This is a genomic window from Variovorax paradoxus (assembly GCF_029919115.1).
GTDB classification, from domain to species: domain Bacteria; phylum Pseudomonadota; class Gammaproteobacteria; order Burkholderiales; family Burkholderiaceae_C; genus Variovorax; species Variovorax paradoxus_O.
The window spans coordinates 5139071-5194490 of record NZ_CP123990.1 but is presented as its reverse complement, the minus strand read 5'-3'; the positions used below and the strand labels follow the sequence as shown (position 1 = coordinate 5194490).

Genomic DNA, 55420 nt, shown 5'->3' with positions numbered 1-55420 from the left:
CGCCACCCGGAGACGAAGGAGCTGTTCGAATACTGCGTGATGCGCGGCATGAGCGAAATCATGGCGCACACCATCACGCTGCACCTGCTCGACGCACCGGGGCGCGTGCACCGGTTCATGCGCAAGCACCCCGAGCTGGAAGACCGCATTCCCAGCAAGGAGCTTGCGTCGTATCTCAACCTCTCCGCAGAAACCCTTAGCCGGCTTCGAAAACGCGGAAAGATCTAGGCAGCCGTACAGGCACGCGCGGTGTTCAGGTCTGCTTGGCCGACGCGAAGCGGCGCGGAACGGTCATCAGGCGCAGCGCGTTGTCCACGCCGCTCACGCCGTTGACCTTGGAAGCCACATCTTCCGTGAGCGCGCGTTCTTCCGCATTGAGAACGATGCCGCTCAGCTTGACCTTGCCCTGGTCGGCCTCCACGGTCACGCGGATGTCTCTGGTCGCCTCGTTGTCCTTCAGCGCCGACTTGACCCGCGCCGCGAGCGCCATGTTCGCCAGCAGCGCACGCGAGGCCGGTGTTTCGGCAAACTCGGGGCGCTCTACCAGGGCGCGGATCTGCGCCACGCAGCTATCGACCGAGAGCCGGTCGGTGTTGAGCACCAGGTCGTACAGCACCGGGTCGCCCCATGTCACGCCGAACTGCGCATGCATGCGCGCCGCGTGCGCGTCGTCGCTGCGCCGGATCTCGGCTTCGGCAAACTCCGCGTCGTCGGTCTCCAGGTGCGCCATCAGCCATTCGACCCGCTTCTTCATCGAACGCGTGATGCGCACGCACACCACGTGCGGCACGGGCCGCAGCAGGCAGGTGGCGCCCCAGCCGCGCAGCACCACGTTGCCGCGGTCTGCCAGCGCAAAGAGTTCTTCGGCCGTATAGAGCGCAAGGCTGCGCTTGTCGGCGGTGAGCCGTTCGACAAAACCGGCCTTGCCGTCGCGCAGGCGGCCGATGAAGCTGGTGGGCACCTGCATGCGGTCGGCCACGCGCTCGATGGTTTCGTGCCGCATGATCTCGAGGCCGAGCTGCTCTGCAAGGCGCTGCGAAACGTCCTTGGCAAGCGAACCCATCTCCTGGGTGAGTGCGATGACTGGCATGTTCGTTGTTCTCCGGTCAGTCCACGGGCCGTTCGACGGCAAACTCATCGGGCTTCTTCGGCTTGATGAAGGCCAGCACCTTGGAGATCAGCGGCCAGAACAGCAGCACCAGCGCCAGGGTGGTGATGCCGCCGACCAGCGCGTTGGAGAACATGATCGTCACGTCGCCCTGCGAAACCAGCATGGCCTGGCGGAACGAGTCTTCGGCCTTGTCGCCGAGCACCAGCGCCAGCACCAGCGGCGCCAACGGAAAGTCGAGCTTCTTGAACAGATACCCCACCACGCCGAAGCCGAGCATGAACCAGATGTCGAGCATGGCGTTGTGCACCGTGTACGCACCAATGGCACAGATCACGATGATCACCGGCGCAATGATCGAGAACGGAATGCGCAGGATCGAAGCGAACAGCGGCACCGTGCTCAGCACGACGATGAGGCCGACGATGTTGCCCAGGTACATGCTGGCGATGAGCCCCCAGACAAAGTCCTTCTGCTCCACGAAGAGCAGCGGCCCGGGCTGCAAGCCCCAGATCAGCAGGCCGCCCAGCAGCACCGCGGCCGTGGGCGAACCCGGAATGCCGAGGGCCAGCATCGGCAGCAACGCACTGGTGCCTGCGGCGTGCGCCGCCGTTTCGGGCGCGACCACGCCTTCCATTTGCCCGGTGCCGAACTTGGAACCGCGCTTGGACATTTTCTTGGCCAGGCCGTAGGCCATGAACGAAGCCGGTGTGGCGCCGCCGGGCGTGATGCCCATCCAGATGCCGATGAGCGAACTGCGCAGCGAGGTCACCCAGTATTGCGGCAGCTGCTTCCAGGTTTGCAGCACCACCTTCGGATCGATCTTCGCGGTCTTGCCCGAGAACTTCAGGCCCTCTTCCATCGACAGCAGGATTTCGCCGATGCCGAACAGGCCGATCACCGCAATCAGAAAGTCGAAGCCGCGCATCAGCTCGGGCTGGCCGAAGGTGAGCCGCAGCTGGCCCGTGACCGTGTCCATGCCCACGCTGGCCAACGCAAAGCCGAGCGCCATCGACGCCAGGATCTTGAACGGAGACCCCTTGCCCATGCCCACGAAGCTGCAGAAGGTGAGCAGGTACACCGCAAAGAATTCGGGCGAGCCGAACTTGAGCGCAAACTTGGCCACCAGCGGCGCCAGGAAGGTGATCATGATCACCGCCAGCAGCGCGCCGACGAACGACGAGGTGAACGCCGTGGTCAGTGCCGCACCCGCGTTGCCCTGCTGCGCCATCGGGTAGCCGTCGAAGGTGGTGGCCACCGACCATGGTTCACCCGGTATGTTGAACAGGATGGAGGTAATGGCCCCGCCGAACAGCGCCCCCCAGTAGATGCACGACAGCATGATGATCGCCGAGGTGGGCGACATCGTGAACGTGAGGGGCAGCAGGATGGCCACGCCATTGGCGCCGCCCAGGCCCGGGAGCACGCCAATCAGCACCCCCAGGATGATGCCGACGAACATCAGGCCGATGTTCATGGGGGTAAGGATCACCGAGAAGCCCTGCAGCAGGGCGCTGATTTCTTCCATTTCGCGTTTGCTCCGTGAAATTCAGTAGCCGAGGAATCGGAGGGGATCGAGTGCGCCCTTGAACAGCGGCACCTTGAACCACACCTCGAACATGAAGAAGAAAACCGTGTTGACGATCAACGCCGCAATGACGCTCTTCACCCACGAGTACTTGCCAAGAAACACCATGAACAGCGCGATGTAGATCGCCGATGCCACGTACAGGCCCAGCAGCGAAATCGCGAGCACATAGACCGTGGCCGGCAGCAGCACCGACAGCACGCGCTTGAGCTGCACGGAGTCGACGAAGACCTCGGTCTTCTTGTCCTTGCCCAGCAGCGCCTGGTACAGGATGCCGGCGCCGGAAATCGCGATGATCGCGCCGATGTAGAAGGGGAAATAGCCCGCGCCGGGGCCGTCGCTGGTCCAGCCGGAGCCCAGCCTCTGGCTCTCGACGATGACCACGAGGCCTATGACCAGCAGGACCACCGCCACCACCGCCTCGACCACGTTGGTCGCTACGCCAGTGCGTGCCGCGCCTTCGGAATTCTCGTCGTGCTCCATGGAGTCCTCATCGTTCGTGTGTATGTACCGGGAAAAAAACGAGAGTGCAGCGCCCTGCCCCGCCGCCCACAGCCAGCGGCCGCGTCGTCAGGCAAGAAAGCGCTGCAGGGCGCTCGATTGCTGCTACTTGCTGCTCGCCAGGAAGCCGGCTTCGCTCATCAGCGTGCGGTGCGTGGCCTCTGCCTCGGTGAGCCACTTGGTGAAGGCGTCGCCCGTCATGAACGTCGGGTTGAACGCGCCCTTCTCCATGTATTCCTTCCAGTCGGGCGTGGCCGCGATCTTGGTCAGCAGGTCGACGTAGAACGCGCGCTGCTCGGGCGTGACGCCCGGGGCCATGAAGATGCCGCGCAGCATCGTGTACTTGGTGGGAACACCGGCTTCCTTGCAGGTGGGAATGTCGTTCCACGACTGCGTGTCGGTCACCTTGGCCTTGAACGGCATGCGCTCGTCGTCGAACACGCACAGCGCGCGCAGCTTGCCTGCACGCCACTGGGCCACGGCTTCGATCGGGTTGTTGACGGTCGACTGCACATGGCCGCCCACCAGCTGCACCGCCACCTCGCCGCCGCCCTTGAACGGCACGTAGATGAACTTGGTGCCCGTGGCCTTCTCGAGCGCCACGGTAATGATCTGGTCCTCTTGCTTGGAGCCGGTGCCGGCCATCTTGAACTTGTTCGGGCCCGCCGCCTTGGCTGCTGCGATGTACTCCGAAGCGTTCTTGTAGGGCTGCTCGGCATTGGTCCACAGCACGAACTGGTCGAGCGCCATCATGGCAACCGGCGTCATGTCCTTCCAGTTGAAGGGCACGCCGGTGGCCATGGGCGTGGTGAACAGGTTGGACAGCGAGATGATGATCTTGTGCGGATCGCCCTTGGCTTCCTTCACCGCCAGGAAGCCCTCGGCGCCGGCACCGCCCGACTTGTTGACGACGATCAGCGGCTCCTTCATGAGCTTGTACTTGATGACGATGCCTTGCAGCAATCGGCCCATCTGGTCGGCGCCTCCGCCGGTGCCCGCGGGAATCACGAACTCCACCGGCTTGGCGGGTTCCCATGCGGCAGCCGGTGTGGCGGCTGCAAGTGCCAGTATGGCGGCGGTAAGGACTTTGGCCCGGCAAGCGTGGGCACGCGAAAAGAAGTTCTTCATCATGTTGTCTCCTGTGTAAGGGTGCGCTCTATTTTTTAAAGAATCTGAGCCGAGATGCGAACAGGGCAGATGGTGCGCGCAGCACGAACGTCGCTTGCTTGACCATGGTCAACTTTTCAAAGATTTTGTCTTGGGGTTAGCCCGCGCCGTGTGGTTGGACGAGCGAGCTCACAGGCATGCGCAGGATGGGCTCCTGGCTCGGCTCGGGCCATTTCCCCCGCTCCGGGGTGTATTCGGGTAAACCCTAGAATAGAGGGGTCACCCCATTCACCAGATCCAGGAGTCCCCTTTATGTCTACCCTTGACCGATCGTCCAGCGCGAGCACATTCGGCAGTGGCTTGGCTGGCGCGCTCAAGGCGCTTGCAGAAGAAGCAAGCGTGCTCGTTCAGGCGTTGCTGAGCCCAGGCAAGATCATCGGCGAGGTCGAGGAAATGCGCGCCCTGCAAACGCGTGCCGACCGCATCGAAGCCTCCGACCCCGCCCGAGCGGCGGTGTTGCGCTGGCACGCCTCGCGCGTCGGCCTGCGCTGAGCCCCACCGGGCGGTTCGAAGCACGACCGAACTGGTAAAGTTCGGGCCGTCCACCGTCTTCGTAGTTCAATGGATAGAACGGGGTCCTCCTAAGACTCAGATACAGGTTCGATTCCTGTCGAAGGCACCACGGCACCGTCATCGCGGCACGGCACGGCACGAATTCCCGCCGATAGCTGCCCGCTTCTCCTCAAGCCTCTCTTCGCATCGGCAGCACGAACCGCGGCTTGCCGAGCACTCGCGTCGCCACCCGCGATGCGAACCTCCGCGTCAGGAAGCGCACACCAAAGCACGACAGCTTGTTGAACAGGCCCGGCACCACCGTGCGCTTGCCTTGCAGCATTGCGCGGATTGCGGCGTGCGCCACAAACTCCGCGCTCTTCGTCGATGCGTTTGCGAGCCACGAGTAGTCGCCCCCGCCGGATGCGGCATGGAAGGCGGTGTCAGTACCGCCGGGGCAGATGCAGGTCACCGACAGCGAGGTGCCGCGGTGCTCGTCATGGAGGCCCTCGCTGAAGTTGCGGACAAACGCCTTCGACGCGGCGTACAGCGCCATGTTCGGCACTGACTGGTATGCACCGGTCGATGCGATGTTCACCATGTGCGCAGGTGCGGTGCTTGTCTTGTGTGCATCGACGAAGCATCGCGCGAGCGCGACGAGCGAAGTCATGTTGAGCTGGATGAGTTCTGCGTCTCGCGCCCAGTCGACCTCGTCGAAGCGGCGGAAGTAGCCGAAGCCGGCGTTGTTGACCAGGATGTCTATCGGGCCGCCGGCGATTGCCTCGTTCCACAACGCGCGCGCGGCATCGGGCTTGCCGAGATCTGCGGTGACGATCTCGACGTTTACGCCCCTGCAGGTTGCCGCGACCGCTTCGAGCGCGTCGCGGCGCCGCGCTGTCAACACCAGGTCGACGCCGAGCGCCGCCAGCTCACGCGCAATTGCCGCGCCGATGCCGCTGGATGCGCCGGTCACCAGCGCGCGCTTGCCTGCGACGTTGACGGTTGTGTGTGTATTCAAGCCGCTCTCCTGTCGTTGATCGTCTCAGTCGCCGAGGAAGGCCAGCGCCTTGGGCACGAACTCGCCGTGGTACTGAAATATGCCGCCATGCCCGGCGTCCTTGTAGATCACCAGTTGCGAGCCGGCGATGCGCCGCGCCATGTCATGGCTGTTCACGGTGGGCACCATGATGTCGTTGTCGCCGTTGGCAATCAGCACCGGAATGCGGATGCGGCCGAGATCCTGCGGCGCCTCCCTGCCCCAGGCCTGTATAGCCTTCAGTTGGCGCAGGAAGGCACCGGGCGTCGGCGCCTTGTCGCGGCCCGCCTTGCGCTCCTTCAAGCGCTCCAGGAAGGCTTTCGCCGCCTGCCGGCCATTGGCAGTGGAGGTGAAGAACAGGTAGGTCTTCGGATCGCGCAGCGTCAACAGTCCCTTGGCCATCAGCGGCCAAGAGACCGCTCCGACTTCATCGATGCCCGTGCCGCCTGCCGGCCCGGTACCGGTCAGGATGAGCCGGCGTACGAGGTCGGGCGCTCTCAGCACGATGTCCTGCGCCACGAAGCCTCCGAGGGAGAAACCGAGCAGGTCGACCTTCTCGAAGCCCAGCGCATGGATCAATGCAATCGCATCCCGTGCCATGGCATCGACGGTCACGGGTGCCGTGCCGCCAGAAGCGCCGATCCCCCGGTAGTCGGTAGCAATGACGCGATGCCCGCGCGCAAGTCCATCGACGATCCGCGGATCGAAATTGTCGAGCACGGCGCCCCACTGGTTGAGCAGGACCAGCGGCACGCCGCTTTGCGGCCCCAAGTCCCGGTACGCAAAGGCGGTGCCCCCGACATCGATGGATCGCGTGGGGGTGTTGATGTACGGCATGCCGGTCCTGGATGTCGACCGCGGCCGGTCACGCACGCACATCGACAATGGTGCGGCCCTGGACTTTTCCTGCGAGTACCTGGCTGGCCACTTCAGGCACTTGGGCCAGGCCAATCACCTTGGTTGTCCGTCCAAGCTTTTGCAGGTCTAGGTCGCTGGCAAGGCGCGACCAGGCCTGCAGCCGCGCCGGCTGCGGTGCATTCACCGAGTCGATGCCGGCCAGGGTGACGTTGCGCAGGATGAAGGGCAGGACGGAGGCCGGCAGGTCCGCGCCCTGCGCGAGGCCGAAGGCCGCGACCACGCCGCGGTACCGGGTCTGCGCCAGGACGTTTGCCAATGTATGGCTGCCGACCGAGTCGATGGCCCCGGCCCATCGCTCCTTGGCGATCGGTGCGCCGGGTTCGGACAAGGTGTGGCGGTCGATGACGTCTGCCGCGCCCAGCGTGCGCAAGTACTCGGCTTCCTCCAGCCGCCCGGTCGAGGCGATCACGCGATAGCCAAGGCCCGACAGCAGCGCAATTGCCACGGAGCCCGCACCGCCATTGGCGCCGGTCACCAGCACATCGCCGCGCTCGGGCGCGAGGCCGCCATGCTCCAGGGCGAGCACGGACAACATGGCGGTGAAACCGGCGGTGCCAATGGCCATGGCGTCGCGGGTCGAAAAGACCTCCGGGACCTTGACCAGCCAATCGCCGTTCACCCGCGCCTTCTGCGCGAAGCCGCCGTGGTGCGTCTGGCTCAGTCCCCAGCCGGTCGCCAGCACACGGTCGCCGGCGGCGAGTCCCGGATAGGTCGAAGACTCGACCACGCCGGCAAAGTCGATTCCCGGAATCAGCGGAAACTGGCGGATGACCGGGGAACGGCCGCCGAGGGCCATCGCGTCCTTGTAGTTCACGGTGGAGTACTCGACCGCGACGGTGACATCGCCCGGCATCAGGTCCACGTCTTCGAAGTCGACGAGGCTGGTTGAAATGGTGTCGCCCGTCTTGCTGGCGAGCAGTGCCTTGAATGTCATGTGTTGCCTCTTTTTGAAGAACGGCTGTCAGGCGTTGGAATTGGCGAGGGCTGGATAGTCGATATAGCCCTTGGCGCCGCCGCCATAGAGCGTGGCGGGATCCAGCGCGTTGAGGGGTGCACCGGTCTCCAGTCTTTCGACCAGATCGGGGTTGCTGATGAAGGGGCGGCCGAAGGCGAACAGGTCGGCCTTGCCCTCGCTCAACCGGGCATTGGCCAGTTCGAGGTCATACCCGTTGTTGGCAAGGTAGGTGTTCTTGAAGCGGCTGCGCAACGAATCGAAATCGAATGGCGCGGAATCGCGAGGACCACCGGTGGCGCCTTCGACCACATGCAGGTAGACGACGCCCAGGGCACTGAGCTGCTCGGCGATGTAGTCGTACTGCGGCTGCGGATCGCTGCACGAAATGGCACCGGCCGAAGACACTGGCGAGAGACGCACGCCCGTGCGTTCGGCACCGGTTTCCTTCGCCACTGCGGCCGTGACTTCGAGCAGCAGGCGCGCGCGGTTCTCTATGGAGCCGCCGTAGGCGTCGGTTCGGGTATTTGCGCCGTCCTTGATGAATTGCTCCAGCAGGTAGCCGTTGGCACCGTGGACCTCGACGCCGTCGAACCCGACGGCCATCGCGTTGGCCGCCGCCCGGCGGAAGTCCTCGACGATTCCCGGTATCTCATCCAAGGCCAACGCACGCGGCTCCGATACGTCATGAAAACCATTGTTGACGAAGGTCTTGGCCGCGGCGCGGATCGCAGAGGGCGCCACTGGCGCCGTCCCTCCGGGACGGAGGTCGACATGGGAGATGCGGCCCACGTGCCACAGCTGGACGAAGATGCGCCCGCCCCTGGCGTGAACCGCGTCGGTCACCTTGCGCCAACCTTCGATCTGCTGCTGCGTGTAAAGGCCGGGGGTGTCCTGGTAGCCCTGGGCATCGGCCGAGATCTGCGTGGCCTCGGTGATGATCAGGCCGGCCGAGGCGCGTTGGCCGTAGTAGGTGGCGGCGTACTCGCCGGGCATCAGGCCCGTGCCGGCGCGGTTGCGCGTCAGTGGTGCCATCACGATGCGGTTCGCAAGTCTGATGGGGCCGAGGTCGTAGGGCTCGAAAAGCGTTTTGTCGGTCATGTTCGTTTGCTGTGCCAAGTGACGCAATGATGTCGATCATCATCTTTAATGTCAAGAGCTTTGATGATGATCGACATCAATGTATATTCATGGCTTCGCTGATGGCACACCGAGAGAGATCCTGGACATGAAGGTCACCAAGGCGCAGGCGCAGGCCAACCGGGCGCACATCGTCGAGACGGCCTCCACGCTGTTTCGCGAGCGCGGCTACGACGGGGTGGGGATTGCAGACTTGATGGCGGAGGCAGGCTTTACCCACGGCGGGTTCTACAAGCACTTCGGCTCCAAGACCGACCTGATGGCGGAAGCAGCCACTTGCGGGTTTGCGCAGACTGCAGCAAAGGCCGAAGGCGTTGCTGCAAGAGATTTCGTCGATCACTACCTGTCCCGCGCGCACCGCGATGCCCCGGGCGAAGGTTGCACGATGGCTGCGCTGTGCGGAGACGCTGCGCGTCAGCCGGAGGCAGTCAGGACGGCTTTTGCGGCCGGCCTGGAAGACATGCTCGCGACCCTGGGAAACCGGTCTGGCGATGCGGAGAAACGCGGCCAGGCAGGCGACGCGCGCGCCAGGCAGATCGACGTCATTGCGCAAGTGATCGGCGCGATCGTGCTGTCGCGCGCGTGCCCGGACGATTCGCCCCTTGCCGACGAAATCCTGGATGTCTGCCGTGCGTCGGTGCTGGCCAGGCTGTCGCCGCCTCCGGCGCGTAGTTGACCTGGACGCCTATTCCGGCGCAGCCGGGGTACGCAAGGCCGGTGACGACGCCTGTTGCTGGCTTTGCATCGGCCCGACGAACGCGATCGGGCCGGGCGCGCCCGGGGTCTTGCGCCCGATGCCACGTACGAGGTGGCGCGGCAGGTGGTGTGTTTTTCTGAACTGCTCCAGCGCCTCGCTGCGCGCTGGTTCCGAGGCCGGTAGAAACATCTGCAATACGCTCATGATGTCATCCCGTGAGGCCAGAAAGAAGGTGGCTGGCTCGCCTTGATCGGAGCGCAGTCTTCGGCTCAATGCGACCTCTGGCGTGGCCGCAGGCGGATTATGGGCGCCTTGTGCCGGCACGCCACTACAGCCCCGCGGGCAGTAGTGTTGCTGGGTGTTGCTGTGCTTTTCAGCTGCCGGAGCCTTCGCGCCGGGCGATCTCTTCGGCGGCGCGGCGGCGTGCGCGACGTGCGGCCAACTCGGCCGCCCGTTGCAGTGCACGCAACTGAAAGGTCACGTCGTGAATCTCGCCAACAAGGCCGAACTGCTTGCAGGCGTCGATGCGATCGGCGCCGCCGCTTCGCCACTCCAGGGGAGTGGAAGCTGCTTTCGGGCCAATGAGGTGCATCAGTTCGGCAACGCTGGCGGTAACGTCGTCGGCAGCGGCCCTGAGCGCCGATGTCGCTGTATCGACATCGGTGTCGCGCTTCATCATTGCGTCCTTGACGGTGGTGCGTACAGGCGGTCTCGGGCGCCTCTGCGTGCTTGGCTCATGCATTTTCTTGTTCACGGCGATTGATTCCGAAAGGAAGGTCATTGCGCTGGTCGACGAGCAGCGCCGGCGGGCGGTCCGCCGGCTTGAAGAGGCGGATGCTACTGCCATTGGCAAACCGAGGCTGCGGACTGCCGCATTTGCGCCCGCGGCGGCCAATGCACAGGCATGTTTCTTCGCGGCCACCGGCACGGCCTTGAATAGGCATTGAACCCAAGCGAAATGACACTTCGAAGTGTCTAATGCATCGATCATGCAAGGAGCCGCTACATGAGGCATTTGGTTCGCACATGCGCAGCAATCACGCCCCGACTTGCAACCAGGAAGGCAGAAGAAGCCCGATGAGCAAAGAGCAAAACCGGCGCATTCTCCTGGCGGACGACACGCCTGCGATTCACGAAGACTTCCGCAAGATTCTTCTGCCCCGGCCGGCAGCATCGGATCTGGACGACATGGAGGCGGCCCTGTTCGGCACCTCGGCCACGCAGGCCTCGGCCGGCTTTGTGCTGCACAGCGCCTACCAGGGACAGGAAGCGCTTGCCAAGGTGCGCGAGGCACTGGACGCGGACGAGCCCTATGCCATGGCCTTCATCGACATGCGCATGCCCCCGGGCTGGGACGGCGTAGAGACGATCGAGCAGCTGTGGCTGGTGGATCCGCGCCTGCAGATCGTGATCTGCACCGCCTATGCGGATCAGTCGTGGGTGGAGGTGTTCGAGCGCCTGGATGCGCGCGACCGCCTGCTGGTGCTCAAGAAGCCGTTCGACCCGATCGAGGTGCGCCAGCTGGCCAGTGCGCTCACGATGAAGTGGCAAATGACGCAAGACGCCGCCTTCAAGATGAACATGCTCGAGCAGGCCGTCGAAGAGCGCACCCGGGAGCTGTCGGACGCCAACATCATCGTGCAGAACAGCCCGACCATCCTGTACCGGCTGCGCGGCGAGCCCACGTTTCCGCTGATCTACATCTCGCACAACATCACCAAGTTCGGCCACGATCCGGCCGGCCTCCTGGCCAACCCGGAATGGGCAGACGTGCTGATCGACCCGGCCGACCGGGCCGGCGTTGCCGACGCCATGGCCCGCGTGCTGGAGAAAGACGCGGAAGGCGCCTCCATCGAATACCGCCTGTGTACAGGCGACGGCACGCGGCGCTGGGTGGAGAACCGCTATGTTCCGGTCCGCGACAAGGAGGGCCGGCTCATCGAGGTCGAGGGCATCGTCATCGACGTTACCGAGCGCAAGGCGGCCGAAGAACAGCTTGCGCGGCTGGCGCGCACCGACAGTCTCACCGGCCTTGCAAACCGCGCCACGCTGACCGAGCGCCTTCACCAGGCCCATGCCGCCGCACGCCGAGGCTCCATGCCCTTTGCGCTCCACTATCTCGACCTGGATCATTTCAAGCCGGTGAACGACATGTTCGGCCATCCAACGGGCGACCTGCTGCTTCGCGAAGTGGCCCAGCGCCTGAAGAAATGCACGCGCGAAACCGACGTGGTGGCCCGGCTGGGCGGCGACGAGTTCGCGGTGCTGCAAAGCGAGATGGGCGAACTCGCAGCCGCCGGTGCGCTGGCCGCAAAAATCCAGGCGGAGCTGGCACGCCCCTACATGCTGGGCGGCAACGAAGTGCATGTGTCCGTCAGCATCGGCATCTGCCCGTACATTGCGGGCAGCGCAAGCCCGGACGAAATGCTCGTGCAAGCAGATGTGGCGCTCTACCGGTCGAAGGAAGAGGGACGCAACCAGTTCCACTTTCATTCCGAAGAAATCGACCACGAGGTGCGCGACCGCGTGGCACTCGGCGAAGACCTGAAGAAGGCGATCGAACGCGAGCAGCTGGAGCTCTACTACCAACCGCAGGTCGAGCTGTCTTCCGGAAAAATCGTGGGCGTGGAAGCGCTTCTGCGCTGGAACCATCCGGAGCGGGGCCTTCTCGACGCAAGCGCCTTCGTACCCATTGCAGAACGAACCGGCGGCATCGTCATGCTCGGCCGCTGGGCGCTGAACGAAGCGTGCAAGCAAATGAGCCTCTGGCGCGAACAGGGCGTGGCGCCGCCCGTGGTGGCCATCAACCTGTCGCTCGGGCAGCTCAGAAAAGGCGCCGAGCTGGTTCGCGACGTGGTCGAGTGCCTGGCCAAATGGCAACTCAACCCTTCCGACCTGGAGTTCGACGTGACGGAGTCGACGCTGGCCCAGATGACGTGGAGCCACAACGAAGTGCTGCCGCAGCTCAGGGCGCTCGGCGTGCGGATTGCCATCGACGACTTCGGCACTGAATACTCGTCGTTCGAATACCTGCGGACCTACCGGGTCAACCACCTGAAGATCGCGCAGTCGATGCTCAAGCGGGCCATTGACGACCCGGACAGCGCAGCCACCGTGCGCGCCATCATGAACCTGGCACGAGAGGCACGCATCGGCATCATCGTCGAGGGCCTGGAGACGGAAGCGCAGCGTGCATTCCTCCACTCGACGGGCTCCACGACCCTTGCACAAGGCTATTACTTCAGCGAGGCAGTGGTCGCCAACGAGGCGGGCGACCTTCTGCGCTCGGGCACCATGGAACAGAGCGAGCGCAGCAAGGGCGAAGGCCAGGGGCGGGCCGACTGAAAGCCGGCTGCCCGCCCGCTCCGCAACGGCCCCAGACTGCCCGGCCTACGTATGTAGGCACTCGCCCACGCGCATGAACTGACTTCTCCCGCAAGCCGCGGCCGCCGAAGCGTTCAACCTGCAGTCAAGCTCGCAAGGGGCTCCTCCCTTGTGCGGCTTCACATTGCGGTTCCTCCTCACGGCGCATTCGTGCGTCGTTAAGCGCTCCCTCGGGAGCGCTTTTTTTAGGTGGCGTGTTTCATTCAGTGTGTTTCGCGGCGCAATTGCTGCACGTCTTCATGCAGCGACTGAGCCCAGGCGCGGCGCTCGCGGCCCTGCGAAGGCTGCGGCTCGCCGAAGCGCACGATGGCCAACAGGGGCGGTGCGCGCAGCGTGTTCCAGAGCGAGGTCAGCAGGTTGTCGTCGTCGATGTAGCGCGGCGCCTGGCTGGTCTCTCCAGTGGCCGCGTCGGCAAAGCGCAGGGCGGCGGGCAGCACCGGGGCGCCCGACGAGATGGCGGCCTGCAGCAGGTTGGCATGAAAGGGCAGCAACCCTTGCCCGTCGCTTGTCGTGCCTTCGGGAAACACGCCGATGCGGTCCCCGCCTTGCAAAGCCTCGGTCATGTGATGCACCACGCGCATTGCATCGCGGCGGCGTTCGCGCTCGATATAGAGCGACCCCGCGCCGGTGGAAAGCGTGCCGATCACCGGCCAGCGCTTCACGCCCGCCTTCGAGACAAAACGCACGTGGCACGCTGCGTGGATGGTGGAAATATCCAGCCACGAGAGATGGTTGCAAATGACCAGCACCGGCCCCTTTGCGGGCGGCGTGCCCTGCACCTTGAGCGTGACGCCCATGATCTCGAGCAGGCGCCGCGACCATTGCTGCACCCGCAGGTGGCGCTCTTCCTCCGAAAGCCCCGGAAAGGCGAAGCGGATCGTCCACCATCCGCCGAGTGCGTGCCCCACCGCATGCAGCAGGCGCCAGCAGGCCTTCAGCGAACGGATCATCGAGACGTGCGCCCTCTTCTTCTCATCAGCCATGAACCACGCGGCCCGCGACCAGGGTGTGGCGCGCACGCCCCTGGAGCGGATAGCCAGCGAACGGCGTGTGCTTGCCCTGGCTCTTGAGCGCGTCGGGCTGCACTTGCCACTCGAGCGCCGGATCGAACACGCAGAGGTCGGCCACGCCGCCCTCGGACAGGCGGCCGATGCCGGTGCCCGCATCGGCGGCGGCCAGCAGCCGCGCAGGGGCAGAGGTAACGACCTCCAGCGCGCGGGCAATGCCGGCGCCGCTGCGCTCGCCCCATCGCAACGCCAGCGGCAGCAGCAGCTCGAGCCCCGTCGCGCCGGGTTCGGCTTCGGCAAAAGGCAGCGTCTTGGCGTCGGCCTCGACCGGCGTGTGGTCGGACACCAGCGCGTCGATGGTGCCATCGGCCAGCGCGGCCGAAAGCGCGTCGCGGTCGCCCTGCTGGCGAAGCGGCGGGTTCAGGCGCGCGCGGCTGTCAAAAAAGCCGATGTCCGTGTCGGCCAGGTGCAGCGAATTGATGCTCACGTCGCAGGTGAGCGGCAGCCCCTGGGCCTTGGCTTCGCGCACCAGAGCCACGCCTCGGGCGCTGGAGATGCGGCACAGGTGCACACGCGCACCGGTGCTCTTCATGAGCTCGATGATGGTGAAGATGGCGATGGATTCGGCCGACACGGGCACACCGGACAGGCCGAGCCGCGTGGCAAGCGGGCCGCTGGCGGCCACGCCCTTGCCCAGATCGCGGTCCTGCGGGCGCAGCCACACGGTGTAGCCGAAGGTGCTTGCGTAGAGCAACGCGCGCTGCAGCACCTGGGTGTCTGCCAGCGGCACGTCGGCCTGGCTGAAGCCGATGCATCCGGCTTCGGTGAGCTCGGCCATTTCAGTGAGCACGCCGCCGGCCAGGCTGCGCGTCAGCGCACCCAGCGGAAACAGGCGTGCACCCTGCAGCTTCTCTGCGCGGAACTTGAGCATTTCGACCAGGCCGGGCTCGTCGAGCACGGGGTCGGTGTCTGGCGGGCACACGAGGCTGGTTACACCGCCCGCAATGGCGGCGGCCATTTCGCTTTCGAGCATGCCCTCGTGCTCGTAGCCGGGCTCGCGCAGGCGCGCGGCCAGGTCGACGAGGCCGGGGGCGACGATGCAGCCCGCGGCATCGATGGTGCGCTCGGCCTTGAAGCTGGCCGGCGCGCTGCCGATGCTGGCGATCTTGCCATCGGCGATGGCGATGTCGGCCTTCTTGTCGGTGCCCGAAGCGGGATCAACCACGCGGCCGTTGATGATCAGTGTGTTCATGCTTCGTTACCCGCCACGATGCTCATGACCGCCATACGCACGGCGATTCCAAAAGTGACCTGCGGAAGGATCACGCTCTGCTTGCCGTCGACCACGGCGGAGTCGATTTCGACTCCGCGGTTGATGGGCCCCGGGTGCATCACGATGGCATCCGGCTTGGCCAGCTGCAGCTTCTCGGGCGTGAGGCCGTAGGTCTTGAAGAACTCCTGCGACGAGGGCAGCAGCGCGCCGCTCATGCGCTCGTTCTGCAGGCGCAGCATGATGATGACGTCGCAGTCCTTGATGCCCTCTTCGAGCGTGTGGCACACGCGCACACCCATGCCGGCCATGTCGCCGGGCACCAGCGTCTTGGGGCCGACCACGCGCACTTCGGCGCAGCCCAGCGTGGTGAGCGCATGGATGTCGGAGCGCGCCACGCGCGAATGCAGCACGTCGCCGACGATGGCGACCGTGAGGTTCGAGAAGTCTTTCTTGTAGTGGCGGATCGTGTACATGTCGAGCAGCCCCTGCGTGGGGTGCGCGTGGCGGCCGTCGCCGGCGTTCACCACGTGCACATGCGGTGCCACATGCTGCGCGATGAGGTAGGGCGCGCCCGACTCGCTGTGGCGCACCACGAACAGGTCGGCGGCCATGGCGCTCAGGTTGGCGATGGTGTCGAGCAGCGACTCGCCCTTGGTGGCCGACGAGCGCGCAATGTCGAGGTTGATGACGTCGGCCGACAGGCGCTTGGCCGCAATCTCGAAGGTGGTGCGGGTGCGCGTGCTGTTCTCGAAGAACAGGTTGAACACGCTCTTGCCGCGCAGGAGCGGCACCTTCTTCACCTCGCGGTCGCTCACGCTCGTGAAGTTGGCGGCGGTGTCGAGGATGTGCGTCACGATGTCCTTGGGCAGGCCCTCGATCGACAGCAGGTGAATCAGTTCGCCGTTCTTGTTGAGCTGCGGATTTCGCTTGTAGAGCATCAGCTGTTCTCCTCGACCTTGAGGCTGAAGGCGCCGTCGTCCGCGCGGGCCAGTGCGAGCAACTGCGTATCGGGCAGCGTGAGTTTCGCGGCGGCAAAATCGGCCGCCACCGGCAGTTCGCGCCCGCCGCGGTCGACCAGCACCGCCAGCCGCACGCAGGCCGGGCGGCCGAAGTCGAACAGCTCGTTGAGCACCGCGCGAATGGTGCGGCCGGTGTAGAGCACGTCGTCCAGCAGCAGCACGTCGGCGCCGTTCACGTCGAAGGGGAGCGCGGTCTGCGCGCTGGCTGACAAGCCCCGGCGCGCGAAGTCGTCGCGGTGCATGGCCGACGAAATGACGCCGGGCGCGCCGGCAAGGCCCAGGTCTTTTTGCAGCCGCTCCACGAGCCAGGCGCCGCCGGAGGTAATGCCCACCAGCTTCGTTTCTGTGCGCATCAGCGCTTTCACGCCGTTCAGCAACTCCTTGTACAGCGCTTCGGCGTCGGGTATTGAACTCAAGGGAGGCTCCTCAAAAATTGTTCCAGGATGATGCAGGCGGAGGCCGCGTCGGCATCGCGGGCGCCCGAAGCGAGTGCCTCGGTGGTGCTGTAGCGCTCGTCGACCTCGAACACCTGGAGATTGAAACGGCCGCGCAGCTGGCGCGCAAACTTCTGCGCCCGGCGGGTGTTCTCGTGGGGGGCGCCGTCGGGGTGATACGGCACACCCACAATCAACGCGTCGGGCTGCCATTCCTTGATGCGCGCCTCGACTTGGGCAAAGCGGGCATCGCCCTCGGCCTTGATGGTGGCCTGCGGGGTTGCGGCGCCGAGCAGGCGGTTGCCGCTTGCGACGCCGGTTCGCTTCAGGCCGAAGTCGAAGGCCAGGAAGCTCTGAAAATGGGAAGGAACGGCAACGGGAACAGGAGAAACGGAGGGAACGGGAGCGTCTGGCATGGCAGCGGCCATCACGCGTGTCCCGCTTCCGGCGACAGTTTCCAGGCTTCCAGGCCCAGCAGCATCAGCGCCTTGTCGTAGCGCTGCTCGATGGGGGTGTCGAAGATCACGGCCGGATCGGCGCTCACGGTGAGCCAGCTGTTTTCAGCCAGTTCCGATTCGAGCTGGCCCTCGCCCCAGGCCGAGTAGCCGAGCGAAACCAGCACCTTGCGCGGCCCCGCGCCCGTGGCCAGGGCCTCCAGCACGTCCTTGGAGGTGGTCATTTCAAGGCCGCCCGGAATGGTCATGGTCGAGGCGTAGACCGATTCTTCAGGCTTTTCGGCATGGGAGAAAACCGGCTCGTGCAGCACGAAGCCGCGCTCGGTTTGCACCGGGCCGCCCTGGAAAACCGGGGCGTCGCCGAGTTCGGGGCGCGCCAGGTGCAGCTCGATCTTCTCGAACAGCACCTTGAGGTTGATGTCGCTGGGCTTGTTGATCACAAGGCCGAGCGCACCGCGCTCGCTGTGTTCGCAGAGGTAGACGACGCTGCGGTTGAAAGTTTTATCTTCCATCCCCGGCATCGCTATCAAAAAGTGATGCGTGAGGTTCATCGGGGCAGAATCGGAAGCCATATGCCGCCGATTTTACTGGCCGTCGACAAGACCTATCCCAAAGGGCTCATGTGGTTTCGCCGCGACCTGCGCGTGGACGACAACGCGGCGCTCTACCACGCCCTGCGGGCCTGCCGCCAGGTGGTGTGCGTTTTCGTGTTCGACCGGGCCATTCTGGACCCCCTGCCCCGGGCCGACCGGCGTGTGGAGTTCATCCGGGAGTCGCTGGTGGAGCTCGATGCCGAGCTGCGCGACCTGAGCGGCGGGCTGATCGTGCGCCATGCCGCCGCGGTCGACGAGCTTCCGGCGCTGGCGCACGCGCTGGACGTGCAGGCCGTGTTCGCCAACCGGGACGACGAGCCCGACGCGCTGGCGCGCGATGCCCAGGTGCTCGGAGCCTTGGCCAATGCGGGCGTGGCTTTTCACACCTACAAGGATTCGACCGTCTTCGACCGCGACGAGGTGATGACCAAGACCGGCCAGCCCTACACGGTATTCACGCCCTACAAGCGGGCCTGGCTGGCCAAGGTGGATTCGTTCTTTCTCAAGTCGTATCCGGTTCGGGCCTATGCCGACGCGCTGGCCGCCCCGCCCGAGACCTGGCGCGCGCCGGTGCCCACGCTCGAGGAAATCGGCTTTCAGCAAACCAATCTTTCAGAGCTCGAGATTCCCACGGGCACCCAAGGGGCGGCGGCGCTGTTCGAAGACTTTTTTCAGCGCATCGACCGCTACGACGCGGCGCGCAATTTTCCGGCAGTGCGGGGCCCCAGCTACCTGGGTGTGCACTTGCGCTTCGGCACCGTGTCGATCCGGCAGGTGGCGGGGGTGGCGCACCAGCTTTCGCTGCAGGGCGACACGGGAGCGGCCACCTGGCTCAGCGAGCTGATCTGGCGGGAGTTCTACTTCCAGATCCTCGCGCATTTTCCGCACGTGCATTCGGGCGGCGAATCGAAGAGCTTCCGCCCCGAGTACGACAAGATCCAGTGGCACCACGGCAAGCATGCCGACCAGCTGTTCGATGCCTGGTGCCAGGGCCGCACGGGCTACCCGCTGATAGACGCGGCGATGTTGCAGATCAACCAGAGCGGCTACATGCACAACCGTCTGCGCATGGTGACGGCGAGTTTTCTGTGCAAGGACCTGGGGCTGGACTGGCGGCGCGGCGAGCGCTACTTTGCGTTGCACCTGAACGACTTCGAGCTGGCCTCGAACAACGGGGGCTGGCAATGGGCAAGCTCCAGCGGCTGCGACGCGCAGCCGTACTTCCGCATCTTCAACCCCGTGACGCAGAGCGAGCGTTTCGACCCCGAAGGCAAGTTCATCCGCCGCTACCTGCCGCAACTGGCGGGCCTTTCGAATGCCGCGATCCATTCGCCCTGGACAGCCTCGCCGGTGGAGCTGGAAGCGGCAGGCATCAAGCTTGGCGAGACCTACCCAAAGCCGGTGGTCGACCACGCCGAGGCACGTGAGAAAACACTGCAGCGCTACGGCGTGGCGCGGGCGAAGGCGCTGCAAAAATAAAGGGGCCCGGCGGGCCCCTTTACTGGTCGAGCGCTGGAGAGCGCGTCAGGCCGCTGCGGCCAATGCCGGTTCGCTCGTGTACGCACGCACCAGGCGCAGCAGTTCGTCTTCCGAGTAAGGCTTGCCCAGGTAGTGGTTCACGCCCAGCGTGCGGGCGTAGTCGCGGTGTTTCTCGGCGATGCGCGAGGTGATCATGATGATCGGCAGGCCAGCCATCGACTCGTCCGCACGGATGTTGCGGGCCAGGTCGAAGCCGTCCATGCGCGGCATCTCGATGTCGGACAGCACCACCGCCGGCCGCTCCTGCTGGAGCCGCTCGAGCGCTTGCAGGCCGTCGGCCGCGAGCGACACGCGGTAGCCTTCGCGCTGCAGCAGGCGCTGCGTCACGCGGCGCACGGTAATCGAGTCGTCGACCACCAGCACCAGCGGAACCTGCGGCACCGGCGGAGCCAGCATCGGCAGCGGCTCCTGCGGCGCGCCGTGGTCGGCCTCTGCCGATCCGGCCTGCGCGGACACGGCCAGCGCGGCGGCCTGGCGCATGCGCGCCTGTTCGCCGTGCACCGCGGCCAGCGCCACCGGGTTGTAGATGAGCGCCACCGCGCCGGAAGCCAGCACCGAGATGCCGGCCAGACCCGGCAGGCGCGCGAGTTGCGGCCCGAGGTTCTTGACCACGACTTCCTGGTTGCCCAGCACTTCGTCCACGTGCAGGCCCACGCGCTGTGCCGCGCTTCGCACGATCACGACGGTGTTGTTCTTGCCGGCGGGATGGTCGCTGCGCGCCGAGGCCTGCAGCAACGCGCCGGCCCAGTAGAACGGCACCTGTTCGCTGCCGAACGGATGGCTGTTGTGCAGGTAGGCGGCTTCGAGCTCGGTGCTGCTCACGCGCTGGACCAGTTCCACCAGGTTGGACGGCACGCCGATCGACACCTCGCCGGCGCGCAGCATCACCACGTGCGTCACCGCGGTGGTGAGCGGCAGCACCAGCTTGAAGGTGGTGCCGTGTCCGGCGGTGCTGTGCGTTTCGATACGGCCGCCGAGCGCGGCGATCTGCGCGCGCACCACGTCCATGCCGATGCCGCGGCCAGCCAGTTCGGACACCTGCCCCGCCGTGGAAAAGCCGGGCTTGAAGATCAGCTCGGTGGCTTCTTCGGGCGACAGTTCCTGGCCCGGCTCGAGCAGGCCCAGCGTGCGGGCACGTTCGGCAATGCGCTTGTGGTCCAGGCCGGCGCCGTCGTCGCGGAAGCTCACCGAGACGTCGTTGCCCTCGTGGTGCAGGTCGATCACGATCAGGCCGTTGGCGTCCTTGCCGGCCTTTTCGCGCGCGGCCGGGTCTTCGATGCCGTGCGCCACGCAATTGCGCAGCAGGTGCTCGAAGGCGGGCGTCATGCGGTCGAGCACGCCGCGGTCCATTTCGATGGAGCCGCCGACGATGTCCAGCCGCACCTGCTTGCCGGTGTCTTTCGATGCCTGGCGCACCACGCGGTAGAGGCGGTCCGAAATGCCTTCGAACTCCACCATGCGCGTGCGCAGCAGGCCGCGCTGCAGTTCACGCGTCTGGCGTGCCTGGACGCTCAGGTCGTCTTCTGTTGCCTGCACCGTCTTTTGCAGCGTGCGCTGCACGGTGGCCACGTCGTTCACCGACTCGGCCATCATGCGCGTGAGTTCCTGCACGCGTGTGAAGCGGTCGAACTCGAGCGGGTCGAAGCTTTGCTGCGAGTCCTTGGCTTGCGCCAGGCGGGACTGCATCTGGCTTTCGGCCTGCACTTCGATGTCGCGCAGCTGCTGGCGCAGGCGGTCGAGGTTGCCCGTCAGGTCGGAGAGCGAACCGCGCAACTGGCCGAGTTCGGCTTCGAGACGCGAACGCGTGATGATGACCTCGCCGGTCTGCGCCACCAGGCGGTCGAGCAGCTGGGTGCGAATGCGAACGGCCTGGGTGGACGCAGTGCGCAAAGGAGCGAGCAGCGCCGGAGCGGGACGCGGCAGGAGCGACGGCACGGCGGCCGTTTCCACGGCATCGGCGTTCTGGTCGCCGCCAGCAGCAATCTCGTCGTTGGCGGGCACGCCAGCTTCGGCGGCAACCTGCACCAGCTGAACGCCCGGCTGGGCAGCAGTTGCCGCCACCACGAGCTGGGCCACTTCGGCCTGGGTGGCATCGTCCGCCGCGCGCAGTGCGTCGAAGGTGGACTGCAGTGCGTCGAGACGCGTGAGCAGCTTTTCGATTTCCGCCCGGTCGGCACCGCCCTGGGTACCCAGGACTTCGATCTCCGACTCCATGCGGTGCGCCCGCTCGCCAAGGCGCATGGCGCCGGCCAGCCGGGCGCTGCCCTTGAGCGTGTGCAGCGTGCGCAGCACCGATGCGCGAGGCGCGTTGTCGTCGGGGTGGTGAGCCCACTGGCGCAGCGCCTGGCCGAGCTGGGGCAGCAGTTCCGCGGCTTCTTCCTCGAAGATCGGGAACAGGTCGACGTCGACCGCATCGGCCACGTCGATGGCATCTTCGGAGTCGTCCAGCGACACGTCGGCAACGCTGTCGGTCGCCACCATGTGCTGCAGCGGCCGCACGTCGGCGCGGGCAGCTGCCTCGGCCGGCATGGGTGCGGCGGCAATGTCGCGCAGCGCCTGCAGCGTTCCTTCGGATGGTTCGCGCAGGAAGCCGACGGCAAACTGGTGCAGCAGGCGGCGCAGCTCGTCGGCTGCAGCAACCAGCACCACGCCCTGTTCGCGCGTACCGCTGCCTTGCATTTGCAGATGCTGCAGCGCGGCTTCGAGCAGGCGGGCCATGCCCGAAAGGCTGTGGAAGCCGACCGTTGCCGAGCTGCCGGCCAGCGAATGCGCAAGCGCGACGGTCGAATCGGACAGGCGCTCGTGCGATTCGAGCGCCCACTCGCCGACTTCGGTAGCCAACTGCCTCGACCACTCGTCGGCTTCGTTGAGGTAGACGTTGTAGAGCGCAATGCCTATGCGCAGCGGTCCGATGACCTTGACCTGGTCGTCGGCACCGGAGGGAGCAGCGGCTTCGGCCGTTTCCTGCACCTCGGGTTCAGGTTCGGGTTCGGGTTGCGGCGCTTCTTCGGCAACTGCAACCGTCTCTGCAACCGCGAACGGGGGTTCGACCGGCTCTGCCGGTGCGGCAGGCGCTTCGGCCACTGTTGCGGCGGGTTCTTCTTCCGGCTCCAGCAGGAACGCCGGTGCGGCAGCCACGGGCTCTTCTTCCACGGACACGGACACAGGCTCGGCCGGGGCAAGGGCTGCGGGCTCGCTCTCCCTGGCTGGCGAGAGCTCGGGTGCCCAGTCCAGGTCGGGCAGCGGCTCGGGCGTGGCAACCGGCGCGGGTTCCGCGGCCGGTTCGGCGGCAAATTGAGCGGCCGGCGGTGCGGGCTCCACCTTCTCGGCCGCAAGGAAATCGAAATCTCCGCTGCCGGTCAGCACCTCGAAAGACTCTTCCGGGCTCGGCTTGGTGTCGAAGTCGAGGAAGTCGGTCGATGCGAAGTCGTCGTCGGTTTCGTGCCTTGCGGGCTCCTCCAGCGCCTGCACCGGCAGTTCGAAGGCGGGTGCGGGTGCGGGTGCAGGCTCCTGTGGCGCAACGGGCGCCAGCGACAGGTCGGGCAGATCCGGAAGCTCGGGCAACTCCGGCATCGGCAGCGGCGCAGCCACAGGCGGCTCCGCGGCAATATGGCGCGCAGCTACCGCAAGGGCGTCCGCATCGGCGCGCGGCGGCGCGGTCGGCACGGGTTCGCCGGCCAGCAGGGCGTTGGCCACGCGGCTGAAATGCGACGACTGCCAGCTGTGCGCGGCGCCGGAAGCAATGGCTTCCACCCATTCGCTGAATTCGCCGAGCGCATTGCGGGTGGCGGAAAGCAGCTCGGGCGTGGCGTCGCGCTGGTCGGCCAGCCAGGTGTTGAGCACCTGCTCGAAGGACCAGGCGGCGTCGCCGAAGTCGGTGAGCCCGACCATGCGCGAGCTGCCCTTGAGCGTGTGGAACGCACGGCGCAGGATGGTGAGTTCTTCGGTGTCGTCGGGGTGGCCGCCAAGCTCGTCGATGGCGGCCAGGCCGTTTTGCACCACCTCGCGGGCCTCGTCGAGGAAGATGTTCTGCAGGTCGTCTTCTTCGAGTTCGGTAACTTCGGTGTCGGGCAGCGCTGCGGGACCGGTGATCTTGTTGGTCCAGCTGTCGGCCTTGCGGCTGAATTCCTCGATGGGCGACACCTTCGCCTTGCGGTTGGGCGTGGCGAGTGCGGCCAGCTTCGAAGCGATCTGTGCATCGACTTCCTCGATGCTGAGCACGGCTTCGGCGGCCGCGGGCTTGCCGTCTGCCACTGCGGCATCTGCGCCGCCGGTGTCGGCCTGGCGGCCCATCAGCGGCTTGAGTTCGCCGGCTTCGGCATCGAACACGAACAGGCGCTTGGCCAGCGCCGGCTGGTAGCCCAGCATGTCGATCAGGAAGCCGAGCGCGCCCAGGTTGTTGCCGAGCGCATCGAAGCTGTGCATTTCCTCGACGGGCGAAGCATTGCCCACGAGCATCTGCTCGACGTCGTCGCGCATGCGCTGCACGGTGTGCGCGGCCTGCTCCAGGCCCAACACCGAGAACACCCCGCGCATTTGCAGCAGTTGGCTCGGCACGGTGCGCAGCAGTGCCTTTTCGGCCGGGCGGCGGAAGTACTGGTCGAGCGACTTTTCGAGTTCGCTCAGGTGGCTGCGCAGCTCGTCGACCACGGTTCCCATGGTCTGGCGATCGCTCACGCGGCGATACAGGTCTTCCATCCAGGGCTCGAGCGGCTCCGAATGGCCGCCGGCGCGAACGCGCTCGATGCGGCCGGCCAGTTGCAGGGTGCGGGAGGTGAGCTGCGGATCGCTCGGGTCGAGGTCTTCGAGCGCGGCTTCCAGGTAGAGCACCGAGGTGGCGACTTCCATCGCAAGTTCGGTGTCGGGCGCCTGGCCGCTGCGCACGGACGCTTCGACCGCGTGCGTCAGCGCTTCCACCATCGGCAGGCTCGGCGGATGCAGCTTCTGCAGCGATTCGCCCAACTGCGCAAAGGTGTCGGACACCTGGCGGGTACGGGTGACGTCGCCGCCCGAAAGCGCCGACCACATTTCCTTGGCGGTTTCGATGCGCTTGCGGGCTTGCGTGAGCACCAGCGGATCGAAGCGGCCGAATTGCTCGACGCTGTAGTTGACGTAGGGCTCGTTTGCCACGCCCCAGGCGCTGCGCACGGTGCGCAGCGTGGCGGCGTCATCGCGGCCGGTAGGCACGGCCTGTGCGCAGAAGAACAGCAGGTCCTGGCCCAGGCGGTCGGAGACAGTGCTGTCGCCGCGCGCGAGCGTGGCGTATTGCAGCAGCACCCGCGAAGCGGCACGCTTGACGTATGAGTCCGACGGAATCAGCTCGAGCGCCAAAGCCTCGAAGAAGCCCGCGGCCAGCGTCCAGAAGCTTGCGACGCGGGGCAGCAGCGCGCCGCGTCCGAGCCCCAGGCACAGCGCGTGCAGCCGGCGAGCAGCTTGTGCGTCGCCGGTCTTGACCAGTTGCAGCACTTCGCGGTCGAGCCGCGAACGCACCGCCGGGTCATAGGCCAATGCGGCCTGGGTCAGCGCGGGACGGACTTCGACCCAACGCCAGGCAATGCTCCACAGGTCCGCCGGATGGACGCGCTCGTTGCCGACCAGTTCGAGCACATCGCGGTACTGCGGAAACAGCGCCACCGACGACACGGGCTTGCCGGCCAGCAGGGCGTTGAGGAAATCGACGACGGCAAAGCCGGCACGCTCGATCTTTACGACCGCGCTCTCGGTGCAGCGCTGCGGTTCGGCAATGAAGCCCTGGACCGCGAATTCGATGGCGCCAAGCACCAGCGCCGGCGCAGTGTTGCCCACCATCTGCAACGCACCGACGGACTGGTGCAGCTGCTGGCGAGCCACTTGCAGCGGGCCACTCTCGAGTTCCGCGGTATTGCCCACGTCGCGCACGAAGCGCCGCAGCGACTTGGCAACGCTGTCGAGGGATTTCTGGATTTCTCCCAGAACCCAGGCCAGCGGCCCAAGGTCTTCGGTGGCCGGCACGTTGCCAGCGAGGGGGGCCGTGGCAGGGGTTTGGATCGACACGTTGGATGCTCGCCGTTCTTATCTCTTGTCAGGCAATTTTGAAACGGGCCACCGAGCGACGCAGTTCTTCCGCCATCTGCGAAAGCTCGCGCACCTGCTGGGCGGTGGTACGGGTACCTTCTCCGGTCTGCTCGGTTACCGCAAAAATGTGCTGGATGTTGGCAGCCACCACGTTGGCCGAATCGGCTTCGCGGGAGGCGGATTGCGAAATCTGCTCAATCAGTTCTGCGAGGCGGCGCGACACGCGGTCAATCTCCGTCAGTGCGGTACCGGCATTGTCGGACAGCTTGGCTCCTTCGACCACACCCTGGGTGGAACGCTCCATGGCGCCCACCGCGTCTTGCGTGTCGGTCTGAATGGCCTTCACCAGCGCCGAAATCTGGCGCGTGGCGTCCGCGGAGCGTTCAGCCAGCCGCTGCACTTCTTCCGCCACCACCGAGAAGCCGCGACCGGCTTCACCGGCCGATGCGGCCTGAATGGCGGCGTTCAGCGCCAGCACGTTCGTCTGTTCGGTAATGTCCGAGATCAGCTCGGTGATTTCACCGATCTCCTGCGAGGATTCGCCCAGGCGCTTGATCCGCTTGGAGGTTTCCTGGATCTGGTCGCGGATGGAGTTCATACCGCCGATGGCGTTCTGCACGGCCTGCAGGCCCGACGATGCGGCTTGCAGCGACTGGCGCGCCACAGTGGCCGACTCTTGCGCTTGCGAGGACACGCCGTTGATTCGCTCGGCCATTGTCAGCACTGACTGACCAGTCTCGCGAATTTCGCGCAGCTGTTCGGTCGAGGCGGCGAGCAGTTCGGTCGAGGTGCTTTCCACCTGCGACGTCGTCTGCGCCACGCGGGTTGCCGTGTTCTGCACGTTGCCCACCAGCAGGCGCAGTTCTTCCACCGTGTAGTTCACCGAGTCGGCAATAGCGCCGGTAATGTCCTCGGTCACGGTTGCTTCCTGCGTCAGGTCGCCTTCGGCCACCGTCTGCAGTTCGTTCATCAGCCGAAGAATGGCGGCCTGGTTGGCGTTGTTGATGCGGCCGGCTTCGTCGCTGGCCTGTTCGGCTGCAAGACGCTCGCGTTCAGCGATGGCGGCACGTTCGCGGCCTTCGCGCACCTGCACGAAACCGATGGCGCCGGCCAGGGCCAGGGCAGCCAGCGACAGCACGAACAGCAGCACGATGGTTCCGGCGCCGAGGCCCGTGCGTGCGGACAGCTTGTCCTGCAGCTCGCCGAGCGATTTACGCAGTGGCTCGCTGTCGGTCAGGATGGAAGCCTGCGCTTCGCGCGCGGCCACCAGGCCCTGCAGGTTGCCCAGAATGGCGGATGCCTGCGTGCGCATCTGCTCGTAGGTCTTCAGGATGGCTTCGAGCTGCTGGCGGGTCTGCGGGTCTTTCGAGCCGGGGAAGCGCTGCTGCGCATTGCCGTCGAGCAGGCCGCGGGTGGTTTCCTGGAAGGTGTTCAAGTCTTTGCCGAGCAGGAACACGGCGTCGGGGTTCACGCCCTCGACCGTGAAGAATTCGTTGGTCGACTTGCCGATACGCTGGGTCAGCATCACGAGCTGGCCGGCGGCCGAAATTTCAGGCAGCGTGGCGTTCTGCTGCATCTTCAGCGAAGCGACGGTTTCCGTCATTTCGAGCAGCGCGGACGATTGCTGGTTGATGTCGCGCAAGGCGGCACCCACCTGGGTCAGGATCTGGCGCTGCGACAGCACGACCTTGGCGCTGGCATCCGCACGGGCGACCAGCGGGTTGATCTTGGCCATGTCCTCGTCGTACTGGTTGCCCACACGCTCGAGTCGCAAGGCATCGTCGCCGTTGGTGAGGCCCTGCACGCGGCGCGTGAGGTCGTCGGCGCTGTCCTTCACTTCGACGAACGCGGGCGCGCTGCCCACGAGAGCCTGCGAGATCGATTTTGCGAGACGCTGCGATTGCATCAGTGACTGACCGGTGGCAGCCACCTGCTGGGCGAGCCGTTCGGCGCGAAGAATGGCGGAGCCGGCCACCAGCAACAGCAGCAACACCACGACGGCCAGCATGATGGCCAGGATCCGCTGCTGACGCGCCGGCCTGGAGCCGGCCTTGGCGGCTGCGGCGGCCTGGGCCGCGTCGAGCGCGCCCGCGCCGGCCTCATTGGCGGCTTCGCTGGGAGGCAGCGCGCCGCCATCGGCAAAGCCGGTGGGCGTGGGCTCGTCGGCGGAGCGGCCTTGTTTTCGGGCCAGGCGGACGGTCTTCTCGTCCAGTGCCTGCACCGTATCGACATCGTCGAGCGACAAGGTGGAACCTGAGCCGTCGACGCGGGCCTTTTCGTTGCCGCTGTTCGCGGGCAGTAATTTCTTGAACTTGTCGGCGATCGAGCTCACGGTCGGTCCTTCAGGGTGGTTGTCTTTGGGCTGTGCGAAGGCACTAGGCGCCAATACTCAAAAACTCGGGTTGCTGCGAAAGCGCTTGCAGGTTGATTTCCTGCCAGCGCTCACCCGCCGCATCGGTGTACAGATGCCCCAGCCAGGCAGGTGCTTCTGCGCTTGGCGGCTCCGCGGCCGTGAAGGCCTCGGCGCCGCGCAACCCCGCCAGTCGGTCGACCAGCAATGCGCAGTTGACTTCGAGCAGCTCGTTGAGGGCAACGAGCCGCGATTGCATGCGGGCCGCCTCGGTGGCGGCCGGTCCGCTCGGAACGCCCGAGGCGAATGCCGAAAGCTGCACCACGCCATAAAGGCCGCCGCGCAGGTTGGCAACGCCCAGGAACCACGGCTGCGAGTAGGGCACGGGCTGCGGAGGCGTCCAGGGGAATATTTCGCCCGCGTGGCCGAGAGGAAAGAGGAACTTGCCCTCCCCCGCCTCGACCGCGAGCCACGTGGCGGCGACGCCAGTCGTGCGTGCAGCCTGCAGGCGGCTTGCAAGCCGGGACTGGAAGGCTCGGAGAGCGTCGCGATTGGCCATGGACTCGGTCGGCTCCAGCTCAGGCGAGCGCGGTGATCTTCGACATCAGGTCGGCCTCGTTGACCGGCTTCACGATGTAGTCGCGCGCGCCCTGGCGCATGCCCCAGACGCGGTCGGTTTCCTGGTTCTTGCTGGTGCAAAGAATGATCGGGATCGAGCCGTACTTCGGGTCGCGGGCAATCGCGCGGGTCAGCTGAAAGCCGTTCTGGCCGGGCATCACCACGTCCATGAGGATCAGGTCGGGCTGCTCTTCTTCGAGACGGCGCATGGCGTCGTCGGCGTTTTCAGCGGTCTTGACGGCAAAGCCGTTCTTGCGGAGCAGGTCTGACAGGAACACCAGTTCCGTCTTGGAGTCGTCTACGACGAGGATTTTTCGAATGGGCATTACTGCACTTCCTGTTGAACAATGCCAAACTGCTGCACGGCCTGCAGCAGCTGGTCTTTGGTGAAAGGCTTGGTCAGGTAGTCTTGCGATCCGACCATGCGGCCGCGGGCCTTGTCGAAGACGCCGTCTTTCGAGGAGAGCATCACGACCGGAACATTGGAGAATTGAGCATTGCGCTTGATGATGGCGCAGGTCTGGTAACCGTCCAGGCGAGGCATCAGGATGTCGCAGAAAATCAGATGCGGCTTGTGGTCATTGATTTTCGAGAGCGCGTCAAAGCCGTCTTCCGCCAGAAGAACCTCGTGACCGCCCTGCTTCAGAAATATTTCGGCACTGCGCCGGATCGTATTGCTGTCATCGATGACAAGCACCTTGTAACCTGATCCATTCGGCCCCATTGCACACGCTCCTGCTGAGATGAGACTTGGATGCCCGCCGCGCCGTACATCGACGCAAATCGCGTAGCCCTATGCCATGCTCTTCAGATTTCAACCATTTCGAAGTCTTCCTTGCGCGCACCGCACTCAGGACAGGTCCAGTTCATCGGAACATCAGCCCAGGCCGTGCCTGCTGCGATGCCGTCTTCCGGTACACCAACCGCTTCGTCATAGATCCACCCACAAATCAGGCACATCCAAGTTTTCGTATTCATCGGAGCTTAAAGTCCTTGTTCATTAAATGCAACGAGTGTATCTATGCGTATCTCACTGGCGGACCGTAAACGTCGCGCCTATGCCACCATCCAGGGGATTTTGCCCGGCGTATGACCATTTACTTACATCCAGCAGACAACGCCCGCAACCCGGGCGATCTTAACGACCCCTCGGCGGACGCCGAAGAGGTAGCCGAGCGCGACCTGAATCCGCCGTGCGTGCTGGTCTTCAACGCCAGCGATCCGAGCGGTGCCGGCGGCCTGGGCGCCGATGCCCTGGCAATGGCGTCGGTGGGCGCACACATGCTTCCCGTGGTCACAGGCGCCTACGCCCGGGACACGGCTGAGATATTCGACCATTTCGCCTTCGACGAAGAGGCCGTGGCCGAGCAGGCGCGCGCCATCCTCGAGGACGTGGAAGTCCAGCTGATCAAGGTAGGCTTTGTCGGCAGCCCGGACACCCTGAGCACCATTGCCGAGACCGCGTCCGACTACCCCGATGTGCCATTGGTGGCCTATATGCCCAACCTTTCCTGGTGGGACGAGAACCTGATCGAGCCCTACCTGGACGCTTTTAGAGAGTTACTTTTGCCGCAGGCCACAGTGTTGGTTGGAAACCACAGTACGCTGTGGCGGTGGCTGCTTCCCGACTGGAGCGGTGACCGCCCGCCCGGCGCACGCGACATCGCCAAGGCCGCCGGGGAGTTTGGCGTGCCCTACACACTGGTAACCGGCATGGTGCTGCCCGACCAGTTCATCGACAACGTGCTGGCCTCTCCGCAGTCAGTGCTCGCTAGCGAAAAGTACGAGCGGCTCGAAGCCGTTTTTGCTGGCGCCGGCGACACTCTTTCGGCCGCGCTGGCGGCCTTGCTCGCGAGCGGCACCGACCTGGTGGCCGCCACCACCGAAGCCTTGGCCTACATGGACCGCTGCCTCGATGCGGGCTTCAGGCCCGGCATGGGCCACGTGCTTCCCGACCGCCTGTTCTGGGCCGAGCCCGAAGACGACGATGACGAGGAAGACCCCGACACGCCACCCGACTTTGCCCTGCCCCCTCACGACACCAGACATTGATGCCAAACGCTGACCAAAACGACATTCTTTTCGACCGCGCACGCGCAGTCATTCCCGGCGGCGTCAATTCGCCCGTGCGCGCCTTCAAGGCCGTGGGCGGCACGCCGCGCTTCATCCGCCGTGCCGAAGGCGCCTACTTCTGGGACGCCAACGACAAGCGCTACATCGACTACATCGGATCGTGGGGCCCCATGATCCTTGGCCACGGCCACCCGGCCGTCGTCGAGGCGGTGCAAAAGGCCGTGCTCGAGGGCTTCTCGTACGGCGCGCCCACCGAGCGCGAGATCGAGCTGGCCGAAGCCATCCTTGCGCTGGTGCCGTCGATGGAGATGGTGCGGCTCGTGAGTTCGGGCACCGAAGCCGCCATGAGCGCGCTGCGCCTGGCCCGCGGCGCCACCGGCCGCAAGCACATCATCAAGTTCGAAGGCTGCTACCACGGCCACGCCGACGCGCTGCTGGTCAAGGCCGGCTCGGGCCTCGCCACCTTCGGCCACCCTACGTCGGCCGGCGTGCCGCCCGAGGTGACGCAGCACACGCTGGTGCTCGAGTACAACAACATCGCCCAACTCGAAGAAGCCTTCGCGCTGCACGGCAACGACATCGCCTGCCTGATGATCGAGGCGATCGCCGGCAACATGAACTTCGTGCGCGCCACGCCCGAATTCGCCAAGCGCTGCCGCGACCTGTGCACGCAGCACGGCGCGCTGCTGGTGTTCGACGAAGTGATGACGGGCTTTCGTGTGGGCCTGCACGGCGCGCAAGGCGTGCTGGGCATCACGCCCGATCTCACGGTGCTCGGCAAGGTCATTGGCGGAGGCATGCCGCTGGCGGCTTTCGGCGGCCCGCGCGCCATCATGGAGCAGCTTGCACCGCTCGGCCCGGTCTACCAGGCCGGCACGCTCTCGGGCAACCCCGTGGCCACGGCCTGCGGCTTGGCCACGCTGAAGGAGATCGCCAAGCCCGGCTTCTATGAAGCGCTGTCGAAGAAGACGCAGTCGCTGGTCGCCGGCCTGAAGGCGGCTGCCGCGGCGGAAGGCCAAGCCTTCAATGCCGACAGCGAAGGCGGCATGTTCGGCTTCTTTCTCATGAACGAACTGCCGCAGAACTACGCGACCGTGATGACCACGGACAACGCGCAGTTCAACGCGCTGTTCCACGGCCTGCTCGACCGCGGCGTGTACATCGCACCGGCGCTCTACGAAGCGGGCTTTGTGAGCGCCGCGCACAGCGACGACGACATTGCCGTCACGATCGAAGCGGCAAGGCAGATCTTCAAGGCGTCCAAGCGCCGTTAAGCCGAACGTCCGTCCCGCCAAGAAAAAGGCCGGGCTGCCCACCAGCGAAACGCTGGCGGACAACCCGGCCTTCGCCCAGACGGGCGCATGAGCGGTTGGCGCTCAGTGGCGGAAGTGGCGCACGCCCGAAAGCACCATGACCACGCCGCGCTCGTCGGCGGCATCGATCACTTCCTGGTCGCGCATCGAACCGCCCGGTTGAATGACGCAGCTCGCACCGGCGTCGACCACCACGTCGAGGCCGTCGCGGAACGGGAAGAACGCATCGCTTGCCACGGCCGTGTCCTTGAGCGACAGGCCTGCATGCTCGGCCTTGATGCTCGCGATGCGCGCCGAATCGAGGCGGCTCATCTGGCCGGCGCCCACGCCCATGGTCATGCCGCCGGCGCAGAACACAATGGCGTTGCTCTTCACGTACTTGGCGACCTTCCATGCGAACAGCAGGTCTTGCAGCTGTTCGGGCGTGGGTTGTTTCTTGGTCACTACCTTGAGGTCGCTCACCGCGAGCTCGTGGTTGTCGGCGGTCTGGATCAGGAGGCCCGAGCCGACGCGCTTGACGTCCATTGCATTGCGGCCGTTGTCCCAGTCGGTGGCGCCACCCTTGGGCAATGCGATCTCGAGCACGCGCACGTTGAGCTTGGCCTTGGTGGCCTGGAACACTTCGAGCGCCTCGGGCGTGTAGCCGGGCGCCATCAGCACTTCGACGAATTGCTTGGCAATAGCCTGCGCGGTTTCGCCGTCGACCGGACGATTGAAAGCAATGATGCCGCCGAAGGCGGAAGTCGGATCGGTCTTGAAAGCCTTGCCATAGGCTTCGGCCGCATCCTTGCCAACCGCAACACCGCAAGGATTGGCATGCTTCACGATCACACAGGCCGGCACGTCGAAGCTCTTGACGCATTCCCATGCGGCGTCTGCGTCGGCAATGTTGTTGTAGCTGAGCTCCTTGCCTTGCAGCTGCCTGGCAGACACGAGCGAGCCCGGCGCCGGATGCAGGTCGCGGTAGAACGCGGCCTGCTGGTGCGGGTTCTCGCCATAGCGCAGGTCTTGCACCTTCACGAAGCGGCCGTTGCTTTGCGCCGGGAACAGCGAGCGCGTGGGCGCAGGCTGGCCGATGCTGGCCTCGAAGTCGATGGCCGAGAGATAGTCGCTGATGGCGCCGTCATAGTCGGCAATGCGGTTGAACGCGGCCACCGAGAACGCGAACTTGGTCTTGTCGCTGAGCTTGCCGCCGGCCTGGAGCTCGGCCAGCGCCACGGGATACTGCGAGGCATCGGTCAGCACGCCGACGTCTTTCCAGTTCTTGGCGGCGCTGCGCACCATGGCCGGTCCGCCGATGTCGATGTTCTCGATGGCGTCTTCGAGCGTGCAGCCGGCCTTGGCCACCGTGGCTTCGAACGGATAGAGATTGACCACCAGCAGGTCGATGGTGTCGATGCCGTGTTCCTTGATGGCCGCCACGTGCGCGGGCAGGTCGCGGCGCGCCAACAGGCCGCCGTGGATCTTGGGATGCAGCGTCTTCACGCGGCCGTCGAGCATTTCGGGAAAGCCGGTGTGGTCGGCCACTTCGGTGACCGGCAGGCCGGCATCGGCGAGCAGCTTGGCGGTGCCGCCGGTGGACAGCAGCTTGATGCCAAGGCCATGCAGCGCTTGCGCGAATTCGAGGATGCCGGTTTTGTCGGAGACGGAGATGAGTGCGGTCTGGGCCATGGAATATGCCGTGTAGTTATTTCAAAAGTTTGTGTTCAACCAGCTTCTTGCGAAGCGTGTTGCGATTCAGGCCCAACCATTGCGCAGCCTTCGACTGGTTGCCTTCGGCGCGCGTCATCACGACATCGAGCAAGGGCTTCTCGACCACGCGCACGAGCATCTCGTACATGCCGTCGGGTTCGGTGCCGCGCAAATCGCGAAAGTAGCTGTCCAGACTGGTGCGAACGCAGTCCTCGATGTGTTTCTTGCTCATGCTTTTCTTCTCTTCTTCTCTCTCAATCAGCGGCGCAAGCCGCCTCCTCTTCACCGGACAGCTCTTCGGCCGCCTGATGCACGGGCATGCGGTCCATGCGGTCCGCCAACCCGTCGAAATAATCGCCGACCGCACGCAGCTGCGCGGCGGAATCTTCGATGGTGTTCATCTGCGCGCGGAAGGCTTCGCCGTCCGCGAGCGTACGCACATACCAGCCGATGTGCTTGCGCGCCGTGCGCACGCCGCTGAACTCGCCGTAGAGCGCATAGTGCTCCACCAGATGATCGAGCAGCAAGCGACGAACTTCAATGACCAGCGGCGGCGCAAGATGCGTACCCGTTGCGAGAAAGTGAGAAATCTCACGAAAGATCCACGGCCGGCCTTGCGCCGCGCGGCCGATCATCACCGCATCGGCACTGGTGGCCGCGAGCACATCGCGCGCCTTCTCCGGTGAATTGATGTCTCCGTTGGCCACCACGGGAATGCGCACCGCGGCCTTCACGGCGGCAATGGTGTCGTACTCGGCGCTGCCCTTGTAGCCTTGCTCTCGCGTGCGGCCGTGCACGGTGAGCATCTGCACGCCGGCCGATTCGAAATCGCGCGCGAGCCGCACCGCATTGCGGTGCTCCTGGCTCCATCCGGTACGCATCTTGAGCGTGACCGGCACATTGAAAGGTTGGGCTGCATCCACCACCGCCTGCACGATCTCGCGCGCCAGCGGCTCGTCGCGCATCAACGCCGACCCGGCCCACTTGTTGCAGACCTTCTTGGCCGGGCAGCCCATGTTGATGTCGATGATCTGCGCGCCGCGCTCGATGTTGTAGACCGTGGCCTCGGCCATCATGGCCGCATCGGTGCCGGCGATCTGCACCGCGATGGGGCCGGGCTCGCCGTCGTGGTTGGCGCGGCGCGACGTCTTGAGCGTGTTCCAGAGGTCTTTGCGCGAGGTCACCATCTCGCTGACCGCATAACCCGCGCCAAGCTGGCGGCACAGCATGCGGAAAGGCCGGTCCGTCACGCCGGCCATCGGCGCGGCGAACAGGCGGTTTTCCAGCGTGTGAGTGCCGATCTGCAAGGTCATGGAGGAGATAGCGTCGCGAGTCCGGCTGCTGAAAAATGAGGCACGATTGTAGCCACGCGCGATTTCGGCGAATGAAACGATTTGCGCTTGAGGTAGGGGAATGAAACCCGCGCTCCTCGGCGCTTTCTCCGACCTGTTCAAGCAGCCGGGCTACCTATACTGCGTCGACTCATTTCACCTTATGCAAGCCTGGCTCGACGCTCTCCTGGCGCTACTTGCGCTTCCGCAATACGGCCTCTCTACGCTGTTCATCGCGGCCTTTGTGTCGGCCACGCTGTTGCCCGTGGGTTCGGAGCCGATTCTTTTCGGCCTGCTCAAGCTCAACCCCGAGATGTTCTGGCCGGCCATTCTGGTGGCAACCGTGGGCAACACGCTGGGCGGCGCCGTCGACTGGTGGATTGGCTACGGCGCACACAAGGTGGCAGACAAATACTCGCACTCGAAACATCATGTGCGCGTATTGAGCTGGCTGGAGCGGCTCGGCCCGAAGGCATGCCTCTTGAGCTGGCTGCCGATCGTCGGCGATCCGCTCTGCGCGGTGGCGGGTTGGCTCAAGCTGCCGTTCTGGCCATGCCTCGGCTACATGGTCATCGGCAAATTCTTGCGCTATGTGTGCATGACCGTCGCGCTGCTCTACATCTTTCCGGGGTAGCCCCGCGCTGCTCCCGGCGGGCTCAGCTCAATAGATCGTAGGGACCGCCGCGTTCCAGCGCACGCCGGTAGGCTGGGCGCGCGTAGATGCGCTCGAGATAGGCCATGAGGCGGGGACGCGTTGCATTCAGGCCGCCGCGCGCCTGCGAAGCTTCGACGGGAAAGCTCATCTGGATGTCGGCCCCCGTGAATTCACTGCCGGCAAACCATTCGCTCTTGCCGAGCTCGGCTTCCATGAAGTTCAGATGGCTCTCGATGTTGGGCATGACGATGGCCGCCTTGGCCTTACCCGAAATCATCTTTGCAATCGGCTTCACGAAGAAAGGCATCTTGCTGCGCTCGATCTTGTCGAACACCAGTTTCAGCAGCAGCGGCGACATGGCCGTGCCTTCCGCAAAGTGCAGCCAGTAGCGATAGCGCAGCGCCTCGGGTGTGCCCGCAGCCGGTGCCAACCGGCCGTTGCCATAGCGCTCGATCACCGTCTCGATGATCGCGCCCGATTCCGCAAGCGTGAGCCCGTCGTCCGTGGTGACCACCGGCGACTTGCCAAGCGGATGAACGGCCCGCAGCGAAGCGGGCGCCAACATGGTTTGCGGATCGCGCTGGTAGTGAACGATCTCGTAGGGCAGCCCGAGTTCTTCGAGAAGCCACAGCACGCGCTGCGAGCGCGAGTTGTTCAGGTGATGGACGGTGAGCATAGGTCGGCAGGTGCTTGAAGGAAGGGCGTGCCTTTTTCGTGGAACATCGCGGAACCGGCTTCGCCGGGCCGCTGGTGTTGCCCCCGGCGACGGGGTTGGCGTAGCGCCACGAAGTGCGCGAAGACTGGGGGTGAGCCAGTTAGGAACTGAAGAGGAAATTCATCACGTCGCCGTCCTTGACGACGTATTCCTTGCCTTCCGAACGCATCTTGCCCGCGTCCTTCGCGCCCTGCTCGCCCTTATAGGCGATGTAGTCTTCGAACGCGATGGTCTGGGCTCGGATGTAGCCCTTTTCGAAGTCGCCGTGAATCACGCCGGCCGCCTGCGGGCCGGTGTCGCCGATGTGGATGGTCCAGGCGCGCACTTCCTTCACGCCGGCGGTGAAGTAGGTCTGCAGGCCCAGCAGCTTGAAGGCCGCACGAATCAGGCGATTGAGGCCCGGCTCTTCCTGGCCGATTTCGGCGAGGAACATCTTCTTGTCTTCGTCGTCCATCTCGGCCAAGTCGGCTTCGATCTTGGCGCAGATGGCGACCACGGGTGCGCCCTGCTTGGCGGCGTATTCGCGCAGGCGGTCGAGGTACGGGTTGTTCTCGAAGCCGTCTTCGGCCACGTTGCCGACGAACATCGCGGGCTTGGCGGTGATGAGCGTGAAGCTCTTGACCAGCGGCTGCTCTTCCTTGGTGAACTCGAGCGCGCGCACCGGCGTGTTCTCGTTCAGCGCGGCCTGGCAGCGCTCCAGCAGGCCGACGAGCTTCTGCGCATCCTTGTCGCCCGAGCGGGCCACCTTGGTGTGGCGGTGCAGCGCCTTTTCTACCGTGGCCAGGTCGGCCAGGCAGAGTTCGGTCTGGATCACTTCGATGTCGGAGATCGGGTCGACCTTGCCGGCCACGTGAATCACGTTCTCGTCGTCGAAGCAGCGCACCACATTCACCGTGGCGTCGGTTTCGCGGATGTGCGCAAGAAACTTGTTGCCCAGGCCCTCGCCCGTGCTGGCACCGGCCACCAGGCCGGCGATGTCGACGAACTCGACGATGGCGGGCACCACGCGCTCGGGCTTGACGATCTCGCTGAGCTGCGCGAGCCGCGGATCGGGCACTTCCACCACGCCCACATTGGGCTCGATGGTGCAGAACGGATAGTTTTCCGCTGCGATACCGGCCTTGGTCAACGCATTGAAAAGGGTGGATTTACCGACGTTGGGCAGGCCGACGATGCCGCATTGCAAACTCATGGGGGGTCCTCTGGGTAACCCAGGATTTTAGGCGAGCCGGCTCAGCCACCGTTTGCGGAGTGTGCGAGACAGCTCAAATTGCTCAGGGTTAAACCCAAGAAGCAAACGTTTGCGCAAACGTTTTCGTTGGTTAATATTGGAGCCCCGGCCAAGACCGGCGCACCGCTCAACCACCTCAGGAGACACACCATCATGAAGTTCACCCGCCGTACGCTGCAGAGCGCAGCCGCACTGACGTTGCTGGGGGCCTTTGCCGCCACGCCCGCCCTCGCCCAGGAGAAGCCCAAGGTGGCGCTGGTCATGAAGTCGCTGGCCAATGAGTTCTTCCGCACCATGGAAGACGGCGCCAAGGCGCACCAGAAAGCCAACGCCTCGCAATACACGCTGGTGGCCAACGGCATCAAGGACGAGACCGACACGGCCGCCCAGATCAAGATGGTCGAGCAGATGATGGCGCAGAAGATCAATGCGCTGGTCATTGCGCCGGCCGATTCGAAGGCGCTGGTACCGGTGGTCAAGGCGGCCATCGACCGGGGCATCCTCGTGGTGAACATCGACAACCAGTTCGACGCCGCCGCGCTGAAGGAAAAAGGCATTCAGGTGCCCTTCGTCGGCCCCGACAACCGCGCCGGCGCCAAGCTGGTCGGCGATGAACTGGCCAAGAGCCTGAAGGCCGGCGACAAGGTCGGCATCATCGAAGGCGTGTCGACCACCTTCAATGCGCAGCAGCGCACCCTCGGCTACCAGGACGCCATGAAGGCCGCCGGCGTGACGGTGGTGGGCGTGCAGTCGGGCCAGTGGGAAATCGACAAGGGCAACACGGTGGCCGCCGGCATGATGCGTGAGCACCCCGACCTGAAGGCGCTGCTCGCGGGCAACGACAGCATGGCGCTTGGCGCCGTGGCCGCGGTCAAGGCCGCCGGCAAGACCGGCAAGGTGCTGGTGGTGGGCTACGACAACATCGGCGCCATCAAGCCGATGCTGAAGGACGGCCGCGTGCTTGCCACCGCCGACCAGTTCGCGGCCAAGCAAGCGGTGTTCGGCATCGAGACCGCACTCAAGGCGCTGGCCGACAAGAAGCCGCAGTCGAGCATGCCCGCCGAAGTGAAGACCGACGTGGTGCTGGTCACCAAGTCGTCGAAGTAAGCAACAAGAAAAAGAGTCGCCGTTGAACGCATCCGCCGCCGCCATGAACGCAAGCCTTGCACCGCCCGTGCTCTCGATGAGCGCGCTTGGCAAGGACTACGCGGCGCCGGTGCTCGACGACGTTTCTCTTGTGTTGAACGCCGGAGAGGTACTCGCGCTCACGGGCGAGAACGGTGCCGGCAAGAGCACGCTGTCGAAAATCGTCTGCGGCCTGGTGCAGCCGACGCGCGGCCAGATGCTGCTGGACGGCGTGCCGTTCCAGCCCGCATCGCGCCGCGACGCCGAGCGGCTGGGCGTGCGCATGGTCATGCAGGAGCTGGGACTGGTCAACACGCTGTCGGTGGCCGAGAACCTGCTGCTCGACCGGCTCCCCAACCAGGCGGGCTGGATCCGCCGCGGCAAGCTGCACGAGCTGGCCGCGCAGCAGCTCGCAAAAATCGGCATGCAGAACATCGACCCGGCCACGCCCGTGGCGCGGCTGGGCATCGGCCAGCAGCAGATGGTCGAGATTGCGCGCAACCTGCAGGACGACACGCGCGTGCTGGTGCTCGACGAGCCCACCGCCATGCTCACGCCACGCGAAACCTCGCACCTCTTCGAGCAGATCGAACTGCTGAAGGCGCACGGCGTGGCCATCGTCTATGTGTCGCATCGCCTCGAAGAGCTGCAGCGCATCGCCGACCGCGTGGCGGTGCTGCGCGACGGCCGCCTGGTCGACGTGCGCGCCATGGTCGGCGTGCGTGAATCCGAACTGGTGCAACGCATGGTGGGCCGCGCAGTGCACGAGCACGAAGGCCGCGACCGCCGCATGGCGGGCCCGGTTTTGCTGAGTGCAAGAGGCATTGGCCGCGCCCAGGTTGTGAAGGACGTGGACATCGACCTGCACGCGGGCGAAGTCATGGGCCTGGCGGGCCTGGTCGGCTCGGGCCGGACCGAACTCGTGCGGCTGCTGTTCGGTGCGGACCGCGCCGACCGCGGCGAGATTCTTCTCTACGACGGCGTTGCCAGCACGCAGCCGGTGCAGCGCGCGCCCAAAGGCTGGCGCTCGCCGATGCAGGCCATTCGCGCGGGCATCGGCCTGGTGACCGAGGACCGCAAGTCGCAAGGTCTGCTGCTCACCCAGCCGATTCGCGTCAACGCCACGCTGAGCGATCTGGGCGCCATTTCGCACGCCGGCTGGCTGCAACGCGCCAAGGAGCGCGGCATTGCCAGGCGGCTCGTCGAGCTGCTGCGCATTCGCTCGCGCAGCATCGAACAACCCGTTGCCACCTTGAGCGGCGGCAATCAGCAGAAGGTGGTGTTCGCACGCTGGCTGCACCGCGAGTGCAAGGTGCTGCTGCTGGACGAGCCCACGCGCGGCGTGGACGTGGGCGCACGTGCCGACCTGTACGCCGAACTCGACCGCATGACCGAGACCGGCAAGGCGCTCCTGATGGTGTCGAGCGACCTGCGCGAGCTGATGGCCATGTGCGACCGCATCGGCGTGATGAGCGCCGGCCGGCTGGTTGCGGTATTCGAGCGCGGCCAATGGAGCGAACAATCGCTGCTCGCCGCCGCTTTCAGCGACGCGGCAGGACGCGCCACCACTGCGACGAGCCCGACGGCCGCATCCGTCGTTTCCGATTCGAACCCGGCCCAACCAGCCCCAGCCGAGACACCATGAACTCAGCCGCCGCCACATCCGCCCAGCCCTCCGCTCTCAAGGGCCAGTTGGGCACCTACCTTGGCCTTACCGTCGTGCTCGTGGGCATGGTCGTGCTCTTCGGGTCGCTGAGCGAGTATTTCTTTACCCGCGAAACCTTCATTTCCATAGCCAACGAAATTCCTGCGCTCGCCGTGATGGCCGTTGGCATGACCTTCGTGCTGATCATCGCGGGCATCGATCTTTCGGTGGGTTCGGTGCTGGCACTCAGCGCCGCGGTCACGGCTGCGGCCATCCTGCAGTGGCAGCTCCCGGTTCCCGCGGCCGCCGCGCTGGGCTTGGCGACCGGGCTGGTGTGCGGCACGGTCACGGGCGCGGTGTCGGTGGCGTGGCGCCTTCCGAGCTTCATCGTCTCGCTGGGCATGCTCGAAGCGGTGCGCGGCGGTGCGTACCTGGTGACCGATTCGCGCACGCAGTATGTGGGCGACGCGATCTCCGGCTTGGCTGCGCCCTGGGTCGGCGGCATCTCCGCGGCTTTCGTGCTGGCAGTGGTGCTGGTGGCGGTGGGCCAACTGGTTCTCACACGCACGGTGTTCGGCCGGCATGTAGTGGGCATCGGCACCAATGAAGAAGCGATGCGGCTTGCGGGCATCGATCCGCGGCCGATCCGCATCATCGTGTTTGCGGCCACCGGCCTCCTGGCCGGGCTCGCGGGGCTGATGCAGTCGGCACGGCTCGAGGCGGCCGACCCGAATGCCGGCGTCGGCATCGAGCTGCAGGTGATCGCGGCCGTGGTGATCGGCGGCACCAGCCTCATGGGCGGACGCGGCTCGGTGGTCAACACCTTCTTCGGCGTGCTCATCATCGCGGTGCTCGAAGCCGGGCTCGCACAGGTGGGCGCCAGCGAGCCGAGCAAACGCATCATCACCGGCGCGGTGATCGTGGTTGCGGTGATCATCGACACCTTGCGCCAGCGCCGGGCCGATCGCCGCCTGGCCTGACGCTTCAAGAAAAGGAACACGCCATGGCCACCATCAAGGACGTTGCGCTGAGGGCAGGAGTTTCGGTTACCACCGTCTCGCATGTGGTCAACGATACGCGGCATGTAAGCGCCAAGGGCCGCGAGCGCGTGGAAGAGGCCATCCGCGAGCTGGGCTACGTGCCCAACGCAATGGCGCGCAGCCTGAAGAGCAACACCACGTCGACGCTCGGCATGCTGATTCCGAACAGCTCGAACCCTTACTTTGCCGAGATCGTGCGCATCGTGGAAGACCGCTGCTTCGGCGCCGGCTACACGCTGGTGCTGTGCAACACCGACGACGAGCCCCGGCGCCAGAGCGTGTACCTGCAGGTGCTGGCGGAGCGCCGCATCGATGGGCTGATCGTGGTGTCGACGGGCGCCGGCGACGACGACTCGCTGGTCACACAACTGCACGGCCTGCGCATTCCCACCGTGCTGGTCGACCGCGAAATTGCGGACCCCGCCTGCGACCTGGTGGAAACCGCCCACATGCAGGGCGGCCTGCTCGCGGTGCGGCACCTGCTTTCGCTCGGCCACAAGCGCATTGCCTGCATTGGCGGGCCGGTGGGCGTGATGCCGAGCGAGCAGCGCATCGAGGGCTGGCGCATGGCGCTGGCCGAAGCCGGCGCCGCCCCCAATGCGGACGCGCTGCTGTGGCGCGGCGGCTTCACGAGCCAAGGCGGCTACGAGGCGATGCACGCCATCTTGCGCACCGAGCACGCGCCTTCGGCCGTGTTCGTGTGCAACGACCTGATGGCCATCGGCGCCCTGCGCGCGGCGCATGAAAGCGGCGTGCATGTGCCGGATGATCTTTCGATCGTCGGCTTCGACGACATCGAACTCTCGGCCTATACCAGCCCGCCGCTCACCACCGTGGCGCAGCCCAAGGAGCGCATCGGCGCACTGGCGGTGGACATGCTGCTGGAGCGCGTGGGCGGCAAGCGGCGCGATGCGCGCAAGGTGGTGCTGCAGCCCGAGCTGCGCGTGCGCGCCTCGACGGCGCGGCATGCGAGCTTCCGCGAGGCGGCCGCGCCTGCCCCTGCCTCCGCGCCTGTTTCTTCTCCAACGGAAAACCGAAAGTCCCGCGCCCCGTGAGTTCCCAGCCTTCTTCTTCCAGCGCTGCGCAGCAGCCGCCCCGCATCGTGGTGCTCGGCAGCCTGAACATGGACATCGTGCTGCGCGTGCCGCAGGCGCCGTCCGCCGGTGAAACCCTGCTGGGCCGCTCGATCGCCCACATTCCCGGCGGCAAGGGTGCCAACCAGGCCGTGAGCTGCGCACGCGAAGGGGGCAGGGTCAGCATGATCGGCTGCGTTGGCAACGACGCGCACGGCCTGGCGCTGCGCACAGCGCTCACGCAAGACGGCATCGACACCGCCGCGCTGCGCACGGACGGCGCGGAGCCCACCGGCACCGCGCTGATCCTGGTGGAAGACAGCGGCCAGAACCGCATCGTGATGATTCCCGGCGCGAACGCAAAGGTCGAGATCGACGAGGCGGCGCTGCGGCAACAGCTGCAAGGCGCGGCGTTTCTGGTGGCGCAGTTCGAGACACCGATGCACCAGGTCGCCCGTGCCCTCACGGTGGCACACGATGCGGGCTGCAAGGTGCTGCTCAACCCGTCGCCGGTGCAGCCCATTGCCGAGCCGCTGTGGCCGCGCATCGACACGCTGGTCGTCAACGAAATCGAAGCCCAGGCACTCTGTGGACAGGCGGCCGACAGCCCCCAGGAAGCGGCACTGGCCGGCCAGGCCTTGCGTGCCAAGGGCGTCCGGCGCGTGGTCGTCACGCTTGGGGCACGCGGCGCTGTGGCCGTCGATGCCAACGGCGCCCGCCATCATTCCGCACCCAAGGTGCAGGCGATAGACACCACCGCGGCGGGCGACACCTTCCTGGGCGCGCTGGCGGTTGCGCTCGGCGAAGGCCAGTCATTCGACGACGCCGTACGCCTGGGCATTCGCGCCGCCGCGCTGTGCATTCAGCGGCCCGGCGCCCAACCTTCCATTCCGCAGCGCAGTGCCGTGCTGCAAAGCCCCATGCCCCCTGACTGGACCGCGCTGTGAAACGTACCGCCCTTCTCAACTCCGAACTGTCCCAGGTCATCGCCTCGCTGGGTCACGGCGACATGCTGGTGATCGGCGATGCGGGCCTTCCGATTCCGGATGGTCCGCGGCGCATCGATCTTGCGGTGACGCGCGGCGTGCCGCTGCTCACCGACGTGCTTCAAGCTGTTCTTTCAGAGATGCAGGTCGAGAGCGTGGTGGTGGCGGACGAAGCGCTGAACGGCGCCAAGGCCTTGCCCGCCTGGTATCCGCAGTCGCTCGGCATTGCGCCGCAAACCGTGTCGCACGAAGAGTTCAAGCGCCGCAGCGCAAAGGCTCGCGCCATTGTGCGCACGGGTGAATGCACGCCCTACGCCAACATCATTCTCATTGCTGGCGTCAGCTTCTGAGGCACGCCTCTCTTATTCGAACCGGTAGTTCGCGCCCACCGCCTGCCCCACCTTGAGCATGTGCTCCACGCCCTGCAGCACGATGCAGTTCATGCCGAAGGTGATCCGTCCGCCGACGCGCGCATCGGCGCGGTAGGTGCGCAGCATGTCGCCGACCTCGGGGCTGCTGACGCCCGTGGCCGGGTCGATGTCCGGAATCGGGCAGCGCGTGCATGGCTTCACGGGCTTGAGTTCGGCCTCGCCTTCGGCTGTTTCGATGTGCAGTGCGTCGACACGGTCTTCGTCGTGCGACTCGATGCCAGCCAGCACGATGTTGGGCCGGAAACGTTCGATGCCGACCGCATCGTGCCCCGCGGCAGCCAGCCGCTCGTTGAGTTCGGCCAGCGACCCCTCGCTGGCCACCAGCAGCGGATAGCCGTCGGCAAACTGGTTGGTCGCCTCGACGCCGTCCGTCCAATCCAGGCTTGACAGGCGCTTGTGCTCCGGATCGAAGCGCACCAGCCGCAGCTTCTGCGGCTTGCCCGGTTCGGAGAGAAAGTCGCTGAACCATTGCGCGGCGATATCGCCCATGTCGTAGGCGGCGACTTCGTCTTTCCAGACGCGCACGCGCACCGGCTTCTCGACCTTGTCGAACGCGAGATGCAGGGCCAGCATGCCCGGCGCCCGCAACACCACTTCCATCTGCTTCATCTGCGGCTTGATGAGCGCCATGCGCGGCAGCTGCCGCTGGGTGACGAACTCACCCTCTGCATCGACCACCATCCAGGCGCGGTCGAATTCGAGGCCGGTTTCGGTGAGCAACGCCTCGGGGAGCTCGACTCCCGCGCACGATTTGACGGGATAGACGAACAGGCGCGCAATGGTGGCTTGAAGATCGAAAGCGGACTGTGGCACGTGGGGTTCCTTGGAATTCGGCCGAGATTGTCCCGCATCGGCCATTTCCGGCGCCTCCCGGGGCCAGGCATAGTTCTTACAATGAGCCGATGGCCCTCCCCCCTGAAGTTTGCATACGCGGTGCCGGCATCGTCGGCCGGACGTTGGCCCTGTTGCTTGCGCGCGAGCGCGTGCGCGTTGCGCTGGTGGTTCCGCCCGCAGCGGCCGGCAAGGAAGATATCCGGGCCTACGCGCTCAACACCGCCTCCAGGAAGCTGCTCGAATCGCTGCGCGCCTGGCCCGACGCGGCCCATGCCACGCCGGTGCGCGAAATGCTCGTGAACGGCGACGAGGGCGGCCGCGTGCAGTTCAACGCGGTGCGGCAGAAAGTCGAGGCGCTGGCCTGGATCGTCGACGTGCCCGCGCTCGAAAAGCAGCTGGCGGACGCGGTTCGCTTCCAGCCCCAGGTCGAGGTGGTGGCCGAACCGGTCCCAGCCCCGCTCACGGTGGTGTGCGAAGGCAAGGCCAGCACAACGCGCGAAGCGCTCGGCGTGACCTACGCGGTGACACGCTATCCCCAACACGCAATCGCGGCGCGGCTCGAAGCGGCGGAGCCGCACGACGGCGTGGCGCGCCAGTGGTTCAACGACAGGGGCGAGATACTGGCGCTGTTGCCGATGGGCGGCGTGCATGGCCGTTCGCTTGCGCTCGTGTGGTCGGTCGACCAGCTTCGTGCGCCCGCGCTGCTTGCGCAGAGCACCGAAGAATTCAACGCCGCCGCGAACGAGGCCAGCCATGGCGCACTTGGCGCGCTGCAACTCACGAGCGAGCGCGCCGCGTGGCCGCTCGCACGCGCCATTGCCGACCGCTGGACCGGTTCCATGCCTGGCCAGGCGCAAGGCGCATCCGCTTCTTCCGCGCAATCCTGGGCGCTGGCGGGCGATGCTGCCCACACCGTGCACCCGCTTGCCGGCCAAGGCCTCAATCTCGGCCTGGCCGACGCGGCCATGCTGGCCGAGGTGATCAAGCAGCGCGAGTACTGGCGCAGCGTGGGCGATGCGCGCCTGCTGCGCCGCTACGAACGCGCCCGCCGCGCCGACGTGCTGCAGATGAGCCTTGCCACCGACGGCCTGCAGCAACTTTTTTCGCACAGCTTGGGCCCCCTGCCCGCGCTGCGCAACTGGGGCATGCGCGGCTTCGACCGCACGCGCCTCCTCAAGCACTGGATCGCCAACCAGGCGATGGGCTTGAAGGCATGAATCCATCGACCGGACTTTCAATGAAACTCGCACGCCACCTTCTTCTCGCCGCCTGCACGCTGGGTGCGGCTGTCACAGCCCTTGCCGGCGAGGCCGAGATTCGCAAGAACCTTCCGGCCCGCATTCCGCAGTTTCCGGCCATCGACGAAGTCACCAAGTCGCCTCTGCCGGGCCTGTATGAAGTGCGCGTGAACGGCTTCCAGATCTACTACACCGACGAGCAGGGCAACTACCTGCTGCAGGGCAACCTCATCGACGTGAACGCGCGCAAGAACCTGACCGAGGAGCGCATCGAGAAGCTCAGCCAGGTTTCGTTCGACAAGCTGCCCGTGAAGGACGCCATCAAGATCGTGCGCGGCAACGGCAAGCGCAAGCTCGCGGTGTTCGAAGACCCGAATTGCGGCTACTGCAAGCGGTTCGAGAAAGACATGAAGACGGTCGACAACGTGACCGTCTACCTGTTTCTCTATCCGGTGCTCGGTCCCGATTCGGCCACCAAGTCGCGTGACATCTGGTGCAGCAAGGACAAGGGCAAGGCGTGGGGCGACTGGATGGAAACCAGCACCAAGCCCGCCGCCGCGGCCAGCAGCTGCGATGTGACCGCATTGCAGCGCAACGTGGAATTCGGCCGCAAGTACAACATCACCGGCACGCCGACGCTGATCTTCGCCGACGGCACCCGCACGCCGGGCGCCATTCCGGCGGAGCAGGTCGAGAAGCAACTCACCGCGTCGTCCAACTGATGGGCACGCCGACCGTTTCCCGGCGCGCGGCAGCGGCTGCGCCGGCTGCCGCCGTGCGTTACCGCATCGAATGCGCAGACCTGCATGCGCACCTCTTCGCGGTGACCCTGACCATCGAAGCGCCTGCGGCGCAGCAGCGCGTGACGCTGCCGGTGTGGATTCCGGGCAGCTACCTGGTGCGCGAGTTTGCCAAGAACCTGCAGGGCCTGCGCGCCGTGCAAGGGCGCCGCAAGCCGGTGCTGACGCAGCTCGACAAATGCAGCTGGCAGATCGATTGCGTGCCGGGCCAGCCGCTGGTGCTGCACTACCAGGTGTGCGCCTACGACAACTCGGTGCGCACCGCCTGGCTCGACGCCGAGCGCGGCTTCTTCAACGGCACCAGCCTGTGCCTGCGGGCCGAGGGCCAGACCGATGCGCCGCATGCGCTGGACATCGTTGCGCCTGCGCTTTCACCAGGCGATGCGCGCTGGTCGTGCGCCACCGCGCTTGTTCCGTCGAAGACCGACAAGCATGGCTTCGGCAGCTACCTGGCCGCTGGCTATGACGAGCTGGCCGACAGCCCTGTCGAAATGGGCGCCTTCTGGAGCGCGGAGTTCGAAGCCTGCGGCGTGCCGCACCGCTTCGTCATCGCGGGTGCCGCAGCCTCGTTCGACGGCGAGCGGCTGATTGCCGATACACAAGCCATCTGCGAGGCCGAGATCCGCTTCTGGCATGGCGACAAGGCCGGCAAGCGCGGCGGGCCCAAGCTGCCGATCGACCGCTACGTGTTCATGCTCAATGCGGTGGACGACGGCTACGGCGGACTCGAGCACCGGCATTCCACCGCGCTGATCTGCAACCGGCGCGACCTGCCCCAGCGCAACGCCAAGAAGCAGCCCGAGGGCTACACCACGCTGATGGGGCTTATCAGTCACGAGTACTTCCACACCTGGAACGTCAAGCGCATGCGCCCGGCGGAGTTCGCGCATTACGACTACGGCCGCGAAAACTACACGCAGCTGCTCTGGTTCTTCGAGGGCTTTACCAGCTACTACGACGACCTGCTGCTGCGCCGCGCGGGCCGCATCGACGACGCCGGCTACCTGCGCCTGCTCAACAAGACCATCAACCAGGTGCTGCAAACGCCGGGCCGGCTGGTCCAGCCGGTGGCCGACGCAAGCTTCGACGCCTGGATCAAGTACTACCGGCAGGACGAGCAAACGCCCAACAGCACCGTCAGCTACTACACCAAGGGCGCGCTGGTGGCGCTGTGCTTCGACCTCACGCTGCGGCGCGAAGGCAAGGGCACGCTCGACGACGTAATGCGCCACCTGTGGGTGCAAAGCGGCGGCGGTCCGATCAGCGAAGCCGATTTCACCGCTGCGCTCGAAGCCGTGGGCGGCCGTTCTTACGCGGCGGAACTTGCGCAGTGGGTGCATTCCACCGACGAGCTGCCGCTTTCAGACTTGCTGCGCGCGCATGGCGTTGCGGCACTCGACGATCCGTCGCAGCCGGCACAGGCACTGGGCCTGCGCGTGGCGGAAGCCAACGGCAGCGTTCAGGTCAAGGTGGTGCTGCGCGGCGGCGCTGCTGAAAAGGCCGGCTTCTCGGCCAATGACGAATGGATCGGCATCGAGCTGCCGGCCGTCGGCAAGAAGGGACAGCAGCGGCCCGAGCAGGCCTGGCGCATTACCAAGCTCGAGGACCTGGCACTTTATTTAGGCGATGCCACGCGCTTTACCGCGCTGGTGGCGCGCGACCGCAAGCTGCTGAGGCTGCCGCTGGTGCGGCCGGAAGGTGCCACCACGTGGCGGCTGTTCCTGCACGATGCGGCGAAAGTGGCGGCCTGGCTCGCGCCCGCACGGCGCTGAGCCGAGGCGGTCGCTGAACTACGGCCGACGCTCGCTCTGCGCGGCGGGCTCGCCGGCCGGCTGCTGCCGCACGAACTGGATCGGCTGGGGCCCGCCCACCAGCACGCAGGGCTTGCCGGTTCGCCGGCAATGGTCTTGCACGCGCCAGTACGCACCGTGGCTCACGCAGCCGGTCTGGCAAATCACCAGGTCGGCGGCGCGCAGGCCGGCCTCGAGCGCGGGGTCGTCGACGTCGTCTCCGCCGTCATGGTGCAGATAGCGGCCGCCGGCAATCTCCACCAGTTGCCGTGCGAGCGATGGCGCTTCTTCTCCGCGGCCCACGCACAGCACCGCTTTCTCGCGAAGATCGGCAGGCGCGCCGTGAGATGGCGTGATGCGGCGCCGGCTTGCCGGCGCCAGCAGCGCGTCAAGGCGCTTCGGCAATGCGTTGCCAACGGCAGCGCGTGCCGCGAGTTCTTCGCGCACGATGGCAATGGCCGAATCGCGCGCCACCAGTGCACCACGCAGCCGCACGACCCGCGCTTCGAGCCGTTCGATCATTGCGGCCTGCTCGGCCAGGAGGCGCGAGCAGCGCTCCTGTACGCGCGCATACGCCCGCAGCAACACGGCATGTTCGTGCTCTTTCGCCAGGTCTTGCTCTTGCCTTTGCTCTTGCATCGGGAACTCCATGGTGGCGATTCTAGATGAGAATAATTCTCAACTAAAGTCTTACCTGGCGCAGCAAGGGAGGCCTGCGCTGGATGCTGGGTATAGTGAAGCGAGGCGTTTTTTCTTTCCCCCGGAGACACCATGAGCTACGAAAACATCGAAGTGCGGACCGAAGCAGGCAAGGTCGGCATCATCACCCTCAACCGTCCCAAGGCGCTCAATGCGCTCAACGACGCGCTGATGACTGAATTGGGCACCGCCCTCAAGGCCTTCGATGCCGACGACGCCATCGGCTGCATCATCCTGACGGGCAGCGAACGCGCCTTTGCGGCCGGCGCCGACATTGCGGCGATGGCCAAGTACAGCTTCATCGACACGTACAAGGGCGACTACATCACGCGCAACTGGGAAACCATCCGCTCGATCCGCAAGCCGGTGATCGCGGCCGTGAGCGGCTTTGCGCTTGGCGGCGGCTGCGAGCTCGCGATGATGTGCGACTTCATCATTGCGGCCGACAACGCCAAGTTCGGCCAGCCCGAAATCAAGATCGGCGTGATCCCCGGCGCCGGCGGCACGCAGCGCCTGCCGCGCGCAGTGGGCAAGAGCAAGGCGATGGACATGGCGCTCACCGCCCGCATGATGGACGCGGCGGAAGCCGAGCGCGCGGGCCTCGTGAGCCGCGTGGTGCCTTACGAAAAGCTGGCCGACGAGGCGCTGGGCGCCGCGCTGGTCATTGCGGGCTACTCGCAGATCGCGGTGATGGCGGCCAAGGAGTCGGTCAACCGCGCTTTCGAAAGCGGCCTGTCCGATGGCGTGATGTTCGAACGCCGGCTGTTCCACGCGCTGTTTGCCACGGCTGACCAGAAGGAAGGCATGGACGCCTTCCTCAACAAGCGCCAGCCCGATTTCAAGAACGCCTGACGGCAACAGCGCTGCGGCGCTCTCCAGATTGCTATTGCCGCGTGAGCAGCGCCCGCAGCGCGGCGAGCGCCGATGCCGGCGGCGTGCCCACCAAGGGACGCCCGCCCGCTTGTTGGGGCGTCCATCGCACCTGGTCGCCCGCAATCTCGAGCACGGCCAGCAGCGCCGTGCCGCTGTAGAGCTCCAGGCGCGCTTCAACCGGCGCGGCCAGGTCGCTGCCGGTAAGCGTGGCCGAACGAGCCACCGTGTTCACCGACGCGGCCAATCCCTCGATGTCGCCACGCGCGTGGCGCACGGCTTGCCCCGCCCGCACGTAGTTGAAGGACGTCCAGTTGTCCAACGCCGAGAACGGCGATGTATCGCCCTGCGGGCTTGCGGCCCCGGCGGTGGCTGCCGCGCGCGGAGCGGGTGCCGGGCGCAATGCGCCGGAAGGCTGGGCATCGGCATTGCGCTGTGCGGACAATGCCGGCGCAATTTCCGTCCGCTCGCGCTGCATCGGCGGTGGCGCTGCCGCGGCCACGGGCGCGGCCGTGCTTCGATCTTCGGTGCGCGGGAATGCCCGCGGCTCGGCTGCCGATTGCTCCGCAATCGACGGCGCAGGCATCACCTTCGATGCCGCAGCGGCAGGGGCCGGCGGCGGGAAGGGTACGGCGGCAGGCTCCGGTGCAGGTGCAGGTGCAGGTGCAGGTGCAGGTGTCGGTGCGGACGGCGGCGCGGCGAGTACGGGTGCCGGAGGCGCCTCCGACGTCTTCCTGTCAATGTCCGGCGCGGTCGCGGCCTGTTTGCCGGAGGATGCCGGCGCGGGCCGGCGCAAGGCATCGGCCCTGCTCCGGGCCAACTCCTCATTCGCCGTATCGCGCGCAGCTTCTGTGGCCTGCGGAGCTGGTTGGACGGGTGCCGCTTCCTGCGGTGCGGGTACAGCGGCACCGCCCACCTGCGCCTCGCCATCGAGCCGCGCATCAGGCACCGGCTCGCGATACCAGAGCACGGTCACGAAAGTGGCCACGAGCACGGTTGCAAAAGCCGCATTCCAGGGCATGCGGGAACGCGCATTTCCTTCGCCGAACAAGCGGCGCCACCAGGGCGCGGCGCCCCCGGCTTCGGACGGGGGGACCGGATTGGAAACAGGCGTCAGGTTATGCGCCATCTTCCGGATCGCGTCCCGGGTGCGCGGATCGGGCAGCGCTTCGTTGTCCGGCGCATGGTCCAGCGCGCGGCGCAATACGAGGTCGTGCAATGCGCCGTCATCATCGCCGTTGAAACCGCCGCCGTTCTTGCCGCCGGTGTTCATGCGCGCTGCTCCAGCACCGCCAAGTAGCGCTCCATGCAGCCACGCAGTTTCTGCAGCCCGTAGCGAAGGCGGCTGCGCACGGTCTCGAAACCGATTTCCAGGCTGGCCGCGAGCGCCTCGACCGTCAGCCCGTCTTCATGGTGCAGCAGGAATGCGGCGCGCTGCTCGGGCGGCAGTTCGTCGAGGCAGGCCAGCAACCGGCGGCCGGCGGCGCGCCAGAACGCGAGTTCTTCGGCCGAGGGATGCGCGGCGGCATCGACCGCGCCGCGCACACCGCGGTCGAGCGTGGGCACGGCGTCGTCGCCCTCGTCCGGATGAGCGTCGAGCGCCACCTCGCGGCCGCTCACGCGCAGCCGGTCCATGGCCAGGTTGTGCGCGATGGTGAAGGCCCATGTGCGCCAGGCGGCGCCTTGCGGCGAAAAACTGTCGCGCGCGGAAATGATGCGCACCCAGGTGTCCTGAAACACTTCGTCGGCCTGCGCCGCCAGCCGCGCGCCCAGCAGCCGCTTGACGAAGCGGAACAGCCCGCCTTCGTGGCGTGCATAGAGCACATCGAACGCGGCGCCGTCGCCGCGCGCGTAGGCCAGCATCAACTGATCGTCGGGCATGGCGTCGCGCTCGGTGGCGGCTTTGGCGGAAGGGGCGCGGGGGAGCGCGGACATCGGAGGATTCTCACCCGGGCTTGTACGGGCGGCGGGCGGCTTCGGGGTTGGTCCTTGCAAAAAAGACACCTCCTGGGCGCACCGGGTCTTGATTGAAGCCCCGCAGCCTGCGCTATAATCTTGGGCTCGGCACAAAACTGCGCCGAACGGCTCTTTAGCTCAGTCGGTTAGAGCGATGGAATCATAATCCACAGGTCCGCGGTTCGAATCCGTGAAGAGCCACCAAGATCATTAAAAGCCTTGCAAGTCAACGACTTGCAAGGCTTTTTTGTTTTCCGCGGCTCGCAAGTTTGGCTCTTTTCGACGCTGTTTTTTCCACTGCCGGCCCCGGTGCCCGTTCAACGGGCAATGTGGTGCAAACCCGCGCCAGTGCTTGCTCCGGCGACCCGGGTCCTCAGACAACCCACAGAGTTGTGCACAGAAAAGCGGGACAAGTCATCCGTTTGACTTAACTGAAACGTAGCGCCACCCCGGCTCAGCCTGCCTTGCGGAAAGTGAGATTGATGCGCCGGCTGCCCAGCAGCGCATGCGGCCGGTCTTCGAGCGGCAGCACGCCGTGATAGCGCAGCCGGTCCGGCCCGCCCCACACGACGACATCGCCATGACCGAGCGGAACGCGAGCGGCCTTGTCGCCGCGCGCGAGCCCGCCAAACAGGAATGTGGCCGGCATGCCGAGCGAAACCGAGACGATGGGCGCGCCGTAGTCGCGCTCATCCTTGTCCTGGTGCAGCGACAGCCGCGTGCCGGGCTCGTAGCGATTGACCAGGCAGGCGTCCGGCGCAAACCCTTCGTACCCGGCTTCGGCCGCGGCCGTTTGCGCCAAGCGCTCGAACACCGCGGGCATCGGCGGCCATGGCCGGCCGGTTTCGGGATCGAGTTCGCCGTAGCGGTAGCCGCGCCGGTCCGAGATCCAGCCGAGGCGGCCACAGTTGGTCATTGCCACCGACATGGTGAGACCGCCCGGAGTCACGAGGTGCCGGAAGGCGGCGCGCTGTTCGACCTCATTCAATGCGGGCAGGAGTTCGTTCACGAAGGGCAGCGCGAAGCCACGCAGCACCCACGCGCCCGGGCCGATCGCCTCGTTGCGGCGCGGCAGTTCTGCGTCGGAGAAAAGATCGAGCGTCACGAAGCGATTTTCTCGTGCCCGGGGCCGCGGGCCGCTGTCTTTGCCACCAAGCGCCCGAGCGTCTGCATCGCCTTTTCCGCCTGCCCGTCCCATGCATGTCCGTAGTTCAACCGCAGGCAATGGGAGAAGCCTCGCGTCGCCGAAAAGATCGGCCCGGGCGCGACGCTGATCCCGAGTTCCAGCGCCTGCCGGTGGATATCGAGCGCATTCACGTGCGCAGGCAATTCGACCCACATGAAGTACCCGCCAAGCGGCCGCGTGGCGCGCGTACCTTCCGGAAAGTAATGGCCCACGGCTTGCGCAAAGCTCGCCTGTTGAACGGCCAGCGTCTGGCGCAGCTTGCGCAGGTGCTTGTCGAGGCCGCCCTTCTCCAGATAGCCTGCCAGCGCGAGTTGCGCGGGCACCGAAGTGCTCAGTGTGGTGGTCAGCTTCAGCCGCGCCACGGACCGCGCGAAGCGCCCCGCCGATGCCCACCCGATGCGATAGCCCGGCGCCAGGCACTTCGAGAATGAAGAGCAATGAAGCACGAGGCCCTGCGTGTCGAAGGCCTTGGCCGGAGCCGGGCGCCGGTCGCCGAAATAGAGCTCGGCGTATACGTCGTCCTCGATCAGCGGCAGCGCGTGCCGGGCGAGCAGATCCACCAGGGCTTTCTTCTTCGCATCGGGCATGAGGCTGCCGAGCGGATTCTGGAAGGTGGTCATCAACCAGCAGGCCTTGGGCTGGTGAGCCGCAATGGCAAGCTCCAGCGCCTCGAGGTCGATGCCTTCGCCAGGATGCGTTGGCACCTCGATTGCACGCAGGCCCATGCGCTCCAGCGCCTGCAGTGCCGCATAGAAGGTCGGCGATTCGACGATCAGCGAATCGCCGGGCCGGGTGACCGCCGCAAGGCACAGGTTGAGCGCCTCCAGCGCGCCGTTGGTGACGACGATTTCATCGGCCGGCACCTGCATGCCGTCGCCCAGGTAGCGCAGCGCAATCTGCCGGCGCAGCGCCGCGCTGCCGGGCGTGAGGTCGTCCACCGTGCTCCACGGGTCGAGCGACTTGGCGCTGGCGGCCATGAACTGCCCCAGCCGCGCGAGCGGGAACAGCAGCGGGCTTGGAAACGCCGAGCCGAAGGGCACCACCTTGCGCGACATGCTGGCCTCGAGAATGTCGAACACGTGGCCGCTCACGTCGAGCGACTTCGGCCCTTCGGCCGGGCGCGAGGTGAGGTTGGCTTCGGGCAGGGCATCGCGCAGCCCGCCGGCCGTGACGCCCTTCGGCCGGGCGCGAGGTGAGGTTGGCTTCGGGCAGGGCATCGCGCAGCCCGCCGGCCGTGACGTAGTAGCCCGAACGGTCCCGCGCGCGTACCAGCCCGCGAGCCTCCAGCAGGTAATACGCCTGGAACACGGTGGACGCGCTCACACCTCGGCTCTCGCCGGTCTGCCGCACCGAAGGCAGGCGGTCGCCGGTCTTCAGCGTGCCCTGGCGGATCGATGTCTCGATGTCGGCGGCAAGGGCTTCGTAGCGCTTCATCGCGGGCCTGCTTTCATCTGGATGACTTTATCTGCACTGGTGATTTGATCCTGAACTGCATCTGTTTTTTTGCGTGCGGTTGCGGCACAGTCGGTGCATGGTCAATCTCATGCGCGCGGTACGCGCTGTTCTCTGGAGTTTCATCGGGCTGAGCGGCCGCCGTGCGGATGCCGACCGGCGCACCGAGCAGGTCGGGGTGCTGCCGCTGATCGGCGTCGCGCTGGTCACGGTGCTGCTGCTCATTGCGGGGCTGCTGGCGCTTGCGCACTTTGCGGCCGGCACGTGATGAAGGCCGTCCGCCACTTCTTCAGAGGCCTTGCAGGAATCGCATTGCTGTTGCTGCTCGGCGGCCACGGGGCTGCCATGGCGGCCAGCGGCATCGAGCAGCGCGTGGCCGCCTGCATTGCCTGCCACGGGCGCGAAGGCGCCACCACCAATGCCGGCTACTTTCCGCGCCTGTCCGGCAAGCCCGCCGGGTACCTGTTCAACCAGTTGCGGAGCTTTCGCGACGGCCGGCGCTTCAATGCCGACATGACCTACATGGTGCAGCACCTCTCCGATGCGTACCTGATGGAAATGGCCGAATACTTTGCGGGCCTGGACCTGCCCTATCCGCCCGTTTCGAACGCGAGCGATGCAACGCCCACGCAGCTGGCGCGCGGCCGCCAGTTGGCGCTCGAAGGCGATGCGGCGCGCCGCATTCCCGCCTGCGTGCAATGCCACGGCGCAGCGCTCACCGGCGTGCAACCGGCCATTCCCGGGCTGCTCGGGCTGCCGCGGCTCTACGTGTCGTCGCAGCTCGGCGCTTGGCTTACCAACGAGCGTCATGCGCTCGCGCCCGACTGCATGGCCGAGATCGGCCGCCGCATGACCACCGCCGACATCAACGCCGTGGCCAGTTGGCTCGCAGTGCAGCCCATGCCGGCCGATCCGAAGCCCGCCTCGTCCTTGCCCGCACCGCCGCCGATGGCGTGCGGC

Annotated in this window: 52 protein-coding genes, 2 tRNA genes and 1 pseudogene (2 of these 55 cut by a window edge); 22 read left to right on the top strand and 33 right to left on the bottom strand. The window is 66.0% G+C overall.

The genetic code is table 11. The features are described from left to right. Positions 1 to 228, top strand: the end of a protein-coding gene (locus QHG62_RS24855) for a Crp/Fnr family transcriptional regulator (RefSeq protein WP_157615924.1). It extends 381 nt beyond the left edge of the window; 228 of the gene's 609 nt are visible here — the last part of the coding sequence; its start codon lies beyond the left edge, outside the window; it ends in the stop codon at positions 226 to 228. 25 nt (positions 229 to 253) lie between these two features. On the opposite strand, the gene QHG62_RS24850 is transcribed toward QHG62_RS24855, so the two are convergent. The 4 genes from QHG62_RS24850 to QHG62_RS24835 form a co-directional block, all read right to left on the bottom strand. Further along, on the bottom strand, positions 254 to 1090 hold the full coding sequence (locus QHG62_RS24850; protein ID WP_281148265.1) for a cytidylate kinase family protein: 837 nt from the start codon (positions 1088 to 1090) through the stop codon (positions 254 to 256). 16 nt (positions 1091 to 1106) lie between these two features. After that, on the bottom strand, positions 1107 to 2636 hold the full coding sequence (locus tag QHG62_RS24845; RefSeq protein WP_281148264.1) for a tripartite tricarboxylate transporter permease: 1530 nt from the start codon (positions 2634 to 2636) through the stop codon (positions 1107 to 1109). A gap of 21 nt (positions 2637 to 2657) precedes the next feature. After that, positions 2658 to 3179, bottom strand: coding sequence for a tripartite tricarboxylate transporter TctB family protein (locus tag QHG62_RS24840; RefSeq protein ID WP_281148263.1), 522 nt, complete (start codon positions 3177 to 3179; stop codon positions 2658 to 2660). A 123-nt stretch (positions 3180 to 3302) separates the two neighbouring features. Beyond that, positions 3303 to 4325, bottom strand: coding sequence for a Bug family tripartite tricarboxylate transporter substrate binding protein (locus tag QHG62_RS24835; protein ID WP_432445631.1), 1023 nt, complete (start codon positions 4323 to 4325; stop codon positions 3303 to 3305). A 291-nt stretch (positions 4326 to 4616) separates the two neighbouring features. On the opposite strand from QHG62_RS24835, the gene QHG62_RS24830 reads away from it, so the two are divergent. Together QHG62_RS24830 and QHG62_RS24825 are read left to right on the top strand one after the other, a co-directional pair. After that, positions 4617 to 4856, top strand: a complete 240-nt coding sequence (locus QHG62_RS24830; protein ID WP_281148261.1) for a hypothetical protein — start codon at positions 4617 to 4619, stop codon at positions 4854 to 4856. Positions 4857 to 4911: 55 nt separating this feature from the next. Then, positions 4912 to 4986 (top strand) — tRNA-Arg (locus QHG62_RS24825). Positions 4987 to 5046: 60 nt separating this feature from the next. Here QHG62_RS24825 and QHG62_RS24820 read toward each other — a convergent pair. From QHG62_RS24820 to QHG62_RS24805, 4 genes are read right to left on the bottom strand one after another with little or no spacing between them, the layout of a single operon-like run. Further along, entirely contained in the window at positions 5047 to 5874 is an 828-nt protein-coding gene (locus QHG62_RS24820; RefSeq protein ID WP_281148260.1) for an SDR family NAD(P)-dependent oxidoreductase, read from the bottom strand. A 24-nt stretch (positions 5875 to 5898) separates the two neighbouring features. Then, positions 5899 to 6729 (bottom strand): alpha/beta fold hydrolase, encoded by an 831-nt coding sequence (locus tag QHG62_RS24815; RefSeq protein ID WP_281148259.1) that lies wholly within the window; start codon positions 6727 to 6729, stop codon positions 5899 to 5901. Positions 6730 to 6757: 28 nt separating this feature from the next. Then, positions 6758 to 7744 (bottom strand): MDR family oxidoreductase, encoded by a 987-nt coding sequence (locus tag QHG62_RS24810; RefSeq protein WP_281148258.1) that lies wholly within the window; start codon positions 7742 to 7744, stop codon positions 6758 to 6760. A gap of 27 nt (positions 7745 to 7771) precedes the next feature. Beyond that, the gene (locus QHG62_RS24805) at positions 7772 to 8863 is read right to left on the bottom strand and encodes an alkene reductase (RefSeq protein WP_281148257.1); all 1092 of its coding nucleotides are present in this window, start codon (positions 8861 to 8863) and stop codon (positions 7772 to 7774) included. 127 nt (positions 8864 to 8990) lie between these two features. Here QHG62_RS24805 and QHG62_RS24800 point away from each other — a divergent pair, with 127 nt between their 5' ends. Then, positions 8991 to 9578 (top strand): TetR/AcrR family transcriptional regulator, encoded by a 588-nt coding sequence (locus QHG62_RS24800; protein ID WP_281148256.1) that lies wholly within the window; start codon positions 8991 to 8993, stop codon positions 9576 to 9578. A 9-nt stretch (positions 9579 to 9587) separates the two neighbouring features. On the opposite strand, the gene QHG62_RS24795 is transcribed toward QHG62_RS24800, so the two are convergent. Beyond that, positions 9588 to 9803, bottom strand: a complete 216-nt coding sequence (locus QHG62_RS24795) for a hypothetical protein (RefSeq protein WP_281148255.1) — start codon at positions 9801 to 9803, stop codon at positions 9588 to 9590. A gap of 169 nt (positions 9804 to 9972) precedes the next feature. Then, complete coding sequence (locus QHG62_RS24790; RefSeq protein WP_281148254.1) at positions 9973 to 10278, bottom strand: hypothetical protein; 306 nt, start codon at positions 10276 to 10278, stop codon at positions 9973 to 9975. A 398-nt stretch (positions 10279 to 10676) separates the two neighbouring features. Between QHG62_RS24790 and QHG62_RS24785 the strand changes: the two genes are divergently transcribed. Then, positions 10677 to 12944: a putative bifunctional diguanylate cyclase/phosphodiesterase gene (locus QHG62_RS24785; protein WP_281148253.1), complete on the top strand. Its 2268-nt coding sequence runs from the start codon at positions 10677 to 10679 to the stop codon at positions 12942 to 12944. Positions 12945 to 13186: 242 nt separating this feature from the next. Here QHG62_RS24785 and QHG62_RS24780 read toward each other — a convergent pair whose 3' ends face one another. From QHG62_RS24780 to QHG62_RS24755, 6 genes are read right to left on the bottom strand one after another with little or no spacing between them, the layout of a single operon-like run. Continuing rightward, the gene (locus tag QHG62_RS24780; protein ID WP_281148252.1) at positions 13187 to 13933 is read right to left on the bottom strand and encodes a lysophospholipid acyltransferase family protein; all 747 of its coding nucleotides are present in this window, start codon (positions 13931 to 13933) and stop codon (positions 13187 to 13189) included. A 25-nt stretch (positions 13934 to 13958) separates the two neighbouring features. Next, positions 13959 to 15242 (bottom strand): dihydroorotase, encoded by a 1284-nt coding sequence (locus QHG62_RS24775; protein WP_281148251.1) that lies wholly within the window; start codon positions 15240 to 15242, stop codon positions 13959 to 13961. Then, entirely contained in the window at positions 15239 to 16201 is a 963-nt protein-coding gene (locus QHG62_RS24770) for an aspartate carbamoyltransferase catalytic subunit (protein ID WP_093016831.1), read from the bottom strand. Before QHG62_RS24770 ends, QHG62_RS24775 begins: the two co-directional genes overlap by 4 nt. Further along, positions 16201 to 16698 (bottom strand): bifunctional pyr operon transcriptional regulator/uracil phosphoribosyltransferase PyrR, encoded by a 498-nt coding sequence (pyrR, locus tag QHG62_RS24765; protein ID WP_281148250.1) that lies wholly within the window; start codon positions 16696 to 16698, stop codon positions 16201 to 16203. The genes QHG62_RS24770 and pyrR overlap by 1 nt, the downstream gene beginning before the upstream one ends. After that, entirely contained in the window at positions 16695 to 17144 is a 450-nt protein-coding gene (gene ruvX / locus QHG62_RS24760) for a Holliday junction resolvase RuvX (RefSeq protein ID WP_281148249.1), read from the bottom strand. The genes pyrR and ruvX overlap by 4 nt, the downstream gene beginning before the upstream one ends. After that, a complete protein-coding gene (locus tag QHG62_RS24755) occupies positions 17144 to 17743 on the bottom strand; it encodes a YqgE/AlgH family protein (RefSeq protein WP_126749378.1) in 600 nt (199 codons plus the stop codon). The genes ruvX and QHG62_RS24755 overlap by 1 nt, the downstream gene beginning before the upstream one ends. Between QHG62_RS24755 and QHG62_RS24750 the strand changes: the two genes are divergently transcribed. Next, positions 17744 to 19243: a cryptochrome/photolyase family protein gene (locus tag QHG62_RS24750; protein WP_281148248.1), complete on the top strand. Its 1500-nt coding sequence runs from the start codon at positions 17744 to 17746 to the stop codon at positions 19241 to 19243. 45 nt (positions 19244 to 19288) lie between these two features. Here the strand turns inward: QHG62_RS24750 and QHG62_RS24745 are convergent, their stop codons facing one another. The 6 genes from QHG62_RS24745 to QHG62_RS24720 all read right to left on the bottom strand — a co-directional run bounded on the left by QHG62_RS24745 (position 19289) and on the right by QHG62_RS24720 (position 29303). After that, on the bottom strand, positions 19289 to 25336 hold the full coding sequence (locus QHG62_RS24745) for a hybrid sensor histidine kinase/response regulator (protein WP_281148247.1): 6048 nt from the start codon (positions 25334 to 25336) through the stop codon (positions 19289 to 19291). A 28-nt stretch (positions 25337 to 25364) separates the two neighbouring features. Further along, positions 25365 to 27689 carry a methyl-accepting chemotaxis protein gene (locus QHG62_RS24740; RefSeq protein WP_281148246.1) on the bottom strand — a complete coding sequence of 775 codons (2325 nt, stop codon included), beginning with the start codon at positions 27687 to 27689 and terminating at the stop codon, positions 25365 to 25367. Between the two features lie 43 nt (positions 27690 to 27732). Beyond that, the gene (locus QHG62_RS24735; RefSeq protein ID WP_281148245.1) at positions 27733 to 28266 is read right to left on the bottom strand and encodes a chemotaxis protein CheW; all 534 of its coding nucleotides are present in this window, start codon (positions 28264 to 28266) and stop codon (positions 27733 to 27735) included. A gap of 19 nt (positions 28267 to 28285) precedes the next feature. Next, the gene (locus tag QHG62_RS24730; protein ID WP_281148244.1) at positions 28286 to 28651 is read right to left on the bottom strand and encodes a response regulator; all 366 of its coding nucleotides are present in this window, start codon (positions 28649 to 28651) and stop codon (positions 28286 to 28288) included. Further along, entirely contained in the window at positions 28651 to 29049 is a 399-nt protein-coding gene (locus tag QHG62_RS24725; protein WP_126749384.1) for a response regulator, read from the bottom strand. Before QHG62_RS24725 ends, QHG62_RS24730 begins: the two co-directional genes overlap by 1 nt. Before the next feature lie 83 nt (positions 29050 to 29132). Continuing rightward, on the bottom strand, positions 29133 to 29303 hold the full coding sequence (locus QHG62_RS24720) for a rubredoxin (RefSeq protein WP_007838397.1): 171 nt from the start codon (positions 29301 to 29303) through the stop codon (positions 29133 to 29135). Between the two features lie 111 nt (positions 29304 to 29414). Between QHG62_RS24720 and thiD the strand changes: the two genes are divergently transcribed. Together thiD and hemL are read left to right on the top strand one after the other, a co-directional pair. Next, on the top strand, positions 29415 to 30377 hold the full coding sequence (thiD, locus tag QHG62_RS24715) for a bifunctional hydroxymethylpyrimidine kinase/phosphomethylpyrimidine kinase (RefSeq protein WP_281148243.1): 963 nt from the start codon (positions 29415 to 29417) through the stop codon (positions 30375 to 30377). Further along, the gene (gene hemL, locus QHG62_RS24710; protein ID WP_281148242.1) at positions 30377 to 31672 is read left to right on the top strand and encodes a glutamate-1-semialdehyde 2,1-aminomutase; all 1296 of its coding nucleotides are present in this window, start codon (positions 30377 to 30379) and stop codon (positions 31670 to 31672) included. Before thiD ends, hemL begins: the two co-directional genes overlap by 1 nt. A gap of 102 nt (positions 31673 to 31774) precedes the next feature. Here the strand turns inward: hemL and purH are convergent, their stop codons facing one another. From purH to dusB, 3 genes are read right to left on the bottom strand one after another with little or no spacing between them, the layout of a single operon-like run. After that, the gene (gene purH / locus QHG62_RS24705; RefSeq protein WP_281148241.1) at positions 31775 to 33382 is read right to left on the bottom strand and encodes a bifunctional phosphoribosylaminoimidazolecarboxamide formyltransferase/IMP cyclohydrolase; all 1608 of its coding nucleotides are present in this window, start codon (positions 33380 to 33382) and stop codon (positions 31775 to 31777) included. 16 nt (positions 33383 to 33398) lie between these two features. After that, positions 33399 to 33635: a Fis family transcriptional regulator gene (locus tag QHG62_RS24700; RefSeq protein ID WP_007838304.1), complete on the bottom strand. Its 237-nt coding sequence runs from the start codon at positions 33633 to 33635 to the stop codon at positions 33399 to 33401. 22 nt (positions 33636 to 33657) lie between these two features. Continuing rightward, a complete protein-coding gene (dusB, locus tag QHG62_RS24695) occupies positions 33658 to 34716 on the bottom strand; it encodes a tRNA dihydrouridine synthase DusB (RefSeq protein WP_281148240.1) in 1059 nt (352 codons plus the stop codon). A gap of 181 nt (positions 34717 to 34897) precedes the next feature. Here dusB and QHG62_RS24690 point away from each other — a divergent pair, with 181 nt between their 5' ends. Then, positions 34898 to 35368 carry a YqaA family protein gene (locus tag QHG62_RS24690; protein WP_281151806.1) on the top strand — a complete coding sequence of 157 codons (471 nt, stop codon included), beginning with the start codon at positions 34898 to 34900 and terminating at the stop codon, positions 35366 to 35368. 22 nt (positions 35369 to 35390) lie between these two features. Here QHG62_RS24690 and QHG62_RS24685 read toward each other — a convergent pair whose 3' ends face one another. Beyond that, entirely contained in the window at positions 35391 to 36065 is a 675-nt protein-coding gene (locus tag QHG62_RS24685; protein ID WP_281148239.1) for a glutathione S-transferase family protein, read from the bottom strand. A 139-nt stretch (positions 36066 to 36204) separates the two neighbouring features. Then, the gene (ychF, locus tag QHG62_RS24680) at positions 36205 to 37296 is read right to left on the bottom strand and encodes a redox-regulated ATPase YchF (RefSeq protein WP_157615968.1); all 1092 of its coding nucleotides are present in this window, start codon (positions 37294 to 37296) and stop codon (positions 36205 to 36207) included. Positions 37297 to 37488: 192 nt separating this feature from the next. Between ychF and QHG62_RS24675 the strand changes: the two genes are divergently transcribed. The 6 genes from QHG62_RS24675 to rbsD are packed head-to-tail and all read left to right on the top strand — an operon-like array spanning position 37489 to position 43554. Then, on the top strand, positions 37489 to 38442 hold the full coding sequence (locus tag QHG62_RS24675; RefSeq protein ID WP_281148238.1) for a sugar ABC transporter substrate-binding protein: 954 nt from the start codon (positions 37489 to 37491) through the stop codon (positions 38440 to 38442). Positions 38443 to 38485: 43 nt separating this feature from the next. Continuing rightward, the gene (locus tag QHG62_RS24670) at positions 38486 to 40105 is read left to right on the top strand and encodes a sugar ABC transporter ATP-binding protein (protein WP_281151804.1); all 1620 of its coding nucleotides are present in this window, start codon (positions 38486 to 38488) and stop codon (positions 40103 to 40105) included. Further along, positions 40102 to 41085 (top strand): ABC transporter permease, encoded by a 984-nt coding sequence (locus QHG62_RS24665; protein ID WP_281148237.1) that lies wholly within the window; start codon positions 40102 to 40104, stop codon positions 41083 to 41085. Before QHG62_RS24670 ends, QHG62_RS24665 begins: the two co-directional genes overlap by 4 nt. A gap of 23 nt (positions 41086 to 41108) precedes the next feature. Beyond that, positions 41109 to 42200: a LacI family DNA-binding transcriptional regulator gene (locus QHG62_RS24660; RefSeq protein WP_281148236.1), complete on the top strand. Its 1092-nt coding sequence runs from the start codon at positions 41109 to 41111 to the stop codon at positions 42198 to 42200. Continuing rightward, positions 42197 to 43165: a ribokinase gene (rbsK, locus tag QHG62_RS24655; RefSeq protein ID WP_281148235.1), complete on the top strand. Its 969-nt coding sequence runs from the start codon at positions 42197 to 42199 to the stop codon at positions 43163 to 43165. Before QHG62_RS24660 ends, rbsK begins: the two co-directional genes overlap by 4 nt. Continuing rightward, the gene (rbsD, locus tag QHG62_RS24650; RefSeq protein WP_281148234.1) at positions 43162 to 43554 is read left to right on the top strand and encodes a D-ribose pyranase; all 393 of its coding nucleotides are present in this window, start codon (positions 43162 to 43164) and stop codon (positions 43552 to 43554) included. Before rbsK ends, rbsD begins: the two co-directional genes overlap by 4 nt. A 12-nt stretch (positions 43555 to 43566) precedes the next feature. Here the strand turns inward: rbsD and QHG62_RS24645 are convergent, their stop codons facing one another. After that, complete coding sequence (locus tag QHG62_RS24645) at positions 43567 to 44448, bottom strand: MOSC domain-containing protein (RefSeq protein ID WP_281148233.1); 882 nt, start codon at positions 44446 to 44448, stop codon at positions 43567 to 43569. Between the two features lie 89 nt (positions 44449 to 44537). Between QHG62_RS24645 and QHG62_RS24640 the strand changes: the two genes are divergently transcribed. From QHG62_RS24640 to QHG62_RS24630, 3 genes are read left to right on the top strand one after another with little or no spacing between them, the layout of a single operon-like run. After that, a complete protein-coding gene (locus QHG62_RS24640) occupies positions 44538 to 45686 on the top strand; it encodes an FAD-dependent monooxygenase (protein ID WP_281148232.1) in 1149 nt (382 codons plus the stop codon). A gap of 20 nt (positions 45687 to 45706) precedes the next feature. Then, positions 45707 to 46429 (top strand): DsbC family protein, encoded by a 723-nt coding sequence (locus QHG62_RS24635; RefSeq protein ID WP_281148231.1) that lies wholly within the window; start codon positions 45707 to 45709, stop codon positions 46427 to 46429. Further along, on the top strand, positions 46429 to 48279 hold the full coding sequence (locus tag QHG62_RS24630) for a M61 family metallopeptidase (RefSeq protein ID WP_281148230.1): 1851 nt from the start codon (positions 46429 to 46431) through the stop codon (positions 48277 to 48279). Before QHG62_RS24635 ends, QHG62_RS24630 begins: the two co-directional genes overlap by 1 nt. An 18-nt stretch (positions 48280 to 48297) precedes the next feature. Here the strand turns inward: QHG62_RS24630 and QHG62_RS24625 are convergent, their stop codons facing one another. After that, positions 48298 to 48936 carry a DUF2325 domain-containing protein gene (locus QHG62_RS24625; RefSeq protein WP_281148229.1) on the bottom strand — a complete coding sequence of 213 codons (639 nt, stop codon included), beginning with the start codon at positions 48934 to 48936 and terminating at the stop codon, positions 48298 to 48300. Between the two features lie 132 nt (positions 48937 to 49068). Here QHG62_RS24625 and QHG62_RS24620 point away from each other — a divergent pair, with 132 nt between their 5' ends. Next, complete coding sequence (locus QHG62_RS24620; RefSeq protein ID WP_281148228.1) at positions 49069 to 49848, top strand: enoyl-CoA hydratase; 780 nt, start codon at positions 49069 to 49071, stop codon at positions 49846 to 49848. A gap of 31 nt (positions 49849 to 49879) precedes the next feature. Here the strand turns inward: QHG62_RS24620 and QHG62_RS24615 are convergent, their stop codons facing one another. After that, on the bottom strand, positions 49880 to 51139 hold the full coding sequence (locus tag QHG62_RS24615; RefSeq protein ID WP_281148227.1) for a hypothetical protein: 1260 nt from the start codon (positions 51137 to 51139) through the stop codon (positions 49880 to 49882). Then, on the bottom strand, positions 51136 to 51801 hold the full coding sequence (locus QHG62_RS24610) for a sigma-70 family RNA polymerase sigma factor (protein WP_281148226.1): 666 nt from the start codon (positions 51799 to 51801) through the stop codon (positions 51136 to 51138). Before QHG62_RS24610 ends, QHG62_RS24615 begins: the two co-directional genes overlap by 4 nt. Before the next feature lie 148 nt (positions 51802 to 51949). On the opposite strand from QHG62_RS24610, the gene QHG62_RS24605 reads away from it, so the two are divergent. Further along, positions 51950 to 52026: transfer RNA gene (locus tag QHG62_RS24605), tRNA-Met, on the top strand. Between the two features lie 250 nt (positions 52027 to 52276). Here the strand turns inward: QHG62_RS24605 and alkB are convergent. Both alkB and QHG62_RS24595 read right to left on the bottom strand, forming a co-directional pair. Next, positions 52277 to 52927 (bottom strand): DNA oxidative demethylase AlkB, encoded by a 651-nt coding sequence (gene alkB / locus QHG62_RS24600; RefSeq protein WP_281148225.1) that lies wholly within the window; start codon positions 52925 to 52927, stop codon positions 52277 to 52279. After that, positions 52924 to 54442, bottom strand: a pseudogene (locus QHG62_RS24595) (PLP-dependent aminotransferase family protein). The gene alkB and the pseudogene QHG62_RS24595 overlap by 4 nt, the downstream one beginning before the upstream one ends. A gap of 97 nt (positions 54443 to 54539) precedes the next feature. Between QHG62_RS24595 and QHG62_RS24590 the strand changes: the two are divergent. Both QHG62_RS24590 and QHG62_RS24585 read left to right on the top strand, forming a co-directional pair. After that, entirely contained in the window at positions 54540 to 54728 is a 189-nt protein-coding gene (locus tag QHG62_RS24590) for a DUF2970 domain-containing protein (protein ID WP_281148224.1), read from the top strand. Next, a protein-coding gene (locus tag QHG62_RS24585; protein WP_432445630.1) for a c-type cytochrome crosses the window boundary here: on the top strand, positions 54728 to 55420 show its 5' portion. Its footprint extends 15 nt past the window's final position; the window shows 693 of its 708 coding nt (coding positions 1-693); it begins with the start codon at positions 54728 to 54730; its stop codon lies off the right edge, out of view. Before QHG62_RS24590 ends, QHG62_RS24585 begins: the two co-directional genes overlap by 1 nt.

What these genes read in the sequence shown, in the direction of transcription:
- QHG62_RS24850 (WP_281148265.1), bottom strand. Translation starts at nt 1,090, where the DNA reads ATGCCAGTCATCGCACTCACCCAGGAGATGGGTTCGCTTGCCAAGGAC.
- QHG62_RS24845 (WP_281148264.1), bottom strand. Translation starts at nt 2,636, where the DNA reads ATGGAAGAAATCAGCGCCCTGCTGCAGGGCTTCTCGGTGATCCTTACC.
- QHG62_RS24840 (WP_281148263.1), bottom strand. Translation starts at nt 3,179, where the DNA reads ATGGAGCACGACGAGAATTCCGAAGGCGCGGCACGCACTGGCGTAGCG.
- QHG62_RS24835 (WP_432445631.1), bottom strand. Translation starts at nt 4,325, where the DNA reads ATGAAGAACTTCTTTTCGCGTGCCCACGCTTGCCGGGCCAAAGTCCTT.
- QHG62_RS24830 (WP_281148261.1), top strand. Translation starts at nt 4,617, where the DNA reads ATGTCTACCCTTGACCGATCGTCCAGCGCGAGCACATTCGGCAGTGGC.
- QHG62_RS24815 (WP_281148259.1), bottom strand. Translation starts at nt 6,729, where the DNA reads ATGCCGTACATCAACACCCCCACGCGATCCATCGATGTCGGGGGCACC.
- QHG62_RS24810 (WP_281148258.1), bottom strand. Translation starts at nt 7,744, where the DNA reads ATGACATTCAAGGCACTGCTCGCCAGCAAGACGGGCGACACCATTTCA.
- QHG62_RS24805 (WP_281148257.1), bottom strand. Translation starts at nt 8,863, where the DNA reads ATGACCGACAAAACGCTTTTCGAGCCCTACGACCTCGGCCCCATCAGA.
- QHG62_RS24800 (WP_281148256.1), top strand. Translation starts at nt 8,991, where the DNA reads ATGAAGGTCACCAAGGCGCAGGCGCAGGCCAACCGGGCGCACATCGTC.
- QHG62_RS24795 (WP_281148255.1), bottom strand. Translation starts at nt 9,803, where the DNA reads ATGAGCGTATTGCAGATGTTTCTACCGGCCTCGGAACCAGCGCGCAGC.
- QHG62_RS24790 (WP_281148254.1), bottom strand. Translation starts at nt 10,278, where the DNA reads ATGATGAAGCGCGACACCGATGTCGATACAGCGACATCGGCGCTCAGG.
- QHG62_RS24785 (WP_281148253.1), top strand. Translation starts at nt 10,677, where the DNA reads ATGAGCAAAGAGCAAAACCGGCGCATTCTCCTGGCGGACGACACGCCT.
- QHG62_RS24780 (WP_281148252.1), bottom strand. Translation starts at nt 13,933, where the DNA reads ATGATCCGTTCGCTGAAGGCCTGCTGGCGCCTGCTGCATGCGGTGGGG.
- QHG62_RS24775 (WP_281148251.1), bottom strand. Translation starts at nt 15,242, where the DNA reads ATGAACACACTGATCATCAACGGCCGCGTGGTTGATCCCGCTTCGGGC.
- QHG62_RS24770 (WP_093016831.1), bottom strand. Translation starts at nt 16,201, where the DNA reads ATGCTCTACAAGCGAAATCCGCAGCTCAACAAGAACGGCGAACTGATT.
- ruvX (WP_281148249.1), bottom strand. Translation starts at nt 17,144, where the DNA reads ATGGCCGCTGCCATGCCAGACGCTCCCGTTCCCTCCGTTTCTCCTGTT.
- QHG62_RS24755 (WP_126749378.1), bottom strand. Translation starts at nt 17,743, where the DNA reads ATGGCTTCCGATTCTGCCCCGATGAACCTCACGCATCACTTTTTGATA.
- QHG62_RS24750 (WP_281148248.1), top strand. Translation starts at nt 17,744, where the DNA reads ATGCCGCCGATTTTACTGGCCGTCGACAAGACCTATCCCAAAGGGCTC.
- QHG62_RS24735 (WP_281148245.1), bottom strand. Translation starts at nt 28,266, where the DNA reads ATGGCCAATCGCGACGCTCTCCGAGCCTTCCAGTCCCGGCTTGCAAGC.
- QHG62_RS24730 (WP_281148244.1), bottom strand. Translation starts at nt 28,651, where the DNA reads ATGCCCATTCGAAAAATCCTCGTCGTAGACGACTCCAAGACGGAACTG.
- QHG62_RS24725 (WP_126749384.1), bottom strand. Translation starts at nt 29,049, where the DNA reads ATGGGGCCGAATGGATCAGGTTACAAGGTGCTTGTCATCGATGACAGC.
- QHG62_RS24720 (WP_007838397.1), bottom strand. Translation starts at nt 29,303, where the DNA reads ATGAATACGAAAACTTGGATGTGCCTGATTTGTGGGTGGATCTATGAC.
- thiD (WP_281148243.1), top strand. Translation starts at nt 29,415, where the DNA reads ATGACCATTTACTTACATCCAGCAGACAACGCCCGCAACCCGGGCGAT.
- hemL (WP_281148242.1), top strand. Translation starts at nt 30,377, where the DNA reads ATGCCAAACGCTGACCAAAACGACATTCTTTTCGACCGCGCACGCGCA.
- purH (WP_281148241.1), bottom strand. Translation starts at nt 33,382, where the DNA reads ATGGCCCAGACCGCACTCATCTCCGTCTCCGACAAAACCGGCATCCTC.
- QHG62_RS24700 (WP_007838304.1), bottom strand. Translation starts at nt 33,635, where the DNA reads ATGAGCAAGAAACACATCGAGGACTGCGTTCGCACCAGTCTGGACAGC.
- dusB (WP_281148240.1), bottom strand. Translation starts at nt 34,716, where the DNA reads ATGACCTTGCAGATCGGCACTCACACGCTGGAAAACCGCCTGTTCGCC.
- QHG62_RS24690 (WP_281151806.1), top strand. Translation starts at nt 34,898, where the DNA reads ATGCAAGCCTGGCTCGACGCTCTCCTGGCGCTACTTGCGCTTCCGCAA.
- QHG62_RS24685 (WP_281148239.1), bottom strand. Translation starts at nt 36,065, where the DNA reads ATGCTCACCGTCCATCACCTGAACAACTCGCGCTCGCAGCGCGTGCTG.
- ychF (WP_157615968.1), bottom strand. Translation starts at nt 37,296, where the DNA reads ATGAGTTTGCAATGCGGCATCGTCGGCCTGCCCAACGTCGGTAAATCC.
- QHG62_RS24675 (WP_281148238.1), top strand. Translation starts at nt 37,489, where the DNA reads ATGAAGTTCACCCGCCGTACGCTGCAGAGCGCAGCCGCACTGACGTTG.
- QHG62_RS24670 (WP_281151804.1), top strand. Translation starts at nt 38,486, where the DNA reads ATGAACGCAAGCCTTGCACCGCCCGTGCTCTCGATGAGCGCGCTTGGC.
- QHG62_RS24665 (WP_281148237.1), top strand. Translation starts at nt 40,102, where the DNA reads ATGAACTCAGCCGCCGCCACATCCGCCCAGCCCTCCGCTCTCAAGGGC.
- QHG62_RS24660 (WP_281148236.1), top strand. Translation starts at nt 41,109, where the DNA reads ATGGCCACCATCAAGGACGTTGCGCTGAGGGCAGGAGTTTCGGTTACC.
- QHG62_RS24640 (WP_281148232.1), top strand. Translation starts at nt 44,538, where the DNA reads ATGGCCCTCCCCCCTGAAGTTTGCATACGCGGTGCCGGCATCGTCGGC.
- QHG62_RS24635 (WP_281148231.1), top strand. Translation starts at nt 45,707, where the DNA reads ATGAAACTCGCACGCCACCTTCTTCTCGCCGCCTGCACGCTGGGTGCG.
- QHG62_RS24630 (WP_281148230.1), top strand. Translation starts at nt 46,429, where the DNA reads ATGGGCACGCCGACCGTTTCCCGGCGCGCGGCAGCGGCTGCGCCGGCT.
- QHG62_RS24625 (WP_281148229.1), bottom strand. Translation starts at nt 48,936, where the DNA reads ATGCAAGAGCAAAGGCAAGAGCAAGACCTGGCGAAAGAGCACGAACAT.
- QHG62_RS24620 (WP_281148228.1), top strand. Translation starts at nt 49,069, where the DNA reads ATGAGCTACGAAAACATCGAAGTGCGGACCGAAGCAGGCAAGGTCGGC.
- QHG62_RS24615 (WP_281148227.1), bottom strand. Translation starts at nt 51,139, where the DNA reads ATGAACACCGGCGGCAAGAACGGCGGCGGTTTCAACGGCGATGATGAC.
- QHG62_RS24610 (WP_281148226.1), bottom strand. Translation starts at nt 51,801, where the DNA reads ATGTCCGCGCTCCCCCGCGCCCCTTCCGCCAAAGCCGCCACCGAGCGC.
- QHG62_RS24590 (WP_281148224.1), top strand. Translation starts at nt 54,540, where the DNA reads ATGGTCAATCTCATGCGCGCGGTACGCGCTGTTCTCTGGAGTTTCATC.